This window comes from Lysobacter defluvii IMMIB APB-9 = DSM 18482 (assembly GCF_000423325.1).
GTDB lineage: Bacteria > Pseudomonadota > Gammaproteobacteria > Xanthomonadales > Xanthomonadaceae > Novilysobacter > Novilysobacter defluvii.
The window spans coordinates 1-55,589 of sequence record NZ_AUHT01000006.1 but is presented as its reverse complement, the minus strand read 5'-3'; the positions used below and the strand labels follow the sequence as shown (position 1 = coordinate 55,589).

General features: G+C 70.7%; 52 protein-coding genes, 2 rRNA genes, 1 other RNA gene and 1 riboswitch. Of the genes, 22 read left to right on the top strand and 33 right to left on the bottom strand.

The window, feature by feature from the left end; all coding sequences use genetic code 11:
- Positions 1-39: 39 nt before the first annotated feature.
- The gene (locus tag G545_RS0104700) at positions 40-1,218 is read right to left on the bottom strand and encodes a phosphoglycerate kinase (RefSeq protein WP_027069386.1); all 1,179 of its coding nucleotides are present in this window, start codon (positions 1,216-1,218) and stop codon (positions 40-42) included.
- A gap of 154 nt (positions 1,219-1,372) precedes the next feature.
- Positions 1,373-1,581: riboswitch (cobalamin riboswitch) on the top strand.
- Between the two features lie 345 nt (positions 1,582-1,926).
- On the opposite strand from G545_RS0104700, the gene G545_RS0104695 reads away from it, so the two are divergent.
- Genes G545_RS0104695 through G545_RS0104685 form a run of 3 tightly spaced genes read left to right on the top strand, consistent with a single transcriptional unit; the run spans position 1,927 to position 5,717 of the window.
- Positions 1,927-4,266 (top strand): ribonucleoside-diphosphate reductase subunit alpha, encoded by a 2,340-nt coding sequence (locus tag G545_RS0104695; protein WP_081677730.1) that lies wholly within the window; start codon positions 1,927-1,929, stop codon positions 4,264-4,266.
- Between the two features lie 28 nt (positions 4,267-4,294).
- On the top strand, positions 4,295-5,320 hold the full coding sequence (locus G545_RS0104690) for a ribonucleotide-diphosphate reductase subunit beta (protein ID WP_027069384.1): 1,026 nt from the start codon (positions 4,295-4,297) through the stop codon (positions 5,318-5,320).
- Positions 5,307-5,717 carry an acyl-CoA thioesterase gene (locus G545_RS0104685; protein WP_036135943.1) on the top strand — a complete coding sequence of 137 codons (411 nt, stop codon included), beginning with the start codon at positions 5,307-5,309 and terminating at the stop codon, positions 5,715-5,717. The genes G545_RS0104690 and G545_RS0104685 overlap by 14 nt, the downstream gene beginning before the upstream one ends.
- Positions 5,718-5,735: 18 nt before the next feature.
- On the opposite strand, the gene G545_RS0104680 is transcribed toward G545_RS0104685, so the two are convergent.
- Together G545_RS0104680 and azu are read right to left on the bottom strand one after the other, a co-directional pair.
- Positions 5,736-6,140, bottom strand: a complete 405-nt coding sequence (locus G545_RS0104680; protein ID WP_036135953.1) for a group III truncated hemoglobin — start codon at positions 6,138-6,140, stop codon at positions 5,736-5,738.
- Positions 6,141-6,201: 61 nt separating this feature from the next.
- Entirely contained in the window at positions 6,202-6,666 is a 465-nt protein-coding gene (azu, locus tag G545_RS0104675; RefSeq protein WP_052106521.1) for an azurin, read from the bottom strand.
- 164 nt (positions 6,667-6,830) lie between these two features.
- On the opposite strand from azu, the gene fdxA reads away from it, so the two are divergent.
- Positions 6,831-7,160: a ferredoxin FdxA gene (gene fdxA, locus G545_RS0104670; RefSeq protein ID WP_027069380.1), complete on the top strand. Its 330-nt coding sequence runs from the start codon at positions 6,831-6,833 to the stop codon at positions 7,158-7,160.
- Positions 7,161-7,250: 90 nt separating this feature from the next.
- Here fdxA and gap read toward each other — a convergent pair whose 3' ends face one another.
- Positions 7,251-8,252: a type I glyceraldehyde-3-phosphate dehydrogenase gene (gene gap, locus G545_RS0104665; protein WP_027069379.1), complete on the bottom strand. Its 1,002-nt coding sequence runs from the start codon at positions 8,250-8,252 to the stop codon at positions 7,251-7,253.
- Between the two features lie 187 nt (positions 8,253-8,439).
- On the opposite strand from gap, the gene G545_RS0104660 reads away from it, so the two are divergent.
- Together G545_RS0104660 and G545_RS0104655 are read left to right on the top strand one after the other, a co-directional pair.
- Positions 8,440-9,060 (top strand): OmpW/AlkL family protein, encoded by a 621-nt coding sequence (locus G545_RS0104660; protein WP_027069378.1) that lies wholly within the window; start codon positions 8,440-8,442, stop codon positions 9,058-9,060.
- A gap of 49 nt (positions 9,061-9,109) precedes the next feature.
- Positions 9,110-9,943 (top strand): S1/P1 nuclease, encoded by an 834-nt coding sequence (locus G545_RS0104655; protein WP_052106520.1) that lies wholly within the window; start codon positions 9,110-9,112, stop codon positions 9,941-9,943.
- A 13-nt stretch (positions 9,944-9,956) separates the two neighbouring features.
- Here G545_RS0104655 and G545_RS0104650 read toward each other — a convergent pair whose 3' ends face one another.
- Entirely contained in the window at positions 9,957-10,439 is a 483-nt protein-coding gene (locus G545_RS0104650; protein ID WP_027069376.1) for an OsmC family protein, read from the bottom strand.
- 221 nt (positions 10,440-10,660) lie between these two features.
- On the opposite strand from G545_RS0104650, the gene G545_RS0104645 reads away from it, so the two are divergent.
- Positions 10,661-11,866, top strand: coding sequence for an HD-GYP domain-containing protein (locus G545_RS0104645; RefSeq protein WP_036135941.1), 1,206 nt, complete (start codon positions 10,661-10,663; stop codon positions 11,864-11,866).
- Entirely contained in the window at positions 11,863-13,125 is a 1,263-nt protein-coding gene (locus G545_RS0104640) for a putative bifunctional diguanylate cyclase/phosphodiesterase (RefSeq protein WP_027069374.1), read from the top strand. Before G545_RS0104645 ends, G545_RS0104640 begins: the two co-directional genes overlap by 4 nt.
- Here G545_RS0104640 and G545_RS13540 read toward each other — a convergent pair.
- The 15 genes from G545_RS13540 to G545_RS0104565 form a co-directional block, all read right to left on the bottom strand.
- Complete coding sequence (locus tag G545_RS13540) at positions 13,122-14,315, bottom strand: TonB family protein (RefSeq protein ID WP_052106519.1); 1,194 nt, start codon at positions 14,313-14,315, stop codon at positions 13,122-13,124. The genes G545_RS0104640 and G545_RS13540 overlap by 4 nt on opposite strands.
- A complete protein-coding gene (locus tag G545_RS0104630) occupies positions 14,302-14,673 on the bottom strand; it encodes a BlaI/MecI/CopY family transcriptional regulator (RefSeq protein WP_027069373.1) in 372 nt (123 codons plus the stop codon). Before G545_RS0104630 ends, G545_RS13540 begins: the two co-directional genes overlap by 14 nt.
- Before the next feature lie 188 nt (positions 14,674-14,861).
- The gene (gene tkt, locus G545_RS0104625; RefSeq protein WP_027069372.1) at positions 14,862-16,850 is read right to left on the bottom strand and encodes a transketolase; all 1,989 of its coding nucleotides are present in this window, start codon (positions 16,848-16,850) and stop codon (positions 14,862-14,864) included.
- Between the two features lie 175 nt (positions 16,851-17,025).
- The gene (locus G545_RS0104620; RefSeq protein ID WP_027069371.1) at positions 17,026-18,342 is read right to left on the bottom strand and encodes a dicarboxylate/amino acid:cation symporter; all 1,317 of its coding nucleotides are present in this window, start codon (positions 18,340-18,342) and stop codon (positions 17,026-17,028) included.
- A 50-nt stretch (positions 18,343-18,392) separates the two neighbouring features.
- A complete protein-coding gene (locus G545_RS0104615; protein WP_027069370.1) occupies positions 18,393-20,087 on the bottom strand; it encodes a BatD family protein in 1,695 nt (564 codons plus the stop codon).
- A 3-nt stretch (positions 20,088-20,090) separates the two neighbouring features.
- Positions 20,091-21,830 (bottom strand): tetratricopeptide repeat protein, encoded by a 1,740-nt coding sequence (locus tag G545_RS0104610; RefSeq protein WP_036138412.1) that lies wholly within the window; start codon positions 21,828-21,830, stop codon positions 20,091-20,093.
- Entirely contained in the window at positions 21,827-22,861 is a 1,035-nt protein-coding gene (locus tag G545_RS0104605; protein ID WP_027069368.1) for a vWA domain-containing protein, read from the bottom strand. The genes G545_RS0104610 and G545_RS0104605 overlap by 4 nt, the downstream gene beginning before the upstream one ends.
- Positions 22,861-23,334 carry a DUF4381 family protein gene (locus tag G545_RS0104600; protein WP_027069367.1) on the bottom strand — a complete coding sequence of 158 codons (474 nt, stop codon included), beginning with the start codon at positions 23,332-23,334 and terminating at the stop codon, positions 22,861-22,863. The genes G545_RS0104605 and G545_RS0104600 overlap by 1 nt, the downstream gene beginning before the upstream one ends.
- A complete protein-coding gene (locus tag G545_RS0104595) occupies positions 23,334-24,230 on the bottom strand; it encodes a DUF58 domain-containing protein (protein ID WP_244874613.1) in 897 nt (298 codons plus the stop codon). Before G545_RS0104595 ends, G545_RS0104600 begins: the two co-directional genes overlap by 1 nt.
- Positions 24,231-24,244: 14 nt before the next feature.
- Complete coding sequence (locus G545_RS0104590; protein WP_081677728.1) at positions 24,245-25,285, bottom strand: AAA family ATPase; 1,041 nt, start codon at positions 25,283-25,285, stop codon at positions 24,245-24,247.
- Positions 25,286-25,424: 139 nt separating this feature from the next.
- Complete coding sequence (locus G545_RS13535) at positions 25,425-27,410, bottom strand: type IV pilus secretin PilQ (RefSeq protein WP_052106588.1); 1,986 nt, start codon at positions 27,408-27,410, stop codon at positions 25,425-25,427.
- A 19-nt stretch (positions 27,411-27,429) separates the two neighbouring features.
- Positions 27,430-27,978 (bottom strand): pilus assembly protein PilP, encoded by a 549-nt coding sequence (locus G545_RS0104580; RefSeq protein WP_052106589.1) that lies wholly within the window; start codon positions 27,976-27,978, stop codon positions 27,430-27,432.
- Between the two features lies 1 nt (position 27,979).
- Entirely contained in the window at positions 27,980-28,627 is a 648-nt protein-coding gene (locus tag G545_RS0104575; RefSeq protein WP_027069364.1) for a type IV pilus inner membrane component PilO, read from the bottom strand.
- Complete coding sequence (locus G545_RS0104570) at positions 28,624-29,394, bottom strand: PilN domain-containing protein (protein WP_027069363.1); 771 nt, start codon at positions 29,392-29,394, stop codon at positions 28,624-28,626. The genes G545_RS0104575 and G545_RS0104570 overlap by 4 nt, the downstream gene beginning before the upstream one ends.
- Positions 29,394-30,452 (bottom strand): pilus assembly protein PilM, encoded by a 1,059-nt coding sequence (locus tag G545_RS0104565; RefSeq protein WP_027069362.1) that lies wholly within the window; start codon positions 30,450-30,452, stop codon positions 29,394-29,396. The genes G545_RS0104570 and G545_RS0104565 overlap by 1 nt, the downstream gene beginning before the upstream one ends.
- A 216-nt stretch (positions 30,453-30,668) precedes the next feature.
- Between G545_RS0104565 and G545_RS0104560 the strand changes: the two genes are divergently transcribed.
- Both G545_RS0104560 and G545_RS0104555 read left to right on the top strand, forming a co-directional pair.
- Positions 30,669-33,173, top strand: a complete 2,505-nt coding sequence (locus G545_RS0104560; protein ID WP_036136366.1) for a penicillin-binding protein 1A — start codon at positions 30,669-30,671, stop codon at positions 33,171-33,173.
- A 52-nt stretch (positions 33,174-33,225) separates the two neighbouring features.
- Positions 33,226-33,906: a hypothetical protein gene (locus tag G545_RS0104555; RefSeq protein WP_231553170.1), complete on the top strand. Its 681-nt coding sequence runs from the start codon at positions 33,226-33,228 to the stop codon at positions 33,904-33,906.
- A gap of 180 nt (positions 33,907-34,086) precedes the next feature.
- Here the strand turns inward: G545_RS0104555 and G545_RS0104550 are convergent, their stop codons facing one another.
- The 9 genes from G545_RS0104550 to G545_RS0104510 all read right to left on the bottom strand — a co-directional run bounded on the left by G545_RS0104550 (position 34,087) and on the right by G545_RS0104510 (position 43,781).
- On the bottom strand, positions 34,087-35,376 hold the full coding sequence (locus tag G545_RS0104550; RefSeq protein WP_027069359.1) for a citrate synthase: 1,290 nt from the start codon (positions 35,374-35,376) through the stop codon (positions 34,087-34,089).
- A gap of 254 nt (positions 35,377-35,630) precedes the next feature.
- Positions 35,631-35,882 carry a type B 50S ribosomal protein L31 gene (locus G545_RS0104545; protein ID WP_027069358.1) on the bottom strand — a complete coding sequence of 84 codons (252 nt, stop codon included), beginning with the start codon at positions 35,880-35,882 and terminating at the stop codon, positions 35,631-35,633.
- An 84-nt stretch (positions 35,883-35,966) separates the two neighbouring features.
- Entirely contained in the window at positions 35,967-36,899 is a 933-nt protein-coding gene (locus G545_RS0104540) for a nucleoside hydrolase (RefSeq protein WP_027069357.1), read from the bottom strand.
- A gap of 65 nt (positions 36,900-36,964) precedes the next feature.
- The gene (gene recG / locus G545_RS0104535) at positions 36,965-39,064 is read right to left on the bottom strand and encodes an ATP-dependent DNA helicase RecG (protein ID WP_027069356.1); all 2,100 of its coding nucleotides are present in this window, start codon (positions 39,062-39,064) and stop codon (positions 36,965-36,967) included.
- 25 nt (positions 39,065-39,089) lie between these two features.
- Positions 39,090-39,473, bottom strand: coding sequence for a RidA family protein (locus G545_RS0104530; RefSeq protein ID WP_027069355.1), 384 nt, complete (start codon positions 39,471-39,473; stop codon positions 39,090-39,092).
- 43 nt (positions 39,474-39,516) lie between these two features.
- On the bottom strand, positions 39,517-41,697 hold the full coding sequence (locus G545_RS0104525; RefSeq protein ID WP_036136355.1) for a RelA/SpoT family protein: 2,181 nt from the start codon (positions 41,695-41,697) through the stop codon (positions 39,517-39,519).
- 122 nt (positions 41,698-41,819) lie between these two features.
- Positions 41,820-42,119 (bottom strand): DNA-directed RNA polymerase subunit omega, encoded by a 300-nt coding sequence (rpoZ, locus tag G545_RS0104520; protein ID WP_027069353.1) that lies wholly within the window; start codon positions 42,117-42,119, stop codon positions 41,820-41,822.
- Between the two features lie 102 nt (positions 42,120-42,221).
- Positions 42,222-42,848 (bottom strand): guanylate kinase, encoded by a 627-nt coding sequence (gene gmk, locus G545_RS0104515; protein ID WP_027069352.1) that lies wholly within the window; start codon positions 42,846-42,848, stop codon positions 42,222-42,224.
- A 72-nt stretch (positions 42,849-42,920) separates the two neighbouring features.
- On the bottom strand, positions 42,921-43,781 hold the full coding sequence (locus G545_RS0104510; protein WP_027069351.1) for a YicC/YloC family endoribonuclease: 861 nt from the start codon (positions 43,779-43,781) through the stop codon (positions 42,921-42,923).
- 69 nt (positions 43,782-43,850) lie between these two features.
- Here G545_RS0104510 and rph point away from each other — a divergent pair, with 69 nt between their 5' ends.
- The 6 genes from rph (at position 43,851) to pepQ (ending at position 50,410) form a co-directional block, all read left to right on the top strand.
- Entirely contained in the window at positions 43,851-44,606 is a 756-nt protein-coding gene (gene rph, locus G545_RS0104505; RefSeq protein ID WP_027069350.1) for a ribonuclease PH, read from the top strand.
- 28 nt (positions 44,607-44,634) lie between these two features.
- Complete coding sequence (gene rdgB, locus G545_RS15830) at positions 44,635-45,228, top strand: RdgB/HAM1 family non-canonical purine NTP pyrophosphatase (RefSeq protein WP_027069349.1); 594 nt, start codon at positions 44,635-44,637, stop codon at positions 45,226-45,228.
- Complete coding sequence (hemW, locus tag G545_RS0104495; protein WP_027069348.1) at positions 45,225-46,388, top strand: radical SAM family heme chaperone HemW; 1,164 nt, start codon at positions 45,225-45,227, stop codon at positions 46,386-46,388. Before rdgB ends, hemW begins: the two co-directional genes overlap by 4 nt.
- 61 nt (positions 46,389-46,449) lie before the next feature.
- Positions 46,450-48,660, top strand: coding sequence for a DUF1631 family protein (locus tag G545_RS0104490; RefSeq protein ID WP_081677726.1), 2,211 nt, complete (start codon positions 46,450-46,452; stop codon positions 48,658-48,660).
- Positions 48,657-49,010, top strand: coding sequence for a PilZ domain-containing protein (locus G545_RS0104485; RefSeq protein WP_027069346.1), 354 nt, complete (start codon positions 48,657-48,659; stop codon positions 49,008-49,010). Before G545_RS0104490 ends, G545_RS0104485 begins: the two co-directional genes overlap by 4 nt.
- 71 nt (positions 49,011-49,081) lie before the next feature.
- Positions 49,082-50,410, top strand: a complete 1,329-nt coding sequence (gene pepQ, locus G545_RS0104480; protein ID WP_027069345.1) for a Xaa-Pro dipeptidase — start codon at positions 49,082-49,084, stop codon at positions 50,408-50,410.
- A gap of 60 nt (positions 50,411-50,470) precedes the next feature.
- Here the strand turns inward: pepQ and G545_RS0104475 are convergent, their stop codons facing one another.
- Together G545_RS0104475 and G545_RS0104470 are read right to left on the bottom strand one after the other, a co-directional pair.
- Positions 50,471-51,799 (bottom strand): aminopeptidase P N-terminal domain-containing protein, encoded by a 1,329-nt coding sequence (locus G545_RS0104475; RefSeq protein ID WP_027069344.1) that lies wholly within the window; start codon positions 51,797-51,799, stop codon positions 50,471-50,473.
- Positions 51,799-52,356, bottom strand: coding sequence for a UPF0149 family protein (locus tag G545_RS0104470; protein ID WP_036138334.1), 558 nt, complete (start codon positions 52,354-52,356; stop codon positions 51,799-51,801). The genes G545_RS0104475 and G545_RS0104470 overlap by 1 nt, the downstream gene beginning before the upstream one ends.
- Positions 52,357-52,455: 99 nt before the next feature.
- On the opposite strand from G545_RS0104470, the gene G545_RS0104465 reads away from it, so the two are divergent.
- From G545_RS0104465 to rpiA, 6 genes are all read left to right on the top strand, one after another.
- Positions 52,456-52,677: a TIGR02449 family protein gene (locus G545_RS0104465; protein ID WP_027069342.1), complete on the top strand. Its 222-nt coding sequence runs from the start codon at positions 52,456-52,458 to the stop codon at positions 52,675-52,677.
- Positions 52,674-52,964, top strand: coding sequence for a cell division protein ZapA (locus G545_RS0104460; RefSeq protein WP_027069341.1), 291 nt, complete (start codon positions 52,674-52,676; stop codon positions 52,962-52,964). Before G545_RS0104465 ends, G545_RS0104460 begins: the two co-directional genes overlap by 4 nt.
- Positions 52,965-53,030: 66 nt before the next feature.
- Positions 53,031-53,214: non-coding RNA, 6S RNA (ssrS, locus tag G545_RS15230), on the top strand.
- 78 nt (positions 53,215-53,292) lie between these two features.
- Positions 53,293-53,883, top strand: a complete 591-nt coding sequence (locus tag G545_RS0104455; RefSeq protein WP_027069340.1) for a 5-formyltetrahydrofolate cyclo-ligase — start codon at positions 53,293-53,295, stop codon at positions 53,881-53,883.
- 2 nt (positions 53,884-53,885) lie between these two features.
- Positions 53,886-54,359 carry an EVE domain-containing protein gene (locus G545_RS0104450; protein ID WP_027069339.1) on the top strand — a complete coding sequence of 158 codons (474 nt, stop codon included), beginning with the start codon at positions 53,886-53,888 and terminating at the stop codon, positions 54,357-54,359.
- A gap of 3 nt (positions 54,360-54,362) precedes the next feature.
- Positions 54,363-55,025 carry a ribose-5-phosphate isomerase RpiA gene (gene rpiA / locus G545_RS0104445; RefSeq protein ID WP_027069338.1) on the top strand — a complete coding sequence of 221 codons (663 nt, stop codon included), beginning with the start codon at positions 54,363-54,365 and terminating at the stop codon, positions 55,023-55,025.
- A gap of 250 nt (positions 55,026-55,275) precedes the next feature.
- Here rpiA and rrf read toward each other — a convergent pair.
- Positions 55,276-55,389, bottom strand: a 5S ribosomal RNA gene (rrf, locus tag G545_RS0104440).
- A gap of 112 nt (positions 55,390-55,501) precedes the next feature.
- Positions 55,502-55,589: ribosomal RNA gene (locus tag G545_RS0104435) — 23S ribosomal RNA — on the bottom strand; the annotation flags it as partial.

The window sequence follows — 55,589 nt, the reverse complement described above, 5'->3', positions numbered from 1 at the left end:
CGCCGGCCGCTCCGCCGTGCATACGAATCCACCGGAGGCTCAGCCGCCGCGCGCCGCCAGCGCCGCAACCGCCGGCAGTTCCTTGCCTTCCAGGAACTCAAGGAACGCCCCGCCGCCGGTGGAGATGTAGGACACCCGGTCGGCGATGCCGTACTTGTCGACCGCGGCCAGGGTGTCGCCCCCACCGGCGATCGAGAAGGCGTCGGAACCGGCGATTGCCCGCGCCAGCGCTTCGGTTCCCTTGCCGAAGGCATCGAACTCGAACACGCCCACCGGCCCGTTCCACACGACGGTGCCCGCACCGGCGATCAGCGAGGCGTACTGCCTGGCCGTCTCCGGACCGATGTCGAGGATCATCTCGTCCCGGCCGACGGCGTCGATCGCCCGGACCGTCGCCGGCGCGTCGGCGGAAAACTCCGGCGCGACGACCACGTCCACCGGCAGCGGGATGTCGGCGCCGCGGGCACGCGCCTGCTCCATGATCTTGCGTGCGGTGTCGACCAGGTCCGGCTCCTGCAGCGAGCGGCCCACGTCGTGGCCCATCGCGGCGATGAAGGTGTTGGCGATGCCGCCGCCGACGATCAGCTGGTCGACCTTGCCCACCAGCGAGGAAAGCAGCTCCAGCTTGGTGCTGACCTTGGAGCCGGCGACGATCGCCAGCAGCGGCCGGGCCGGCTCGTCCAGCGCCTTGCCCAGCGCGTCCAGCTCGGCCATCAGCAGGGGGCCGCCGGCGGCGAGCTTCGCCTGGCGGATCACGCCGTGGGTGGAGGCCTGCGCCCGGTGCGCGGTGCCGAAGGCGTCCATGACGAACACGTCGCACAGCGCCGCGTACTTCCCCGCCAGCGCCTCGTCGTCCTTCTTCTCGCCGGGGTTCATCCGGCAGTTCTCCAGCAGCACCAGCTGGCCGGGCCGTACGTCCACGCCGTCGACCCAGTCGCGCAGCAGCGGCACGTCCATGCCCAGCAGCTCCGACAGGCGGCGCGCAACCGGCGCGAGCGAATCGGACTCGCTCCATTCGCCCTCGACCGGACGGCCCCGGTGCGACATGACCATCACCGCCGCGCCCTTCTCCAGCGCCAGCCGCAGCGTCGGCAGCGCCGCCGTGATGCGCTGCTCCGAGGTGATCCGGCTGTCGGCATCGATCGGCACGTTGAGGTCCTCGCGGATCAGCACGCGCTTGCCGGAGAGGTCGAGGTCGGTCATTCGGACGATGGACATGGGCTTCCCTTGTCTTGGCTGCAGCCGGGCGGGCCGGCGAAGGGCCGTCATTGTCCGCGCGCGCGAGTGGGCGGGCAAACCGCTGCGTTGGCCTGGCAGGGTTGCTCCTGCCGCGCCCCACCACAACTTGTGCGATTGACTCCCGCAATAAACACGATATGTTGTGCTCGTCGGTGCCGGCCTCGCGGTCGGCTGAAAAGGGAAGCCGGTGCGGACCACGGTCCAATTCCGGCGCTGCCCCGCAGCGGTAATGGAAACGAACCCGTCATGGCACTGGGGCGCACGTCCCGGGAAGCGGCGGCAGTAGGAGGAGCCCGGCTCCGCGTCCTCAGCCCGAAGACCTGCCGACAGCCACGCCAAGCACACCGCGTGGTAACCGGCCCAAGGGGCCTCGGGGGAGGACGGCCGGTACCGCAGGGCGACCCATCGGACGCCCGTGGTGCCTGCCTGCGTTTTCCCTGAGTCCCGTGCCCGCGGGGGCAAGGCCGCGCCGTGGCCGCCGTTGCTGGCGGTGACCGGTGCCGCGTCCCCGTGCGTCGTCCCCGAGGGAAGGACGGCGACCCGTGCGTACTGCACCGGAGCTCCACCATGTCCAATGACACCCTGACCGCGCCCGAAGCCGCCACTCCGGCCACAGGCGGAAAACGTCAGCCCCCCCCAAGCGTCGGCACGCCGGACGGTTTCGACCTGGCCCCGCCCGACGGCCCCATGGCAATGACCGTAACGAAGCGCAACGGCAGCCGCGAGCTGGTCGATCTGAACAAGATCGTCCGTGCGGTGCAGCGCTGCTGCACGGGCCTGCACGCCGTCGATCCGATGCGGGTGGCCACCCGCACCATCTCCGGCCTCTACGACGGTGCCACGACCGCGGAGCTGGACGAGCTCTCGATCCGCACCGCCGCCCTGCTGACCGGCGAGGAGCCCGAGTACGGCCGCCTCGCCGCGCGGCTGCTGGCCAACTTCATCGCCAAGGAGGTGTCCGGCCAGGAGATCCACGCGTTCTCCCAATCCATCACACGCGGCCACGAGGTGGGCCTGATCAACGACCGCCTGTTGGAGTTCGTGCAGCTCAATGCGCGCAAGCTCAACGACGCGATCGACCCGTCGCTGGACCTCGGCTTCGACTACTTCGGCCTGCGCACGCTGTACGACCGCTACCTGTTGCGCCACCCGCACACACGCAAGGTGCTCGAGACGCCGCAGCAGTTCTTCCTGAGGATCGCCAGTGCACTCAGCTGGGACGTGCCCGAAGCGATGGCGCTGTACCAGCGCATGGGCAGCCTCGACTACCTGCCCTCCTCACCCACCCTGTTCAACGCCGGCACCCGGCACGAGCAGCTGTCGTCCTGCTTCCTGCTGGATTCGCCGCGGGACTCGCTGGAATCGATCTACCAGCGCTACGGCGATATCGCGCAGCTGTCGAAGTTCTCCGGCGGCATCGGCGTCAGCTGGACACGGGTGCGCTCGCGCGGCGCGCTGATCCGCTCCACCAACGGGCACTCCAACGGGATCGTGCCGTGGCTGAAGACCCTCGATGCCTCCGTCGCAGCGGTCAACCAGGGCGGCAAGCGCAAGGGCGCGGCTTGCGTGTACCTGGAGACCTGGCACGCGGACATCGAGGATTTCCTCGAGCTGCGCGACAACACCGGCGATGAGGCGCGGCGCACGCACAACCTCAACATCGCGAACTGGGTGCCGGACCTGTTCATGGCGCGCGTGGAAGCAGGCGAAGACTGGTCGCTGTTCGACCCGCACGCGGCGCCCGAGCTGACGGACCTGTATGGCGAAGCGTTCGAGGAAGCCTACCGGCAGGCGGAGACGCAGGGCAAAGCCGCGCGGACCATTCCGGCGCGCAAGCTCTACGGGCGGATGATGCGGACCCTGGCCGAGACCGGGAACGGCTGGATGATCTTCAAGGACAAGTGCAACCGGGCGAGCAACCAGACCGCGCAGCCGGGCAACGTCATCCACCTGTCGAACCTGTGCACCGAAATACTCGAGGTCACCTCCGACGCCGAGACTGCGGTATGCAACCTGGGCTCGATCAACCTCGCCCACCACCTGGACGCCGAGGACGGATTCGACTTCGGCAAGCTGGCCGAAACCGTGCGCCTGGCGGTGCGGCAGCTCGACCGCGTGATCGACCTGAACTTCTATCCGATCGGCAGCGCGCGCTCGGGGAACCTGCGCTGGCGGCCGGTCGGGCTGGGATGCATGGGGTTGCAGGACGTGTTCTTCCGTCAGCGCCTGCCCTTCGACAGCGACGAGGCGCGCCGGCTCTCGCGCCGGATCGCGGAGGCCATCTACTTCCATGCCCTGGAGGCGTCCTGCGAGCTTGCACAGGAGCACGGCCGGCACCCCGCGTTCGACGAGACCCGCGCCGCCCGCGGCGAGTTGCAGTTCGACGCCTGGGGGGTCGCGCCCGCCGACCCCGCCCGTTGGGACGCCCTGCGGGCGCGGATCCTCGAGCACGGCCTGCGCAATTCGCTGCTGGTGGCGATCGCCCCCACCGCGACCATTGCCTCGATTGCCGGTTGCTACGAATGCGTCGAGCCGCAGGTGTCCAACCTGTTCAAGCGCGAGACGCTTTCCGGCGACTTCCTGCAGGTGAACCGCCACCTCGTCGGCGAGCTGAAGCGCCTGGGCCTGTGGACGGCGGACATGCGTGACGCGATCAAGCGCGCCGACGGGTCGATACAGGGACTCGAGCAGATCCCGGCACCGCTGCGCGAGGTCTACCGCACGGCGTGGGAGCTGCCGATGCGCTCGCTCATCGACATGGCGGCCGAACGCGGCGCCTTCATCGACCAGTCCGCCTCGCTCAACCTGTTCATGGAGAGTCCGAACCTCGGCGCACTGTCCTCGATGTACATGTACGCGTGGAAGAAGGGACTGAAGACCACCTACTACCTGCGCTCGCGACCTGCCACGCGGATTGCCAAGACCACCGTGGGCCCGGTGTCGTCGGCCGGGATGCCGGCGAAGACGGCTCCCGATGCCCTGGCCTGTTCGCTCGAGAACCCCGAGTCCTGCGAAGCCTGCCAGTAACCACCCCATTACGTTCCGAGGTATCCCGATGTCCACGCTCTCCCTGCGCGAGCCGATGCTGCTCGACCCCGGCTTCGAGCTCACCCTGCGCCCGATGCGTTATCCGCACTTCTACGAGATGTACCGCAACGCGATCCGGAACACCTGGACGGTGGATGAGATCAACTTCCAGATCGACATTTCCGACCTGCACGACAAGATGACCCCCGCCGACCGGCACCTGGTCCACCGCCTGGTCGCGTTCTTCGCCACGGGCGATTCGATCGTCTCCAACAACCTGGTGCTGAACCTCTACCAGCACCTCAATGCGCCCGAGGCGCGCATGTACCTGTCACGCCAGCTGTACGAAGAGGCGCTGCACGTGCAGTTCTACCTGACGGTGCTGGACAACTACCTGCCGGACCCCGAGGAGCGCACGCGTGCGTTCGCGGCGGTCGAGAACATCCCTTCGATCAAGCGCAAGGCGGAGTTCTGCTTCAAATGGATCGATTCGATCCAGGACCTGCGGCGGATCGAGACGCGCGCGGAGCGCCGGCAGTTCCTGCTCAACCAGATCTGCTTCGGTGCCTGCATCGAGGGCCTGTTCTTCTTCGCCGCCTTCGCCTACGTGTACTACTTCCGCTCACGCGGGCTGCTGCCAGGCCTTGCGTCGGGCACCAACTGGGTGTTCCGTGACGAAAGCTGCCACATGGACTTCGCCTTCGAGACGGTCCGCACGGTGCGCGAGGAGGAGCCGGACCTGTTTGACGACGAAATGGAACACCAGGTCTACGACATGCTTGCCGAGGCGATCGAATGCGAGGTGCACTTCGCGGAGGACGTGCTTTCCGGAGGCGTTGCCGGCATCTCCACCCGCGACATGCGCCAGTACCTGCAACACTGTGCGGACAACCACTTCACCCGGCTCGGAATGGAAAGGAAATACAAGGTGGCCAATCCGCTGCCCTTCATGGAACTGCAGGACGTGCAGGAACTGACCAACTTCTTCGAGCGCCGTGTCTCGGCCTACCAGGTGGGGGTACAGGGAGAGGTGGCCTTCGATGCCGCGTTCTGACCTGCCTCCCGCAACGGCGAGCGCGCCCATCGAGGCGCGCCTGCAGGAGATCGTCTTCCCGGATCACACCAACCATTTGGGGACGCTGTTCGGTGGCCAGGCACTGGCGTGGATGGACAAGGCGGCCTTCATCGCCGCCACGCGCTACTCGCGCCGGACGGTCGTGACCGCACGCTCGGAGCAGGTCGATTTCCGGCTGCCGATCCGGCAGGGCCAGCTGGTGGAGACCATCGCGCGGGTGGTCGAGGTCGGCCGCACCTCGATGCAGGTCGATGTCGAACTGGTGGCCGAGGACCTGCTCAGCGGCGAGCGCGAGACCTGCACCCGCGGGCGCTTCGTGATGATCGCGCTGGACAGCCGCGGACGGCCGGTCGCGGTGGATCCGTTGCCGGGCTGAGGACGGCCCCGGGCGTCCTCAGGCCCCGATCACCGGCAGGCCCAGCGCCTTCCCGCCAGGCACCAGGCCGAGCCCGCCGCGCAGGCTGCGGCCGATGCGGGTGGCGTACGCATGCATGCGTTCGGCGTCGTCGGGCAGCAGGAGCTCGCGGCAGGTCTCGAGCCACAGCTCGAGCCATTCGTCGAAGTGCCCGTACTCGATGGGGTGGCCGCGGTGCTTCGCCATCGGGTTGCCCCGGTACGTGCCCGCGCCCAGCGCCACCGACGCCCAGAACGAGACCAGCAGCTGCTTGTGCCCCGGCCAGTCGTCCACCGCGGCATTGAACACCGGGCCCAGCGTGGGATGCACCTGGATCCGGTCGTAGAAGCGGTCGACCAGCGTGGCGATCTGGTCAACCGTCAGGGTGGTGGAATCGCGTGCCATCGTTTCGTCGTTGCACCAAAGCAGAAGGGGCGGCCAATCGGCCGCCCCTTCCATATGGGCCTTACTTGGCGAGGGTCAACTTGCCCTGCATGATCGAGAAGTGGCCGGGGAAGGAGCAGAAGAAGCTGTAGTCCTCGCCCGCCGCGAGCTTCGCGACCGGGATGCTGAAGGTGGTGGACTCGCCACCGCCGACCACCTTGCTGTGGGCAATGACGCGCGCGTCGCCCGGCTTGACGTAGTCGTTGTCCGCACCGGCCTTCATGCCGTCACCGTTCACGCCGGCCATGTCGGCGGTCTTCGTCACCACCACGTTGTGGCCCATGATGTTGGCGGCCAGCTGCCCGGTGTGCTTCAGGGTGACCTTGTACTCCTTGCACGAGGCCGGGACCGACAGCGACTTGGTGCTGAACTGCATCGCGTCGTTGCCCTCGATGGTCGTCGCGCACTCGGCCGCCTGCGCGGAGGGAGCGAAGGCGAAGGCGGCGGCGAGGCCGGCCAGGGCAAGGGCGGAGAACTTGTTGATCATGGTTGACTCCAGTTGGGAGGGGGAACAGGTCCGCTTTCGATGGGCACATTCTGCGCCGTACGGACGGACCGCGAATTGATCCAGGTCAGGGAGTGGCCAGCGGCCGGCCGCGACAATGGGCGCCGTCCGGCAATCGTTCATCTTCGGGAACCGCAACCAGCCCCATGACCCATGTCGTCACCGAGAACTGCATCAACTGCAAGCACACCGACTGCGTGGAGGTGTGCCCGGTGGACTGCTTCCACGAGGGCCCGAACTTCCTGGTGATCGATCCGGTGGAATGCATCGACTGCACCCTGTGCGTGGACGAGTGCCCGGTGGGCGCCATCTACGCCGAGGACGACGTGCCGAAGGGACAGGAGAAGTTCCTCGACATCAACGCCGAGCTGGCGCCGAAGTGGCACGTGATTACCCGCAAGAAGGACGCGCTTCCCGACGCGGAGAAGTGGGACGGCGTGCCCGGCAAGCTGGAACTGCTCGACCGGGGCGACTGAGTTTCCGTACCCCGCCCGGCGGGGTGCACCAGGGGAGGTGTGGAAAGCGGAAGGCCGGGTTTCCCCGGCCTTCCGTTTTTCCGTTGCGGCTTACTTCGCGACGACCCGGACCATCTCCAGGCACTTGTTCGAGTAGCCCCACTCGTTGTCGTACCAGGCGACCAGCTTGACGAAGGTGTCGTCCAGGGCAATGCCGGCCTCGGCGTCGAAGATCGAAGTGCGCGCGTCGCCGCGGAAGTCGGTGGCGACGACCTTGTCCTCGGTGTAGCCCAGCACGCCCTTCATCGCGCCCTCGGCCTGCGCCTTCATCTCGGCGGAGATCTCCTCGTAGGTCGCCGGCTTCTCCAGCTCCACGGTCAGGTCGACCACCGACACGTCGGAGGTCGGCACGCGGAAGCTCATGCCGGTCAGCTTGCCGTTGAGGTCCGGCAGCACCTTGCCGACGGCCTTCGCGGCGCCGGTGGAGGACGGGATGATGTTCTCCAGGATGCCGCGGCCACCGCGCCAGTCCTTGGCCGACGGGCCGTCGACGGTCTTCTGGGTGGCGGTGGCGGCGTGCACGGTGGTCATCAGGCCGCGCTTGATGCCCCACTTGTCGTGCAGCACCTTGGCGACCGGCGCCAGGCAGTTGGTGGTGCAGCTGGCGTTGGAGATGATCGCCTCGCCGTTGTACTTCGCATCGTTCACCCCGTAGACGAACATCGGGGTGGCGTCCTTGGACGGCGCGGACATGATCACCTTCTTCGCGCCGGCGTCGATGTGCTTCTGCGCGGTCTCGGCGGTCAGGAACAGGCCGGTGGACTCGATCACCACGTCGGCGCCGACCTCGTCCCACTTCAGGTTCGCCGGGTCGCGCTCGGCGGTGAGGCGGATGCGCTTGCCGTTGACGATGAGCGTGCCGTCCTCGACCGAGACCTCGCCCTGGAAGCGGCCGTGGACCGAGTCGTACTTGAGCAGGTGGGCCAGGTAGTCCGGCTCGAGCAGGTCGTTGATGCCGACCACCTCGATGTCGTCACCGAAGTTCTGCACCGCCGCGCGCAGGACGTTGCGCCCGATGCGCCCGAAACCGTTGATGCCAACCTTGATCGCCATTTTCTGCCGGGCTCCTGGAGGAGTGTGGGGAAAGCCCGTCATTTTAGCCGATCCGGGCGTTTCGCGCCCGGGCGCGGGGGGGCCATGCATCCGGGGAATTGCCTCCGCCTTGATCCGGCTCAAGGCCGCGGGCGGGGCCCACAAGGAAAATGAACAGGCAACACCCCCACATGAACAAGGAAGCACGATGAAGTCCCGCACTACCCTTGCAGTCGCCGCCGCACTGGCCCTGGCCAGCCTGTCCGCCCCCGCCCTGGCCCAGTCCGCCGGTGACTGGACGGTCGGAATCGGCGCCCACCAGGTCGCCCCCAAGTCCGGCAACGGCACCCTCACCGGCGGGCTTGCGCTCGATGTCGGCGACGACGTCCGCCCCACCGTGACCGCCGAGTACTTCCTGACCGACAACCTCGGCGTCGAGGTACTGGCCGCGCTCCCCTTCGAGCACGACATCGACATCAAGGGCGTGGGCAAGGTCGGCTCCACGAAGCACCTGCCGCCGGTGGTGTCGCTGCAGTACCACTTCGGCACCGGCAAGGTCCGGCCGTTCCTGGGCGCCGGCGTGAACTTCACGAAGTTCTTCGAGGAGGAGACGACGGGAATCCTGGAGGGCAGCAAGCTCGAGCTCGACAGCTCCTGGGGCGTGGCCGGGCATGTCGGCGTCGACTTCGCGGTCAGTGAGCGCAGCTCGATCCGGGTGGATGCGCGCTGGATCGACATCGAGAGCGACGTGAAGGTCGACGGCGTGGAGCTCGGCACCGCGAAGCTCGACCCGATGGTCTACGGCGCGGCCTGGGTGCTCCGCTTCTAGGCCGGCGAGGCAAATCGCCAGCGGGCCATGCCGCGCTATCCTGCGCGGCATGGCCATCTGCTCCCGGAACCTGTTCTTCCCCCTCCTCCTCGCGGCCTCCGCAGTCGCTGCATCGCTGGCGCCGGTACCCGCCGACGCGTGGGGCGCGCAGGGGCACCGCCTCGTGGCCACGCTGGCCTGGGACGACATGTCGCCGGCAGCACGCGCGGAGGCGGAACGGCTCCTGGCGCTGGAACCCGGCGCGACCCTGCCCGGCATCGCGGCCTGGGCCGACGAGCTGCGCGGGTCCGACCCCGACCTGGGCCGCCGCAGCGCGGGCTGGCATTACGTCAACATCGGCGAGGACGACTGCCGGTACCAAGCCGAGAGCGCGTGCCCGGGCGGCAACTGCGTGGTGGGCGCGATCGAGGCGCAGGCCGCGATCCTCGCCGACCCCTCGCGCCCCGACCCGGAACGCCTGCAGGCGCTGAAGTTCGTCGTGCACTTCGTCGGCGACGTGCACCAGCCCCTGCATGCCGGCTTCGGCCATGACAAGGGGGGCAACACCTTCCAGGTGAACCTCGACGGCAAGGGCAGCAACCTGCACCGGGTGTGGGACAGCGGGATGCTCAACACCCGCGGGTTGCACGACGAGGAGTACCACGCGCGCCTCGCGCTGCTGCCGCTGGTGGTGCCCGACCGTCCCGCCCTGCCCCCGGCGGCCCCGCAATGGGCCGAGCAGTCGTGCTCGATCGCCCTGTCGGACGGCTTCTACCCGGAGCGCCCTCGCATCGGCGCCGAGTACGTCGGGCGCTGGCTGCCGATGGCCGAGGAGCAGCTGCGCCGTGCCGGGGTCGAACTGGCGCGGCTGCTGGACGCGGCGCTGGTGCCGGCGAAGCCCTAGCCGGCCGGCAGGCTCAGGAGCCCGCCTCGAAGCTCTTGTCGCCCAGCAGCACGCGCTGGTCGGCATCGCGCACGGTCACCTGCACGTCGATCCCCTTTCGCACGCTCTGGGTCACCGTGCAGAAGTCCTCGAATTTCGCCAGCACCTTGTCCAAGGCCTGGTAGTCGTCGTTGTGACCCGGGAGCTGGAGCTCCACGAACACCTGCGGGATCCGCAGGCGGCCCTCGGCATTGCGCGCCGGCCGGGCGCTGACCTCGGCCCGGATGCCCGACGCCTCCTGGTTACGGTTGACGCGCAGCGCGTGCAACAGGCTGGCGGCGAGGCAATTGGCCAGCGCCGCCAGCAGCAGGTGCTCCGGATCGGGCCCGGCGCCCTGCCCGTTCGGCGGCGGGAGGTCGGTGTGCATCGCGTCCAGCCCGCCGCCTTCGAAGTCGACGCTGAAGCGGTACCCTTCCTCGTGCTGCAGTGTCACCCTGATCTGGTCGTCGGCGCTCATGGCGGTTCTCCCGTGGTGGGGCCCGGCCGCGGCCGGGCGGTAGGGGTTCATCCAAGCACAGCCGCCGTGAGCGGCGGGCACACCGGACCGCAGGGGTAAAGCCGGCGGCGGATTCGCCGATACTGACCAGGACACCGGAGCCCCGCCCCCCCCATGCCACCCCAGATCCATCCCGACCGAAACGTTCCCGGGCACCTGCAGCCGTGCCGCGGCGGTGGCGGATGAAGTTCCACGAGCGCCAGATCCCGGTCGACCGCCTGGCCGAGGGCATGTACGTGTGCCGCCTGGACCGTGCCTGGGAGGGCACGCCGTTCCCGCTGCAGGGGTTCCTCGTCGATTCGGCGGAGGAACTCGACTGGGTGCGGGCGAACTGCGAAACCATCTGGATCGACGTGACCCTCGGCCCGGCGCCGCCGGACGAACCCCGGCAGCAATCGCCCGAGGAACTGCTCGGCAGCCGCCATTACCACGACACCGCCGCCTTCGCCGAGGAACTGCCACAGGCGCACGAAGCCCTGAGCGAGGCGGCGCGGACCGCGGAGCGCCTGTTCACCGGTGCGGCCTCGGGGGGGAGGCTGGATGCGGAGGAGGTCCGCAGCGCCGTCGAGCCGGTGGTGGAAAGCCTGCTGCGCAACGCCGACACGCTGCTGTGGGTCAACGCCCTGCGCGCCAGCGATGGCTACGCCTACAGCCATGCGATCCACTGCAGCATGCTGGCCGCGGCCTTCGGCCGGCACCTGGGCCTGCCGGCGGAACTGCTCGTGGACATGGCGAGCGGCGGGCTGCTGCTCGACATCGGCAAGACCCGGCTGCCGCAGGACCTCCTCACCCGGCCCGGTCCGCTGACGCACGCCGAGATGACCCTGGTGCGCCGGCACGTGGGCCAGGGCGCGGAGGTGCTCGAAGAGTCGGGCGGGCACGGCCCGGACGTCATCGAGATGGTGCGCACCCACCACGAGCGCTGGGACGGGACCGGCTATCCCAACCGCCTGGCCGGGACATCGATTCCCCTGTACGGGAGGATCGCAGCCATCATCGACGCCTTCGACGCGATGATCAGCCCGCGCCCCTGGGCGACCACGCGTTCGCGCCACCAGGCCCTGCAGGTGATCTACGAAGCACGCGACTCCGCCTTCCAGGGCGAGCTGGTCGAGCAGTTCATCTCCTGCCTCGGCGCATTCCCGACCGGCTCCCTGGTCGAGCTGAGCAATGGCCAGGTCGGCGTGGTGATGATGCAGAACCCCTCGCGGCGCCTGCGTCCGCGGATCATGCTGCTGACCGACGCCGACAAGTCGCTGCTGCCGCAGTTCCAGCCGATGGACCTGATGGACCAGCCGGAGGACCTGCCGGCCGACGAGCAGATCAACGTCGTATGCGGCCTCGCGGTGGGAACCTACGGACTGGACCCGGCGGAGTTGTACCTGTGAACCGCGGGCCGCTGGTCGAGGCGCTGGAGTCCATGCTCGCCAGCGCCGGGCCGGACGCCGTGACCGGCGTGATGCTGGTGCGCCTGCAGCGGGTCCGCGACTTCCTGCAGATGTACGGCTACGCCGCGGGCGACCAGCTCGGCGAAACCGCGCACGAGCGCCTGCGCACGCTGCTTCGCCCCAGCGACCGCCTGTACCGGATCGGCGAGTTCGAATTCGTCGCGCTGCTCCCCGGCCTGCACGACATCCAGCACGCCGCGCTCGCGGGTCACCGCGCCGCGCGCGCCTTCGAGCAGCCGCTTTCCCTTGGCGGCTCCGAGGTGATGAACTCGGTCGTGATCGGGGTGGCCACCGCCCCGGCACACGGACGCGACGCCACGACCCTGCTGCGCAACGCAGAGTACGCGTTCACGCGTGCCCTGCAGGGCCAGCAGGGGCCGGTCGCGATCCACCAGGCGGGCGAGGAGCCGCTGCAGGTCCCCTATGCCCGCCTGCGGGAAGCCCTGGGCGCCAACCAGCTGGAAGCCTGGCTGCAGCCGATCCTGGACGTGCAGCACGGCGGGATGGTCGGCGCCGAGTCCCTGAGCCGCTGGAATGATCCGGAGATTGGCCGGGTCCCGCCGGACCGCTTCATCCCGATGGCCGAGCGCACCGGGCTGATCTCCGAGCTGACCTGGTGGAGCATCAACACCAGCCTGCGCCACGTGGCACAGGCCCGGCGCGTCGACCCGACGCTGGGCATCGCCATCAACCTGTCCCCCCGCGTGTTCGGCGAGGCGGGGCTGGTCGAGCACCTGGCATCCACCGCGGCCGTGTGGGACATCCCGCCCGGCGCGGTGACGCTGGAGGTGACCGAGACCGCGCTGATGGTGGACCCGGACGCGAGCGAGCGCCTGCTGCGCCGGCTGTGCGATGCAGGCTTCGGCGTCGCCTTCGACGATTTCGGCACCGGCTATTCGTCGCTGGCGTACCTGAAGCGCTTCCCGGCGACGGAACTGAAGATCGACCGCGCCTTCATCAAGGACCTTCCGCACGCCCCCCGCGCGCTGCCGCTGGTCCGCGCGATCATCGAGCTGGGCCACCAGCTGGGGCTGGTGGTGGTGGCCGAGGGCGTGGAGGACGCGGAAACGCTGGATACGCTGCGGCAGGCCGGCTGCGACCGCGCCCAGGGCTACTTCATCCAGCGGCCGCAACCGGCCGCCGAGTTCCTGCGGGGGCTGGAACCGGGCGCGCGGGTTGCGGCCGGGGCCAGGGGCTAGTTCGCGCCCTGCCCTTCCGGCGGGTCCATGGCGAAGGTGACCGGGACGCGGACGCGGCTGGACACCGGGCGACCGTCCTCCGTCGCCGGGTTGAACAACCACTTGTGCACGGCCTCGACGGCCGCCTCCTCGAACACACCGGCGGGCTCGGCGCTTTCCACCACGACGTCCCGGGGCTTGCCCGACGCGTCCACCTCGACGATCAGCACCACCTTGCCTTCGATCTTCTGCTCGACGGCGTGCGCGGGGTAGCTGGGCGGGTTCAACAGGCGGCTCTCCACGTCGGTCGTCACGGGCGTCGTGCCGCCGGAGGGCTGCGCCGCCCAGCTGGCAAACGCCACGGTGGAGGCCAACAGGCAGGCGGCGGTGGCGCCGGCGAGCCGCCGGCGGGATGACGGCAGGGGTTGCTTCAGCATCGCGATTCTCTCCTTGAGTGGATGGCCGTAGCCCCAGGTGCACGCCAGCGGCAACGGCGACGCCGCAAGCTGGGTCTTCAACATCGCCGCGCCGTACTGGCGCCGCTTTCGTGGGTGGCGTTCGAGCACGCGCTGGTCGCAGGCCAGCTCCTGGTCGTGGCGGAAGTGGCGCCAGGCCAGGTGGACCAGCGGGTTGAACCAGAACAGGCAGCGCAGGGCGATCGCCGCCGCGTTGGCCACCAGGTCGCCGCTGCGGATGTGCAACTGCTCGTGCAGCCGCACCAGTCGGCGCTCGGTATCGTCGTAGCACGACGCGAAATCCGGCGGCACGACGATGCGAGGCCGTACGAGCCCAATCACCGCGGGCAGCCCGTGTGCGCCGGCGGCCTGGTGGAGACCGTCTGCGCGCGGGCGCAACGGCCCCAGCGAGCGGACGAACCGCCGCTGCGCAATCCCGAACAGGGCCGCGCTTGCCAGCACGCCCGCGGCCCACGCCCACAGGAGTGGTGCACTGCCCGCGGCCGCGCCGCCTCCGGCAGCATGCATCTGGAGCGATGCCACGGCCTTGACCACCGCGGGGCCGTGCCTGGTCGGATCCGGCGCGGGCATGGCGACGGCCAGCAGGGCGAGGGGCACGAGGATCCACAGCGCATAGGCGACGCGGGCGCCGAACAGCCGCCGCATGGGTCGGCGGGCGAGCAGCACGGCCGCGACGGCAATGCTGCCGGCGAAGGTCGACTGGGCCAGCCAGGCGAGAAGCTCAGCGCTTGCCATCGTCGATCTCCTCCAGCAGGCGACGCAGCTCGGCGACGTCGGCCTCGTCCAGGCGCCGGTGCTGGCTGAAGTGCGCCACCAGCGGCGCCACCCGTCCCTGGAACAGCCGGTCAAGCAGCCCCGTGCTCTCCTCGAGCACCCAGTCCTCGCGCCGCAGCACGGGGGAGTACAGGTAGCGGCGCCCGTCGCGCTCGGCGCTGATCGCGCCCTTCTTCAGCAGGCGGTTGAGGAGCGTCTTGACCGTGGGCTCCTGCCAGCCGCGGTCGGCGGCGACGGCAGCTACGACCTCATCGGCAACCAGGGGGTGGCGCTGCCAGAGCGCCTCCATGACGACGGATTCGGCTTCGCTGATCTGCACTTGATTACTCGCGTAAACGGTCGTTGCATGCAGATTACGCTTGTAAACCTTGGTGTCAAGGCCCTCACCCCGGCCCCGCTCCGCGCCCCGGCCTGCGCCAGCGGCGCAGGCGCTCGACGACGCGCGCGCCAGTGGCGCGCAAGCAGCGCCGTCTCGCCCCGCGAGCGGGAGAGGGGGAAGAGCGGGCGTCAGAGGGAGCGGGCGGCCTCGACGACGTTGTCGACGGTGAAGCCGAAGTGCTTGAACAGGTCGCCCGCCGGGGCGCTGGCGCCAAAGCGGTCGATGCCGATCACCGCGCCATCGAGCCCGACGTACTTGCGCCAGAAGTCGGAAACGCCGGCCTCGATGGCCACGCGCTTGCGGCAGGCCCTCGGCAGCACCGATTCGCGGTAGGCCTGGTCCTGACGGTCGAACACGTCGGTGGACGGCATGGACACCACGCGCACCGAATCGCCCAGCTCCTGCGCCGCCTGCATCGCCAGCCCGACCTCGGAGCCGGTCGCGATCAGGATGAGCTCCGGCTCGCCCGCCGAGTCCTTCAGCACGTAGCCGCCGCGGGCGATGTCGGCCACCTGCCCCGGTTCGCGCTGCTGCGGGTCCAGGTTCTGGCGCGAGAACACCAGGCAGCTCGGGCCGTCCGCGCGCTCGACCGCGGCCTTCCAGGCGACAGCGGATTCGACCGCATCGCACGGGCGCCACACGTCGTTGTGGGGGATGTAGCGCAGGCTGGCCAGGTGCTCGATGGGCTGGTGGGTGGGGCCGTCCTCGCCCAGGCCGATCGAATCGTGGGTATAGACGTGCACCGCGCGCGCCCCCATCAGCGCGCTCATGCGCACCGCGTTGCGGGCGTAGTCGGAGAACACCAGGAACGTCGCGTCGTACGGGATGAAGCCGCCATGCAGGGCCAGGCCGTTGCTGATGGCGCTCATGGCGAACTCGCGCACGCCGAAGTAGATGTAGTTGGCGTCCGGGTCGGTGCTGGCGACGGTCTTGCTGCCGCTCCACAGGGTCAGGTTCGAGCCGGCCAGGTCGGCCGAGCCGCCGACCAGCTCGGGCAGGCGCGGCGCGTAGGCTTCGATCGCCATCTGCGAGGCCTTGCGCGAAGCGACCTTCGGGCCCTCGGCCTGGAGCTTGGCGATGTACTCGTCGGCGTGGGTTGCGAAGTCCGCCGGCAGCTCGCCGCGCATGCGGCGCTCGAACTCGGCGGCCTGCTCCGGGAAGGCTTCGCGGTAGGCGGCCATTGCCTGGTTCCAGGCCTCCTCGCGCTCACGCCCGGCGCCGGTCGCGTTCCAGGCGTCGTAGATGTCCTGCGGAACGTGGAAGGGCTCGTGCTCCCAGCACAGCCCGGTGCGGCAGGCGGCGATGTCCTCCAGGCCCAGCGGCGCGCCGTGGCTGGATTCCTTGCCCGCGTGCTTGGGCGAGCCGTAGCCGATGGTGGTGCGGCAGCAGATCAGGGTCGGCCTGTCGCTGCAGGCGAGCGCCTGCTCGATGCCGGCCTTGATCGACTCCGGGTCGTGGCCGTCGATGCCGCGCACCACGTTCCAGCCGTAGGCCTCGAAGCGCGCCGGGGTGTCGTCGGTGAACCAGCCGGCTACGTCGCCGTCGATGCTGATGCTGTTGTCGTCCCAGAACGCCACCAGCTTGTTCAGCCCCCAGGTGCCGGCCAGCGACGCCGCCTCGTGGCTGATGCCTTCCATCAGGCAGCCGTCGCCCATGAACACCCAGGTGCGGTGGTCGACGATTTCGTGGCCATCGCGGTTGAAGCGCTGGGCCAGCAGCTTCTCGGCGAGCGCGAAACCCACCGCGTTGGCGAAGCCCTGCCCCAGCGGCCCGGTGGTGGTTTCCACGCCGGTGGTGACGAAGTTCTCCGGGTGCCCCGGGGTCTTGCTGCCGAGCTGGCGGAAGTTCTTCAGCTCCTCGATTGGCAGGTCGTAGCCGGCAAGGTGCAGCAGCGCGTACTGCAGCATCGAGCCGTGGCCGTTCGACAGCACGAAGCGGTCGCGGTTGAGCCAGCCCGGATTGGCGGGGTTGTGGCTCAGGTAGTCGTTCCACAGCACCTCGGCGATGTCCGCCATGCCCATCGGCATGCCGGGGTGGCCGGAGTTGGCCGCCTGCACGGCGTCGATGGCGAGGAAACGGATGGCGTTGGCGAGGTCGCGGCGGGTCGGCGTCGGCATGGCGGGCTCTGGAAGTGGGCGGCGCGCGCGGCCTGTCGGCCACGCGGGCCGGCCATTGTCCCACCCCCGGGCGGGCGTGTCAGGCGACCGGGCCGGGATCCGACGATCGCGGCCGCGGCCGCGGTTCAGCCGCCCGGCAAGTCACCCCCCCCAGCGGCCTGCCCAGCAGCCCGGCCTAGTCGCCGGGCGGAAGCGGCGCAGGGGCGGCCACCTCGTGGCGGCCGATGACCACCGAACCGACCAGGTCGCCGCATACGTTCACGACGGTGCGGCACATGTCCAGGAACCGGTCCACGCCGAGGATCAGGCCGATGCCCTCCGGCGGGATGCCGAACATCACCAGGATCATCGCAATCACCGGCAGCGACCCGCCCGGCACCCCCGCCGCGCCGATGCCGCCCAGCACGCACATCAGCAGCACCAGGACCTGCTGGGCCAGGCTGAGTTCGACGCCGAAGAACTGCGCCAGGAACAGGACGGTGATGCCTTCGAACAGCGCCGTGCCGTTCATGTTGGCGGTGGACCCCACCGTGCACACGAAGCGCGCAACCGGCCGCGGCACCCGCAGGTTCTCCTCGGCGACCATCAGCGAGGTCGGCAGGGTCGCCGACGAGGACGAGGTCGAGAACGCGGTCAGCAGTGCCGGCTGGGCACCGCGGAAGAACACCAGCGGGCTCATCCGGCCGAACAGCAGCAGCAGGATCGGGAGCACCACGAACATGTGCAGGCCCAGCGCCGCGAGCACCGTGCCGACGAACTGCGCCAGCTGGACCAGCACGTCGAGCCCGAGGCGGGCGGTGATCGAGAACAGCAGCGCAGCGACGGCGTACGGCGCCAGCTGGATGACCCAGTCGATCAGCTTCAGGCAGATCTCGTACAGCCCCTCCACGGCGCCGACGAAGGTCTTCGTGGCAGGCGTACGCAGGATGGTCGCCGCGATGCCGAGCATCATCGCGAAGAAGATGACCGCGATCAGGTCGCCGTCCGCGGCGGCCTGCACCGGGTTGCGGGGAATGATGTTGAGCAGGATATCGATCCCCGACACGCCCTCGCGCTGGGTCGCGATCTGCCCGGCGCGCTCCGAGCCGCTGGCCAGCAGGGTCGCGGCCACGTCCTCCGGGATCCCGGCGCCAGGCTGGAACAGGTTCACGATGACCATCCCGATGGTCACCGCCGCGGTGGTGACCACCAGGATCCAGATCAGCGTGCGCCCGCCGATGCGGCCGAGTGATTGGGGGTCGCCCAGTTCCACCACGCCCAGCACCAGGGCGGAGAACACCAGCGGAATCACCAGCATGAACAGCAGGCGCAGGAAGACCTGGCCGATCGGATCGGCGACATAGCGGATCACCGCGTCCAGCCAGGCGGCCTCGCCCACCAGGAGGTTGGCGGCGATGCCCGCGCCCAGGCCGACGATGAAGCCGATCAGCATCCTGGTGTGCAGGGGCATACGCGGCTTGCCCGCCGGCGCGGTCTCGGGTGCCTGGTTCATTCGCGGTGTCTCCTCCCCGGGGCCGGCGAGCTTAGCAAAGCCGCGCGCCGCTACCTTGTGCCGTTGGTGTCCCCCCGCCGTGGGTACAGCGGAGCCAGCAATGGCGGCGATTCGACTGGCGCGGGATGCCAGCGCGCGCCGCCGGCGAAGGCCTCGCGCAACTGCCGCCGGGCCGCCGGCCCATCACCGCCAGCCCAGCGCGCGCGCTCGAGCGCCTCCACCGCCGCGACCTGCGCCGGGTCGGCAAGCCTGGCGCGCACGCCGTCCATGTCCCGCACCCCCGGCCCGGCCAGGGCGCACAGCGCATCGGCCACGTCGCCGAGGTCACCCGTGTCCAGGGCCTGCTTGAGCAGCGAGGGGTCCGCGGCCGGCTGCGCACGTCCTATCGGAGCGTCGCCGGGCTGGGCGCCCGCGGGGGCGCGGCGCTGCAGGGCCCAGACCAGCGTCAGCAACCACAGCGCGGCAAAGGTCGCGGCGGCGAGGATCCATCCGCGGTTGGAGGGCGGCGCCGGGACATCGCCAGCCAGCCCTGCGCCGGCGTCCGCGCCCGGATCGCCCATCGTGGGATCGGTTGCACCTGCGGGAGCCGGCCGGGTGGGCACGCCCGCACCTGGCAGGACGGTCAGGGTCACCGGCTCCAGGCGCGCGGTCCTCGCGCGATCGGCCCCCACGTCCCACCACTGCAGTTCCAAGGCTGGGAGCGTGACCTCGCCCGCCGCCGAGGGCACCAGCGCGAACTGTCGCCGCACGGTGACCCGCGGCCGGCCGTCCACGAACCGCTGCTCGACCTGGGCAGGCTCCGGGAACACGCGCAGGCCGGGCACGGCGGGCAAGCGCAGCTCCGGTGCCTGGCCCTCGCCCGCGCCGTCGGCGACCATCTCAATGGTCACGGTCGCCGCCGCGCCGGCGTGCAGCTCCCGGGGCAAGGCGCGGTAACCCAGCGCAAGCGAGTGCAGGGGCAGCCAGGGCTGGGGAGCGCCGTCCGGCACTGGTTGCACCTGCAGGCGCTGTGGTCGGGCGGTGGCGGTGAGGCTGCCGCCCCGGCCCAGCACGTCGTCGAAAAAGCCGCGGGCACCGCGCCCCTCGAACCGGGCACCCGGCACTTCCAGCGGGCCGCTGCGTTCGGGGATCAGCAGGTAACGCCGCTCGATGACGTTGTAGTGCCGGCCGGCGACGCTGCGGGTGTACTGGGCGTCCTCGCCGACCTGGCGCAGGGTGGCCCCGGCCGGCGCCGGCTGGTCGAGCTGCCCCGACACCAACGGGACCGCGGAGTACAGCCGCACCACCCAGCCGACTGCCTGCTGGGCATAGGGTTCGGGATCGTCGGGCACGCTCTCCAGGAACACGTCGGCGCCCGCGCCGGCGGGCTCCTGCGCCGATTCCGGCGCCACGACCAGGGTCACCGGGTTACTGCGTTCGCCCCCCACTACCAACGGCGGGATCAGGATCGTGCCCGCGCGCAGCGGGCGCAGCGCGGCGGCGAACAGGGTGCGCGTCCGCGACTCGCCGTCGACCGCCACCAGCTGGCTGCGGCTGGTGAGTCCGCTGATCTCGAAGTCGGCACGCAGGGGCTCGTAGTCGGGCGGGGTCGAGCCATCGGCCTGGATGTTCAGGGTGACGGTCTCGCCCAGGACAACCTCGTCCCGGTCCAGCCAGGCACGCGGCTCCTCCGCGTGGACGGGCCCGGCGAAGGCGAGCGGCAACAGCAGCGCCATCCAGGCGAGGATCCGCAGGGCGGCTTGCATCGGTCAGTCCTCCCGTCCGCCGTGCAGGCGGCGCCGTTCGTGTTCGATCCGGAACTTCTCGCGCAGCAGGCCACCCGGATCATCCGGGACCCGGCGCAGCCACGCCTCGTTGGCGATGCGGCGTTCGCGCTCCTGCGGGGTCTCGGGGGCGTGCTCCGCCACCGCGGTCTCGGGCTCCCCTGCGTCCTGCCGGTCCTCCAGGGCCTGCTCCATCCGGTCGCGCTGCGCCTGGTCGGCGGCATCCTGCCCGGATTCCCCGCCGGGCGGAGGGGTGCCTGTATCGCCGGGATCGGGACTGTCGGCATCGCCCTCCGATCCTGGCTCCGGCTGGCCTTCGGACTCCCCCGGGTCTCCCGTGGGCTCGCCCTCGCCCGGCCGCCCCGACTGCCCCGCGGACGACGGATTGCCCGGCTGCTGGCCCGGATCCTGCGGGGCACCCCCGCCGTCCGGCTGGCGGTCCATTGCCGCTTGCACCACCTCGCGGTTGGCCAACGCGTCCTCCATCCCCGGCTGCAGTTCCAGTGCGCGGTCGTAGGCCGTGATCGCCTCGGCGAAGCGGCCCTGGCGCGCCAGGGCGTTGCCCCGGTTGTAGTGGGCGTCGGCGGTATCCAGCCCCTCCCACGCCTGGGCCGCGGCCGCGTACTCGCCATCGCGGTAGGCGTCCACGCCCTGTTGCATCTGCTCGTGCCGCGCCTGGTCCGCCCGCTGCCACCAGTCGATGGCCTGCGCGGGCGGCGGTGCGAGCACCATGCCAAGCCCTGCCCCGAGTACCAGCACCCGCATGCCGGTGCCCCTGCGAAAGCCGGCGAGCACCAGCAACATCAGCACCGGAAGCAGCCAGTAACCTTCATCGACCCAGGTCGACGCCTCGCCGCCGGCGGACTGCCCGGTGCCGCCACCAGGGTCCAGCACCCCCAGTGCCTCCAGGTCCGAGCCGTCGTCGCTCATCGTGCGGTAGCGGCCACCGCCGGCCTGTGCCACCGACTCCAGCCCCGCCACGTCCAGCCGCGAGGTATGCAGCTGGCCGTCGCCGGCGCGGTAGGGCGCGCCTTCCTGCGTGCCGATGCCGAGCACCGATACCTCGTGTCCCGCGGCGCGAGCGGCGGCGGCGGCGGAGGCCGCCCGCGCGTCGGCCTCGCTGGCCAGCAGCAGCACCTGCCCACGATCGAACCCCGCCTGCTCCAGTAGCCGCACAGCGTGCTCCAGGCCGCGGCTCGCCGCCTGCCCCGGCACCGGGACCACATCCGGATGCAGGCTGTCGAGGAACACCGCGACGTTGGCCGGGTCGTCGGTGAGCGGCGCCACCGTGAACGCATCGTCGCCGTACACCACCAGTCCGACCTGCCCGCCTTCGCGGCCGGCGAGCAGGCTGGAGAGCTTGTCCCGCGCGCGGGCAAGGCGGCTGGGCGGCAGGTCGGCGGCGAGCATTGCCGGCGACAGCTCCATCGCCACCACCAGCGGCATCCCGCCCTGCCACAGCGGCTGCGCCACCTGCCGCCACGAAGGCCCGGCCAGTGCCACCACGGCCACCAGGAAGGCCAGCAACGCGGCGACCGCGGACGCCCGGCCACGCCGGCCTTCCCCCCGCTCGAGCAGGTGGGCCAGCAGGTGAGGGTCGACGGCATCCTCCCAGGCCCGCGCCCGGCGCCGGCGGCGCCACCACGCGAACGCGAGCACCGGCAGCAAGGCCAGGAGCCAGAGCCATTCCGGCCGGAACAGGTGCACGCCGCTCATGCCGCTCATGCCCGCCTCCACAGGCCAAGCCCAAGGGACAGCAGCCCCAGCCCAAAGGCCAGCGCCAGCGGCCAGTGGTAGCGCTCCAGACGCGGTCGCACCGCGACTCCCGGGAGCTCGACCGGCTCGAGGCGATCGATTTCGGCATAGATGCCGGCGAGCTCGGCGGTGTCGCGGGCGCGGAAGAACATCCCGCCGGTTTCCGCGGCAATCGCCTGTAGCGTTTCCTCGTCGATCTGCTCGCCGCCACGAGGGATCTGGAAGCCAAAGATCGACAACGTCCCGTCGCCGCCGAACGCGATGGTGTGTACCCGCACCCCGGCGTCCGCGGCCAGCCCGGCCGCCTTGAGCGGGTCCAGCAGGCCGGCGGTGTTCACCCCGTCGGTCAGCAAGACCAGGACCCGGTCGCGGGTGGACGAATCGTCGCGCCCGCCATCGGCGCTCCCGGGGCGGAGGCGCTTGACCGCCAAGCCGATGGCATCGCCGATCGCGGTCTCCTGCCCGGCCAGGCCGACCACGCTGTCGGCGAGCTGCTGGCGCACCGTGGCGTGGTCGCGGGTGAGCGGAGCCAGCACGTAGGCGCGGCGCCCGAACACCAGCAAGCCGACGTGGTCCCCGCGCCTGCGGTCGAGGAAGTCGGCCAGCACCGCCTTGGCGGCGGTGAGCCGGTCGACCGGCCGGCCGCCGAGCACCATGTCCGGCTCCTGCATGCTCCCCGACAGGTCCAGCGCCAGCATCAGCTCTCGTCCCTCGAGGGGCGGCTGCACCGGCTCGCCCAGCTGCTGCGGGCGCGCCGCGGCCAGGCACAGCGCAATCCAGGCCAGTGCAAGCAGCCACGGGAAGCGGCGCCCCGGGGCCGCACCGCCGCCCGCGGCCACCCGCGCCAGCCGATCGCCGAGCGGTACCCGCAGGCTCGCGCCGGCGCGCCGGCGCAGCGGCGGCAGCCACCACGCCAGCAGGGGCAGCGGGAGCGCGAGCAGCATCCACGGCCATGCGAGCACCAAGGAGCCGAGCGCTGCCGGGGCGGAGGGCAGCTCCATCAGCCGCCCATCCACGCCAGGAACCGCGCCCGCGCCAGCGGCCGCAGGCGCGCGACCTCGGCCGCGGGCACCTCGCTGCGCCACGGCCCTTCGAGCAGCAATCGGCCCGGCCCGCGGGTGAAGTCAGTGCCGATGGCGTCCTTCTTTCGTGCCGGGCCGTGGCGGTCGAGGAACTCCAGCCAGGCCTCGCCGTCGAGGCGGTCCGCGGCCGGGTAGATGCGGCGTGCGGCACGCCGGAGCAGTTCCGAGATCGCCGCGAGCTCGGCGGCCGGGGTCGGGGCGGCGTCGACTGCGGAGTCGAACAGCCGGGCGATCGCCGCACGCCGTCGCGCCTCCCGGCGCCGCCACCACCAGAACGCGGCCAGCAGCGCGAGGACTGCCAGCGCCAACAGCCACCACCCCGGTGCCGGCGGCCAGAACGGCGGCGCCGGCGGCTGGTGGATGTCGCGCAGCGGGAGCGAGGCCGGATCCATCAGGCCACCCGCGATTGTGGCCGGTCCAGCACGGGAAGCCAGGCGTCACTCGGCGCGTCGGTTGCCAGCAGCTCCACGCGGACGCCACGCCCCGGCAGGCGTTGCAGCGCGTCCTGCACCGGTTGACGGAACGCCTGCGCCCAGCGCTCGCGCACCGCGGCGCTGGACAGGTCGAGCTGGTAACGCTCGCCGCCGTCGCGGAAGCCGAGCAGCCCGGCCGGCGGTTCCATCTCCAGCGGATCAACCAGCAGCAGCACCAGCACTTCCGCGCGGCGGGCCAACGCCGCCCACTGGGTGGCCGGCACGGCGGGAAGGGAGCCCGGCTCGGCCAGGACCAGCAGGCGCGCGCCCGGCCGCAGCAGCCGGCGGGCGTGGTCGAGCGCCACCGGCAGCCCGGCGTCGTCGTCGGGCGGGGCCGCGTACCAGCGCACCAGGGCGTCCAGCACCCTCAGCACGCCACGCTGGCCACCGGCCGGCGGCACCGGGGGCTCGCGCAGGCTCGCGCGCAGCGCCGCCACGCGGTCGCCTTCCCGCGCGGCAAGCCAGGCCGCCACCGCGCCGGCGCGGGCGGCCTGCACCGACTTGAAGCGCACGCGGGTCCCGTAATACAGCGCGGGCGCCGTGTCGGCCACGACCAGGCTCAGGCGCTCGCGCTCGGCCTGGTAGACCTTGGTGTGGGCGCGGCCGCTGCGGGCCGTCACCCGCCAGTCGATGTGCCGCGCGTCGTCGCCCGCGGTGTACTCGCGCGACTCGGCGTATTCCATGCCGCGCCCACGCAGCGGCGAGGGCGCGGGTCCGTGCCCGAGGCGGCCGCGCCGCGGCACCCGCCGGCCGGTCGCCGCGGCACGCAGCTCGATCAGCTCGGCCAGGGTCGGGCGGATGCCCTGCTCGCTCACGCGCCTGTCTCCCGTCAGGGCAGCGGGACCTGCGCCAGCAGGTCCTCGACCAGGCGCTCGCCGTCCCAGCCTTCCGCCGTGGCCTCGTAGCTGGGCAGCACGCGGTGGCGCAGCACGTCCGGCGCCATCGCCCGCACGTCGTCGGGGGTGACGAAGTCGCGGCCGGACAGCCAGGCATGGGCCCGGGCACAGCGCTCCAGCGCGATCGATCCGCGCGGGCTGGCGCCCCAGGCGATCCGCCGCGCCAGGGCCTCGTCGTAGCGTTCCGGCGTGCGCGAGGCCAGCACCAGCTCGACCAGGTAGCGCTCCACAGCCGGCGCCATGTGCAGGGCCAGCACCTCGGCGCGCGCGGCGAACACGTCGTCCTGGGACACCTTCCGCAGCGCCGGCGGCGCGGCGGCGCGTTCGCGCCGGGCCCGCTCCCGCGCCAGCTGCAGGATCGCCGCCTCGGCATCGGCCTCCGGGTATCCGATGCGCACATGCATCAGGAACCGGTCGAGCTGGGCCTCCGGCAGCGGGAAGGTGCCCTCCTGCTCGATCGGGTTCTGGGTCGCCATCACCAGGAACAGCTCCGGCAGCCGGTACGTGGTCCGGCCAACGGTGACCTGCCGCTCGCCCATCGCCTCCAGCAGCGCCGACTGGACCTTCGCGGGGGCGCGGTTGATCTCGTCTGCCAGCAGCAGCGAGTGGAACACTGGCCCGGCCTGGAACTCGAAGCGGCCCTCCTGCGGGCGCCACACCTCGGTTCCGGTCAGGTCGGCCGGCAGCAGGTCGGGGGTGAACTGCAGGCGGGCGAAGTCGGCCTCCAGCCGCTCCGCCAACGCACGGATCGCGCTGGTCTTGGCCAGCCCCGGCGCGCCCTCCACCAGCAGGTGACCGTCCGCCAACAGGGCGATCAGCAGCCGGTCAACCAGGACCTGCTGGCCGATGATCTCCCTTGCAAGCGCCTGGCGCAGCTCGAGGAACATCCGGTGCACGGCGGAGGTGCCTCCTTCCTGGGCCGCGGCGGCGGACGGCGACGGCTCGGCGGATGCGATGGGATCGTCCTGGTGCATTGCAGACTCATGGATATGCCTGCGCCCGAGTGTGAACCATCGGCGGTGCAGGCGTTAAGCGGCGCCGCCGTCGGATTCAGCGGCGGTCATAACGCAGACGGGGCCCGAAGGCCCCGTCGTGGTTGCTGCGTGCGGGCGGTCAGCCGCGGTGGTTGCGCTGCGCGACCTCGAGCACCCGCGGGGTGACGAAGATCAGCAGCTCGGCCTTCTCGTTGCTGCGGCTCTTGTTCTTGAACAGGTTGCCGAGGAACGGGATGTCGCCCAGGAACGGCACCTTGGTGACGTCGTCGCGGTCGCGGAACTCGTACACGCCGCCGATCACCACGGTCTGGCCGTCCTCGATCAGCACCGCGGTGTTGACCTCGCGGGTCGCGATGCGCGGCACGTCGCCGATGGAGGTGTCGACCCAGCCCTCGACCTCGTCCTTCTTGACGTTGAGGTTGAGGAACACGCGCCCGTCGTTGGTGATGGTCGGGGTGACGATCATCTCCAGCAACACGTCCTTGAACTGGACGCTCGGGGTGGCCACGCCACCGGCGGTGGCAGGCTGGATGGTCACGTAGCCGACCTCCTCACCTTGGCGGATTACCGCCTCGCGCTGGTTGCTGGTAACCACGCGCGGGTTGGAGATGACCTCGCCACGGCCCTGCTGCTGCATGGCCGACAGCTCGATGTCGAGTAGGTAGCCGGCGTTGAGGATCGACAGTGCCAGCGCGCCAGCCGGGTTGGTGACGGCCAGGTCGCTCATCAGGCCGCGGGTGATGGTCGGCCCCGCGGGGATGTCGCCTTCCGCACCATTCCGGATCCAGTTCTCATACGCGCGATCCGCGTTGACACGGGAATTCCAGTTCTCGGTGTTCCGGTCCAGGCTGCCACTGAAGGCAGCGTTGTCCTTGACACCGCTGACGCCGAAACGGGCACCCAGCTCACGCGCCACCGACTCGGTCGCGATGACCACGCGCGCCTCGATCACCACCTGGTCGACCGGACGGTCGATCACGCGGATCAGCTCCTTCATCTCGGCGACCTTCTTGGGCGTGTCGCTGATCATGAGGGTGTTGGTACGCGCATCCGCGACCAGCCGGCCGCGCTGCGACATGAAGCCGGTGTCGGTGGCGCCACCGGCGCCCTGGCCGCCCTGGCCGCCGCCCATGCCGCGCGCCTCGGTCAGCGCCGTGTAGATCTGCTCGGCGTTGTGGTAGTTGATCTGGATGTACTCGGTGACCAGCTCGACGCTGTTCTCCAGATCCATGCGGGCCTTCTCGATCGCCTGCTCGTAGTTGGCGATCTCCTGCTGCGGCGCAACCCAGATGACGTTGCCGCTGCGGCGCTTGTCCAGGCCCTTGGCGCGCAGGATCAGGTCCAGCGCCTGGTCCCACGGCACGTTGACCAGGCGCAGGGTCAGGTTGCCCTGCACGTTGTCGGCGGCGACCACGTTGAGCCCGGCCATTTCGGCGATCAGCTGCAGCGCGGTGCGGACCGGCACGTCCTGGAAGTTGAAGGTGACCGGCATGCCCGAGTAGGCACGCTCGCTTTCAACGGTGTCGACCGAGCTGGTCTGGCCCATCGCGCGGGGGCTGCCGCCGGCCACGTCCGCGACGTCCGCGCGCGGCACGACCTCGACGATGTACTCGTTGCCGGTCTGGTAGGCCAGCGACTCGAAGGCACCGTCGGTATGGAGAACCAGCATGGAACCGCTACCGCTGCCCCGCGCCTCCACCGAGTCCACCGGGGTGGCGAAGTCGGACACATCAAGCGGTCGCTGCAGGTGCGTGGGCAGCTGCGCATTGGGCACCTTGACCACGACGCGCGAACCCTCGTTGCGCAGGTCCGGCGTGGCGCCGTCGCCACTGAAGCGCAGGGTCAGCCGCCCCGCGCCGCCCTCACCGCGCTTGAAGTCGATGTCCGACACCGAGATCGCACCCGGCAGCTGCTTGGCTGGATCCGGGTTGTTGAGCGGTGCCGGCTGAACCGGCGTGGTGGCGTCCTGCCCCAGCGGCGCGGCATGCACCGCGGTGAACGCGGCCAGGGCGCCGGCCAGCAGGCCGATGCCAATGCCCCGGCCGAATCGCCACTGCAGGGAATGCTGCGCACGCTGCGAGCGGTTGCGGTTGAAAACGGTCATCGTGCTATTCCCCCGGTCCTCAATTGTCTTCCAGCGCGATCGAAGCAGGGCGCTCGAGCCAGCCGCCTGCCCCGTCGGGCACCAGTTCCACCAGTTCCACGCGGTCCTCGAACACGCCGGTCACCCGGCCGTCGCTCTGGCCCATGTAATCGCCGGGACGGACCCGGTACGTCACCTTGTCGGGCGCCAACACCAGGGCCGCCAGCGAACCGCCGGTGCCCAGGGTCCCGACCATGTCCAGGCTATCGAGCGGGAACTGCTCGAGCGTCTGCTTGCGCCGGTCCGAATCAGGCCGCGGACCATTGGAGTCGTCGCGGTCGGTGAAGGCGTTCGAGAACGGGTCGCGCAGGTCCTGTGCGGCGTACTCGAAGGTCTCGAACTGCTGCATCACCGGGAGCGGGTCCAGCGGCGGCGCGGGCTTGGCGCGCACTTCGGCCACCCAGTTCTCGAGGTTGGGGGCATCGCCCGGGGTGCTGGTGACGCCGCGTGCGCAGCCGGCCACGGCCAGGGCCACCAGGGCCACCGTGATCAGCCGCGGACGGGCGCGGTCGTGGATCTGCACGGCCATGTCAGCCCTCCTCCCCTTCCTGCATCGCCGCCACTTCGTCCTCGTCGAGGTAGCGGTAGGTCTTCACCGTGCCGGCCAGCTCGAGCGGCGAGTTCTCGCGGATGCCGGCATCGCTGTTGCCTCGTGGCTTCAGCGAGATGTCGTGCATGGTCATGATGACCACGCGCGGCAGCGAGGCCACGCCGCTGACGAAGCCGCCGAACTGGTGGTAGCTGCCGACCATGCGCAGGGCGATGGGCTTCTCGGCATAGAACTCCAACGGCACTTCCGGGCCGGGCTGGAACAGCTCGTTGCTGATGCCGGTGGCGATCGCGGTCTGCGAGATGTCGGTGATCAGGTCCGGCATCTCGGTGCGGCTTGGCAACTGGCGCAGCATCTGCTGCAGCTGCTGTTCCATCTGTGCCAGCTGCTGCTTGAGGGGCTCCAGGTTGGACGCGCGGCCCTGCTTGGTCTCGAACTCGGCGCGCAGCTCGGCCTCGGTGCGTTCCAGTCCGGCCAGCGTCTCGCGCTGGTCGCGCACGAACACCCACCAGCACAGGCCGACGATCAGCAGCGCGACCAGGACGTAGAGCCCGATCTTCGCCTCATGCGGCCAGCCGCCGATGTTGTTGAAATCGAGTTCGCGGATGTTGATCTTCTTCTTGCTCACGACTCGGCTCCTTCGGCAGCGTCGGCGCCGGCGTCAGCGGGCGCATCGGTCTGCGCGCCGTCGGCTGCGGGAACCGCGCCTTCCGCGGCCTCCCCTGCGGGTTCCCCGTCGGCGGTGCCTGCTTCCGCATCCACCGGCATGGGCTCGGCGCCATCCAGGCCGATCGCCTCCGACACCGGCGGCACCGGATCCGGAATCCCGTCGCCGTCCTCGTCGACCGGCGCGGTGGGGTTGGCCAGCCGCACGGTCAGGGTGAACTGGTACGGCAGCCCCTGCTCGAAGCCCTTGGCCTCGATGATCGACAGCTCCGGGCGGGTCATCCAGCCCGACCCTTCCAGGTTGCGCATGTAGGTGCTGACCCGGGTGTTGGACTGTGCGCGGCCGTTGAGGGTCAGGATCTCGCTGTCCTGCTTGAGCGAGGTCAGCACGACGCCGTCGGGAATGGTGCGCACCAGCGAGTCGAACAGGTGCACCATCTGCGAGCGGTTGGCCTGCAGCTTCTCGATCACTTCCTTGCGGGCCAGCAGGCGGGACTTCTGCTCGTCGAGCTGGTCGATCTCCTTGATCTGCTCGTCGACCTCGGCGATGCGCGCCTGCAGGAACTCGTTGCGGTCCCGCTGCCCGTCGATCTGGCGGTTGTGCCAGGTGATGATCAGCAACGAGAGCAGCACGGCACCGGCGACGCTGAGCCCGAGCCAGGCCATTGCTTCCTTCTGGCGCTGGCGCCGCCGCTCGGCGCGCCAGGGCAACAGGTTGATCCGCGCCATCAGTCGAAACTCCTCAGGGCCAGGCCGCAGGCGATCATCAGCGCCGGGGCATCCTGCGCCAGCGCGCGTGCGTTCACGCCCTGGCGCAGGGTCATGTGGGCCAGCGGGTTGGCGGTCAGCGTCGGCACGCCCAGCTGCTCCTCGGCCATCGCCGCGATGCCCGGGATCGCGGCGTTGCCGCCGGCGAGGACGATCTGGTCGACCCGGTTGTGCTCGCTGCCGGCATAGAAGAACTGCAGCAGTCGGCTGACCTGCTGGACCATTGCTTCCTTGAAGGGATCCAGCACCTCGGATTCGTAGGTGTCGGGCAACCCGCCCTGGCGCTTGGCCAAGCCGGCCTCCTCGTAGCTGAGGCCGTAGCGGCGCATGACCTCGTCGGTCAGCTGCTTGCCGCCGAAGACCTGCTCGCGCGTGTAGATGCTGCGGCCGCCGCGCAGGACGTTGAGCGTGGTCATCGTGGCGCCCGAGTCGATCAGCGCGACCAGGCCGCCCGGCGGCACGGTGAGCTGGTCGGCGATGAGGCCGAAGGCGTTCTCGATCGCGAACGCCTCCACGTCCATGACCTTGGGAGTGAGGCCACCGGCTTGCAGTACCGAGGCGCGGATCTCCACGTTCTCGGCGCGCGAGGCGGCCAGCAGCACCTCGACGGACTCGGTGCTCCCGGGCACCGGGCCGAGGACCTCGAAGTCGAGGTTCACTTCCTCGATCGGGTACGGGATGTAGTTGACCGCCTCGAGCTCGACCTGGGCTTCCAGGTCGTCCTCTTCCAGCTCGGCCGACATCGGGATCACCTTGGTGATCACCGACGAACCGGCGACCGCGGCCGCCGCATGGCGCGCGCGCGTCCCGGAGCGGTTCACCGCGCGCCGGATCGCGTCGCCGACCGCGTCGGCCTCGACGATGTTCTTCTCCACCACCGCGTTGGGCGGGAGGGGTTCGACCGCGTAGTGCTCCACGCGGTAACGGCTACCGCTGCGTGACAGCTGCAACAGCTTCACGGCAGTAGAGCTGATATCCACGCCGACGAGCGCCGGCTGGCTCTTCCTGATCACACCCAAGGTATTCCCCCATTGCCACTCGTGCGCTTGCGCACCTGTTGTGGCCGGCGTCCTAGATAACGGACTTTTTACGCCCCCGCAACCCTTTCGCCCACTAACTGCCCACCAGCGCACCTTTCTGCCGCGATGCGTCTAACAGGCCCCGCAACGGTCGGCAGGCGTTGCCCCTCCCTACTCTATACTGCCCGGCCGCCAACCGCCTGCCGGATGCGCTCGATGTCGCCCCGACTCCGCCGAATCCTCCGCTGGACCCTGCTGACCTTCGCCGTGCTGGCGGTGGCGGGCGCCGTCGTCGCCGGCGTGCTGTACGCCCGCATCTCCTCCGGCCTGCCCGACGTGGAAACGCTGCGCGAGGTCGAGCTGCAGGAGCCGATGTACGTCCATGCCTCGGACGGTTCGCTGATCGCGGTGTTCGGCGAGATGCGCCGGTACCCGGTCGGCATCGACGAGGTGCCCGAGCGCTTCAAGCAGGCCTTCATCGCGATCGAGGACTCCAGCTTCTACGAGCACCACGGCGTGGACTTCAAGGGCGTGGCGCGGGCGGTGTGGCTGCTGCTGACCACCGACGACGAGCGCGTGCCCGGCGGTTCGACCATCACCCAGCAGGTCGCCCGCCAGTTCTTCCTCAGCACCGAGTACAGCTACACCCGCAAGGCGGCCGAGATGCTGCTGGCGTTCCGCATGGAGCGCGAGCTGAGCAAGGACGAGATCTTCGAGCTCTACCTCAACAACAGCTTCTTCGGGAACCGCGCCTACGGCGTGGCCGCGGCGGCCGAGTTCTACTACGGCAAGAAGCTCGACGAGCTGGACCTGGACGAGATGGCCGCGCTGGCGGGCACGCCGAAGTTCCCGTCCAGCGCCAACCCGCTCAGCAACCCGGCCCGTTCCAAGGTGCGCCGCGACTACATCCTTGAGCGCATGGAGATGCTCGGCTTCATCAGCCCCGCCGAGCGCGCCACCGCCCAGGCGACCGCGATGCATGCCAGCCCGCACGAGCCGCCGATCCAGCTCTACGCGCCCTACATCGCCGAGATGGTCCGGCAGGAGATGGTGGAGCGCTACGGTGCCGAGGCGCTCACGCGCGGCTACCGCGTCACCACCACCATCGACGCCGACATGCAGCGCGCCGCCAACACCGCCGTGCGCAACGGACTGGTGACCTACGACCGCCGCCACGGCTGGCGCGGCGCCGAGCAGCAGTTCGAGCTGGGCGAGGACGAGGGCGCCGAGGAGGCCAGTGCCCGGCTGCGCGGCATTCCCACCCAGGTCGACATGGTCCCGGCCATCGTGCTGGAAACCCGGGACGGCGCTGCCACGGTGGTGCTGCCCAGCGGCCGCGAGGTGGATCTGGGCAGCGAGGACGGCTGGGGCAACCGCAGCCCGGGGTCGCTGCTCGAGCGCGGCGACATGGTCCGCGTGTACCGCGACACCGAAGAAGAAGGCGAAGCCGGTGAGGGCGAGGCGGACGCCACCCCGCGGTACCGGCTGACCCAGATCCCGGCCGCGCAGACCGCGCTGGTCACCATGGAGGCCCGCACCGGTGCGCTGCGCGCCCTCAACGGAGGCTTCAGCTTCGCCGGCAGCAAGTTCAACCGTGCCACCCAGGCCAAGCGCCAGCCGGGCTCCAGCTACAAGCCGTTCCTGTATGCCGCGGCGCTTGAGAAGGGCTACCACCCGGCGTCGGTGGTCATGGACGCGCCCGTGGTGTTCCAGGATCGCGCCGGCAACATCTGGCGCCCGCAGAACGACGACGGCAAGTTCATCGGCCCGATGCGCCTGCGCGAGGCGCTGGTGCGCTCGCGCAACCTGGTCTCGGTGCGCATGCTGGACACCATCGGCGTCGAGTACGCGCGCAACTACATCAGCCACTTCGGTTTCGAGAAGGACAGCATCCCGCCGAACCTCTCGATGTCGCTGGGTACCGCGTCGCTGACGCCGCTGTCGATCGCGCGCGGCTATGCCGCCTTCGCCAACGGCGGCTTCCGGGTGGAGCCGTGGCTGATCGACGAGGTGCGCGACCGCGACGGCGTGGTGATCTTCAAGGAAGAGCCGGTGGTCGCCTGCCGGGAGTGCTCCGGCCAGGCCGGCTCCCCGGTCGCCGCGCAGCCGGACAACACCGTCGGGGGCTTCAACTTCGGCCCGACCACGCCGCCGCCCGCGCCGGAGGCGGCTGACGCCGACGCCGACGCCGAGGCTCCCCGGCAGGTCCAGACCCTGCCCGCCGATGCGGAGCTCGCGCCGCGGGCGATCGACCCGCGCGTGGCCTGGCAGATCCACTCCATCCTCAAGGACGTGGTCAAGCGCGGTACCGGCCGCCAGGCGCTGTCGCTGGAGCGCGAGGACGTGGGTGGCAAGACCGGTTCCACCAACGAGCACCGCGATGCCTGGTTCTCCGGCTTTGGTGGCGGGCTGGTCACGACGGTCTGGGTCGGCCGCGACGACTTCACCTCCCTGGGCCGCGGCGAGTACGGCGGCCGCGCGGCACTACCGGTCTGGATCGAGCTCATGGAGGCGGCGCTGGAAGGGCGTCCGCTGACCGACGACACCCCGCCGGACGGCATGGTGCGCGTGTCCGTGGCCGCCAACGGCAGCCTGCTGCCGGAAGGCAGCGGCGGGATCCAGGAGTGGGTCAAGGTCGAGGACCTGGAACGGATGCAGGGCTGGTCGGACTGGGGCCCGGATGAATCCGTCCCGACCGAAGAGGTCTTCGACATTTTCTGAGCGTGATAGCGTGGCCTGGTGCACCCCTTCCGGCGGTGCAATGGAGGTCGCCATGGCACGCAACACGGCCCGCGGATCCCGGCCGCCGTCTTCCCGGCAACGCCCTGCCCGCCGCCGCGGCGGAGCCGGGCAGGCGGCCCTGGACCAGCGGCGCCAGCAGGTCGCCCAGGACGCCGCCAGGCTGCTCGCCGAGGGTGGCGGCGCCGACTACACCCGGGCCAAGCTGAAGGCGGCGCAGCGGCTCGGCTACCGGGACGAGGCGTCGCTGCCACACAACACCGACGTCGAACGGGCGCTGCTGGACTACCGGCGCCTGTTCCAGCCCGACGCGGGCGACGTCCTGCACCAGGCGCGCGAGGCCGCGCTGGAGGCGATGGAATTCCTCGCCCCGTTCCAGCCGAGGCTTGCCGGGCCGGTGATGGATGGCACGGCCGACGCCAGCACGCCGGTCACCCTGCACCTGCACAGCGAGGACCCGGACGCGGTGCCGCGCTTTCTGGCCCAGCACGCGATCCCGGCCGAGCCGGGCGAGCGCACGGTTCGCCTGGACCGCGCGCGCCGGGGCCGGTTCCCGGCCTGGCACCTGGAAGCGGGGGGCGTAGGGTTCGACCTGGTGGTGCTGCCGCTCGCCGTGCTGAGGCAGGCGCCGCTGTCACCGGTGGACGAGCGGCCGATGCAGCGGGCGTCGGCGGCGCAGCTGCGCCGGACCCTGGAAGGCCCCGCCGGCGACTGATCGCAAACCGGCCGGCTTGCCTGCTGCGGCACCGGAGCCCCAGCGGCGGCACCGCGGAGCCTGCCGCGGAGCCGAAGAAACGGCTGCCCACAAGCGAACGCCCCGCAAGAGCGGGGCGTCGTGCAAACCACCGGATGGCCGGGTGGGCCAGGGAGGCCGCACCCGGATCCACGCCCGGCCTCAGCGCTGGTCCATCCCCACGTAGTCGCGGGCCGCCGCACCGGTGTAGACCTGCCGCGGACGGCCGATCTTGTTCTCCGGGTCCTCCTGCTGCTCCAGCCAGTGGCTGACCCAGCCCGCGGTACGCGCCAGGGCGAACATCACGGTGAACATCTCGACCGGGATGCCCAGCGCCTTGTAGATGATGCCGGAGTAGAAGTCGACGTTCGGGTACAGCTTGCGCTGCACGAAGTAGTCGTCCTTCAGCGCCGCTTCCTCGAGCTTCATCGCGACCTCGAGCAGCGGATCGGACACGCCCAGCTGGCCCAGCACCTCGTGGGTCATCTTGCGCACCAGCGCCGCGCGCGGGTCGTAGTTCTTGTAGACGCGGTGGCCGAAGCCCATCAGGCGGAAGCCGGAGTCGCGGTCCTTGGCCTTGTCGATCGCCGAGGAGACGTTCTCCGGGCGGCCGATCTCGTTGAGCATCTTCAGCACCGCCTCGTTGGCGCCGCCGTGCGCCGGCCCCCACAGCGCGGCGACGCCGGAGGCGACGCACACGTACGGGTTGGCGCCGGTCGAACCGACCAGGCGTACGGTCGAGGTCGAGGCGTTCTGCTCGTGGTCGGCGTGCAGGATGAACAGCAGGTCCATCGCCTTGGCCGCGACCGGGTTGAGCTCCAGCGGCTCGGTCGGCACCTCGTACAGCATGTGCAGGAAGCGCGTGGTGTAGTCGAGGTTATTGCGCGGGTAGCGCAGCGGCCAGCCGATCGAGTGGCGGTAGCACGCGGCCGCTATGGTCGGCACCTTGGCGATCAGGCGGATGGCCGCCAGGCGGCGCTGCTCCGGATCGGCCAGGTCGAGGTCGTTGTGGTAGAAGCTCGACATCGAGCCGAGCATGCCGACCAGCATCGCCATAGGATGCGCGTCGTGGCGGAAGCCCCCGAGGAAGCTCTTGTACGCCTCGTGCAGCATCGTGTGGTGGGTCACCTCGTGCTCGAAGGTGGCGAACTGGTCCTTGTTGGGCAGCTCGCCGTTCATCAGCAGGTAGGCGACCTCGAGGAAGCTGGACTTCTCGGCCAGCTGCTCGATCGGGTAGCCGCGGTACAGCAGCACGCCTTCCTCACCATCGATGTAGGTGATGGAGGACTTGCAACTGGCGGTGGCGGTGAAGCCCGGGTCGTAGGTGAAGTGGCCGGTGGCCTTGGGCAGCTTGCCGATCTCGATGCACGGCGCGCCCACGGTGGGGGTGGCAATGCCGAGGTCGACGCTGGAGCCGCCAACGGAAACGTTGGCCTGGTTGGTGTCGGACACGAAGTCGCTCCTCATGTCTGGTGGCCCGGCGGCAACCGCCTGCAGGGCCCGGGGGGATGGGTTCGCGCGACCCCCGGATCGGGAACGACACCAGGGAACGCGACCCCGCGATTATCGCACATGCCCCGGCGCATGGTCGGTGAGGCACGTGCGCAGACAGAGTGTTCCGTGCAGGCCGCGGAGGCCGGAAACGACAACGGCCGCCCAGTGGGCGGCCGTCGCTGCAGCACCCGGGACGCGGCCCGGGACGCGGATTACTTCGCGTAGCGCTTGCGGAACCGGTCGACGCGGCCGCCGGTGTCCATGATCTTGTGCTTGCCGGTGTAGAACGGGTGCGAGGCCGACGAAATGTCGATCTTCACCAGTGGGTATTCGTTGCCGTCCTCCCACTTGATGGTCTCGTTCTTCCTGCCGCTGGCAAGGGTCGAACGGGTGAGGAACTGAAAGTCGGTGGTCACGTCCTGGAACACGACTTCGCGGTATTCGGGATGGATGCCGGCTTTCATGGCAACTCACGCTGGGAATCTGGAAGGAAGCTGCGCAGTATGGCGCAGGACGGGGCCCCGCGCAAGGCGCGGGCCCGGCGGGTTTCAGGTGGCGGCCAGCGCCGCCTGGACCAGCGCCTCGAACTGCGCCTGGTCGTAGCGCAGCATGATGTCCACGCCCTCGCCCGGCGGGCCGCGCCAGTCCACCACGGTGCTGCCGCGGGCATGCCGGCCCTCGGTCTCGACCTGCAACGGGCGCCGCACCGACTCGACCACACCGTCGGGCCGCAGCGCCAGCGCCATGGCGAGCGCATCGGCCGAGTGCCAGTACTCGCCGCGGCGGTCGGCCGACCACTCGCGGGTACGGCGGGAGATGTCGCGGTAGAAGCGCGCGCGCGGGCTGTCGGCGTCCAGCCACTCCAGCACCCGGTCATGGTGCAGGCCGTGGGCAAGCGTGGCCTCCCAGTCGGCCAGGTCGATGCGATCGAACGCGTCGAACACCACCTTCGCCGCCTCCGGGTCGTAGCCGACGTTGAACTCGGCGGCCGCGGTCAGGTTGCCGTGCCCGGTCACCGCGCCCCCCATCACCACCAGCCGGGCGACACGCTGCGGCAGGGTCGGGTCCAGCCGCAGCGCGAGCGCGAGGTTGGTCAGCGGCCCCAGGGCGACCAGCAACAGCCGGCCGGCGTGCTCGTGCGAAAGCCGCAGGATCGCCAGCGCGGCGTGCTCCGTGCTGGCCTTGCGCTCGCTGGGGACGTATCCGGTGTCGCCGAATCCATCGGCACCATGCACGTCGGCGGCATCCTCGCAGGGGTGCACCAGCGGACCCTCGCAGCCGGGGAACACCGGGACCGCTTCCTGGCCGGCGACGTCGCACAGCTTCAGCGCGTTGCCTACGGTGTGCGACAGCCCGACGTTGCCGGCCACGATGGACAGGCCGACCACCCGGTGGGCCGTGTCGTTGAACGCCATCAGCAAGGCCAGGGCGTCGTCCACGCCGGGGTCGGTGTCGATAAGCAGCGGAATCGGGTCGGGCATGTCACCAGCGTCCTGCACGGGGGCCGGGCAGTCTGTCACCGCCGGGGCGCGAGGCCAAGCCGCCCTCAGGCGGCGGCGAAGCGGGTCGCGCCGCCGACCCAGCGCGCGACCAGCCGGTCGGCGGTCTCCGGGGCCCGCTCCAGCAACTCGTCGGCCAGTGCCTGCACGCGCGGCAGCAGGTCGGCGTCGCGTGCGAGGTCGGCCAGGCGGAACTCGGCCAGTCCGGTCTGGCGGATACCCAGTACCTCGCCGGGGCCACGCAGCTCCAGGTCGCGCTCGGCGATCAGGAACCCGTCGTTGGTCTCGCGCATGGTTTCCAGGCGAAGGCGTGCGGTCTGCGACAGCGGGGGCTGGTACAGCAGCACGCAGGAGGACTCCGCGCTGCCGCGCCCCACCCGCCCCCGCAGCTGGTGCAACTGGGCCAGGCCCAGGCGCTCGGCGTTCTCGATGATCATCAGCGAGGCGTTGGGCACGTCCACCCCCACCTCGATCACGGTGGTGGCGACCAGCAGGTCGATCCCGCCGGCCTTGAACTCCGCCATGACGGCCTGCTTCTCCGCCGCCTTCATCCGCCCGTGTACCAGGCCGATCCGCAGTTCCGCCAGCTGCTCCGACAGGCGCTCGAAGGTGGTCTGCGCGGCCTCGGCCTCGATGCGCATGGCGGCACCCGCGCCGGCGCCCTCCTCCGGCTCGTCGATCAGCGTGCAGACCCAGTAGGCCTGGCGGCCCTCGGCGCACGCGGCGCGGATGCGCTCGACCAGCTGCGGGCGGCGCGAGGCGGCCAGTGCCACGGTGCGGACGGGGGTACGCCCCGGCGGCAGTTCGTCGATCACCGACACGTCCAGGTCGGCGTAGGCCGACATCGCCAGGGTGCGCGGGATGGGCGTGGCGGTCATCACCAGCTGGTGCGCGACCGCGCCACCGGCGACACCCTTGTCGCGCAGCGCCAGGCGCTGGTGCACGCCGAAGCGGTGCTGCTCGTCGACGATCGCCAACGCCAGGCTGGCGAACTCCACGCCCTCCTGCATCAGCGCGTGGGTGCCTACGACCACCTGCGCCTGGCCCGACGCGATCTGTTCCAGCACGGCGGCGCGGGCCCTGCCGGTGACCTTGCCGGCCAGCCAGGCCACCCGGACGCCCAGTGGCTCGAGCCACCCGGCCAGGTTGGCCATGTGCTGCTCGGCCAGCAGCTCCGTCGGCGCCATCAGGGCGGCCTGCCGGCCCGCGGCCACGGCAAGCAGCGCCGCCATTGCCGCCACCACGGTCTTGCCGGAGCCCACGTCGCCCTGCACCAGCCGCAGCATCGGCACCGGGCAGGCCAGGTCCGCACGCAACTCGTCGAACACCCGCGCCTGCGCACCGGTCAGCGGAAAGGGAAGCGATTCGCGCAGCGCCAGCGCCAACGAGGGGTCGGCCAGCGCAGGGGCCGCATGGGCGCGCCGGGCTATGCGCTGGCGCCGCAGGCTGAGGTTGTGCGCGAGCAGTTCCTCCAGCGCCAGCCGCCGCTGCGCCGGGTGGGTGCCGGCCAGCAGCGCGGCCAGGTCGGCATCGCGCGGGGGGCGATGGACGGTCAGCAGCGCCTCGCGCAGGGACGGCAGCCCCTCGCGCATGGTGGCGGGCAGGAGCTCGAGTTCGTCGTCGCCCGGGATCCGGTCCAGTGCCTCGGCGATGAACCGCCGCAGCGACACCGGGCCGATGCCCTCGACCGCCGGGTACACCGGGTCCAGGCTCTCGCCCAGCCCCTCCTCTTCGTCCTCCCCGAGCACCCGGTAGCTCGGGTGCACGATCTCAAGTCCGTTTTGCCCGGGACGGGCGGTGCCGTAGGCACGCACCCGCGTCCCGACCCGGAACTGGTTCACCTGGGCGGAGCGGAAGTGGAAGAAGCGCAGCACCAGGGTGCCGTGCGAGTCGTCGGCGATCGCGACCTTCAGCACCGGGCGGTAGCGGAAGCCACGCTGGACCGCCTGCACCCTGCCCTCCACCTGGGTGGTGTCGCCGGGGCGCAGCAGGCCGATCGGGGTGATCCGGGTGCGGTCCTCGTACTGGCGCGGCAGCTGCAGCCACAGGTCCTGCAGCGTCAGCAACCCGCGCGCGGCGAGCTTCTCCGCCAGCTTCGGCCCGCAACCCGGCAGGCTGGTCAGCGGCGTGTCGCCCACCGCTGCCAGCGCCGGTGCCGGCCGGGGGTTGCGTCTAGCCAAGGACCAGGATGGCGTCGACCTCGAACGCGGCGCCCTTGGGCAGGCCGGACACCTCGATGGTGGAGCGCGCCGGGTACGGAGCCTGGAAGTACTCGGCCATGACCTCGTTGACCTTGGCGAACTCGCGCAGGTCGGTCAGGTACAGGCCCAGCCGGGCCACCTGGTCGAGGGAGCCGCCGGCGGCCTCGCAGACGGCCTTGAGGTTGTCGAACGAACGCCGCGCCTGCACCGCCACGTCGCCCTCGACGATCTCGCCGGTGGCGGGATCGAGCGGGATCTGGCCGGACAGATACACGGTCTGGCCCATGCGGACCGCCTGCGAGTACGGGCCGATGGCGGCGGGGGCCTGGTCGGTGTGGATCGGGGTACGGGTCATGCGCGCTCCAGTGGGTGGGGACGCGACATTGTAGGGCGGCAGCTCAGATCCGCTGCACGCCCAGCACCACCTGCAGGCGCCGCACGCGGCGGATCACGTTGGCGATGTGGCGGCGGTCGCGGACCTCGATGCCGAAGCGCAGCACCGCCACGTTGATGTCGCGCTCCAGGTACTCCACCCGGTCGATGTTGGACTCGGCCTCGGCGATCGCCGCGGCGACCCGGGCCAGCGCGCCCGGCCGGTTGTCGACCTCGATCCGCAGCGCCGCCGCGAAGTCGCCCTCGACCTTGCGGTCCCAGCCCACCGCGACCCAGCGCTCGGGCGACTTGCGGTAGTCGACGATGTTCGGGCAGTCCAGCCGGTGCACCACCACGCCGCGCCCGGAGGTGTGGAAACCCATCACCTCGTCGCCGGGCACGGGCAGGCAGCAGTTGCCGAAGCTGATCACGCCGCGCTCGGTGCCGGTGATCATGATCCGGTCGTGTGCCAGTGCCGGGATCGCGCCGCCCTTGCGCGGCAGCTCCAGCCCGGGCTCGCCGGCCAGTGCCAGCGCCACCTGCCCCGGCATCCGGTTGCCCAGGGCGATGTCGGCCAGCAGCGCCTCCAGGCGCGGGTAGCGGTTCTCGCCCAAATAGGCCTGCAGGTGCGCCTCCGGCACCCGCTCCACCGAGCTGGCCAGCGTCTCCAGAGCGCGGTCGAGCATCCGGTGGCCCAGCTGCACCGCGTCCTCGTGGCCGATCAGCTTGAGCTGCTGGCGGATCGCGGTGCGCGCCTTGCCGGTGACCACGAACTCCAGCCATTGCGGCTTGGGCACCGAGGAGCGCGCGGTAATGATCTCGACCCGCTGGCCGTTGCTCGGCGCGGTGCGCAGGGGGACCAGCTTTCCGTCGACGCGGGCCGCCACCGCCTGGTTGCCCACGTCGGTATGCACCGCGTAGGCGAAGTCCAGCGCGGTCGAGTTGCGCGGCAGCGCCAGGATGTCGCCCTTGGGCGAGAACAGGTAGACCTCGTCGGGGAACAGGTCGACCTTGACGTTCTCCAGGAACTCCAGCGGCGAGCCGGCCGCGGTCTGCGCCTCCAGCAGGCCGGTGATCCAGTTGTAGGCCCGGCTCTGGGCGCTGTTGGGGCCCTCGGCGCCGTCCTTGTAGGACCAGTGCGCGGCGATGCCCTTCTCCGCCACCAGGTCCATCTCCGCGGTGCGCAGCTGGACCTCGACCGGGCTGCCGTCCGGACCGAACAGCACCGTGTGCAGGGACTGGTAGCCGTTGGCCTTGGGGATGGCGATGAAATCGCGGAAGCGCGCGTCCAGCGGCTTGTAGGTCGCGTGCGCGACGCCGAGCGCGTGGTAGCAGTTGGCCACCCGGTCCAGGATGATCCGGAACCCGAACACGTCCATGACCTGGGCGAAGCTCTTGTTCTCCGTGCGCATCTTCGTATAGACGCTCCACGGCGACTTGACCCGGCTGTGGATCCGGTGCTCGAGCTTCTCCTTGGCCAGCTTCTGGGCCAGGGTCGCCTCGATCTTGGCCATCAGCTCGCGGCGCAGCAGCGGCTGGCTGCGGATGCGCTTCTCGATCACCGCATGGCGCCAAGGATGCAGCGCGCGGAACCCCAGGTCCTGCAGCTCGGCCTTGACCAGGTTCATGCCCAGCCGCTGGGCGATGGGCGCGTAGATCTCCAGGGTCTCGCGGGCGATGCGGGTGCGCGCCTCGGCGGACTGGGCGCCCAGGGTGCGCATGTTGTGCAGCCGGTCGGCCAGCTTGATCAGGATGACCCGCAGGTCGCGCGACATCGCCAGCAGCATCTTGCGGAAGCTCTCGGCGGTCGCCTCCTGGCGGTCGCGGAACTGCAGCTTGTCGAGCTTGGTGACCCCGTCGACCAGCTCGGCGACGGTCTCGCCGAACTCCGAGGCGATCGCCTCGCGCGTCAGCGGGGTGTCCTCGATGGTGTCGTGCAGGATCGCCGCCAGCAGCGTCTCCACGTCCAGGCGCTGCTCGGCGAGCACCTGGGCCACCGCCACCGGGTGGGTGATGTAGGGCTCGCCGGACTTGCGGGTCTGGCCGGCATGCGCCGCCGCGCCGACCGCCCAGGCCCGGCGCAGCAGTGCGATCTGCCCGGGCCCGAGGTAGGCCGCGGCCTTCTCGAACTCGCGCATGTACTGCGGCAGCGCCGCGTCGTCGGGCACCGGGGCAGCAGGGATGGCGGGGGATTCGACCGGAAGCATGCAGGCATCTTGAAGCCGCCCACCGCGCCACGCAACGCGCCACAACGCGAAGACCCCGCACGGGGCGGGGTCGTCGGGGTACCGCGGCGGGGCCGGTGGCGCCGGAAGGCGCCAGGCGGGACTCAGTCCTCGCCCTTGGCCAGGTCCTCGTCGGCGACCATCTCGGCGGCGGCCCACTCCATCGCCTCGCGCTCCTTGCGCTCGCGCTCGGCCTTCTCCACGGCATCGACGTACTCGGTGTCGATGGCGCGGGCGGCGATCTCGCGCAGGGCGAGCACGGTGGGCTTGTCGTCGGATTCGCTGTTGTCCAGCTGCGGCTCGACGCCATTGGCCAGCTGGCGCGCGCGCCGGGCGGCCATCATGACGAGCTCGAAGCGGTTGTCGACTACCTGCAGGCAGTCCTCTACGGTGATGCGGGCCATGGGGCTCCTGCCGGCCTGTGGGCCGTCATGGGGGGAGAAAGGGGTACGGGAGTCTATCCGACCGGCCGGCGCGCGGGCAAGTTCGTGTTTGCCGTCAAGGGCTTACGGGTCAGCTGACAGCAGGCTTGCGATGAGCCGGCCGTGGCGCACCGTCTGCACCGCGCGCCGCAGCCGACTGGCGGTGAAGATCGAGCACAGTTCCTCGACCGCGACCGGGAAGTCCTCGTTGACCACGACGTAGTCGAACTCGCCGTAATGCGACATCTCCTCGCGGGCCGCGGCCAGCCTGCGGGCGATGACCTCCTCGCTGTCCTGCCCGCGCTTGCGCATGCGCTGCTCCAGCGCATCGCGCGAGGGCGGCAGGATGAACACGCTGATCGCGCCGGGCACCTTGGACCGCACCTGGCGGGCGCCCTGCCAGTCGATCTCCAGCAGGACGTCCTTGCCCGCGGCCAGCTGCGGCTCCACCGACTGCCGGGCGGTCCCCTTCCAGTCGCCGTGCACGCGGGCATGCTCAAAGAAGTCGCCGGCCTCGACCATGCGCTCGAACTCCGCCTCGTCGACGAAGTGGTAGTGCTCGGCATGGCGCTCCCCCGGGCGCGGGGCGCGCGAGGTGAACGAGATCGACAGCCGGATCGCCGGGTCGCGGGCCAGCACGGCATTCACCAGGCTGGACTTGCCGGCGCCGGAGGGCGCGGAAACGATGAACAGGGTGCCGCGCGAGCTCATGGGAGTGGTGCCTTGGGCCGGTCGTGCGGGGCGCACTTTAGCAGAGCGCCCCGGGCTGGCCTGCCGCACGGCTCATTCGATGTTCTGGACCTGCTCGCGCACCTGGTCGATCAGCACCTTGAGCTCGACCGCTGCGTTGGAGCTTCGGCTGTCGACCGACTTGGAGCCCAGCGTATTGGCCTCGCGGTTGAACTCCTGCAGCAGGAAGTCGAGCCGGCGCCCGACCGCTTCCTTCAGCCCGAGGACGCGGCGCGCCTCCGCCACGTGGGCGTCCAGACGGTCGAGCTCCTCGTCCACGTCCAGTTTCTGCAGCGCGAGTACCAGCTCCTGTTCCAGCCGGCCCGGGTCGGCGGGCTGGGCCAGCTCGGCCAGGCGGGTCTCCAGCTTCTGCCGTTGGCCGGCGCGCAGGGCCGGCATCATCGTGCGGACCTCGGCGGCGATGCGTTCGATGCCGTCCAGGCGCTCGTGGATCGCCGTGGCCAGGCGCGCGCCCTCGCGCGCACGGGCCTCGAGGAACCCGTCCAGCACTTCGTCCAGCAGCGCCAGCACCTCCGCCTTGAGCGCGTCGCCGTCGACCGATGCCGCCCGCTGCACGCCGGGGAACTGCAACAGCTGCGTGAACTCCACCCGCATGCCGTGGAAGTGCTCGCCCAGGCGACGGGCCGCGTCGGCGAGCTCGGCGATCCGCGCCTCGTCCAGCTGCAGGCCCTGCTGCTGCTCCGGCGCACGCAGGCGCAGGGACAGGTCGAGCTTGCCGCGGCTGACGCGCGCGGCGATGCGTTCGCGCAGCACCGGCTCCAGCGTGCGCAGGTCCTCGTGCACCCGCATCCCCGTCTCCAGGAAGCGGTGGTTGACCGAGCGCAGCTCGCAGGAAAGCGTGCCCCAGGGGGTCTCGCGCTCGCCACTGGCGTAGGCGGTCATGCTTCGGATCATGCGTGGCTCCCAGGGGGCCGGAGGGCCCCGGATGGTAAACTCGCGCGCCCCCTCACCGGTACTCGTGGCATGGCAGCAGTGGTTCCCGACGGCTTCGCCCGTCCCAGTGGTCGCGCCCCGGACGAGCTGCGCCCGATCCGCATCCAGCGCCACTTCACCCGCCATGCGGAAGGCTCGGTGCTGGTCAGTTTCGGCGACACCCAGGTGCTGTGCACCGCCAGTGTCGAGAACCGCGTCGGCGGCTGGCTGCGCGGCAAGGGCGAGGGCTGGGTCACCGCCGAGTACGGCATGCTCCCGCGTGCCACGCATACCCGCAGCGACCGCGAGGCCGCGCGAGGCAAGCAGGGCGGGCGCACGCTGGAGATCCAGCGCCTGATCGGCCGCAGCCTGCGCGCCTGCGTGGACCGCAAGGCCCTGGGCGAGCGCACGATCACCCTCGATTGCGACGTGATCCAGGCCGACGGCGGCACCCGCACTGCGGCGATCACCGGCGCCTACGTCGCGCTGGTCGATGCGGTGGACGTGCTGGTGCGGCGCGGCGAGGTGAAGGCCCGCGCCGGCCGCCCGCCCATCTTCGGCGCGGTGGCGGCGGTCTCGGTCGGCATCTATCGCGGCGTGCCAGTGCTGGACCTCGACTACGCCGAGGACGTGGACTGCGACACCGACATGAACGTGGTGATGAACGACGGCGGCGGTTTCATCGAGCTGCAGGGCACCGCGGAGGGCCATGCCTTCCGCCGCGAGGAGCTGGACGCGATGACCGCGCTGGCCGAGCAGGGGATCGCGCGGCTGGTCGAGATCCAGCGCGAAGCCCTGGGCAGCTGACCCGCACCCGCGCGCACCGGAGGCATTGATGAAGCGGATCGTGGTCGCGTCCGGCAACGCCGGCAAGCTTGCGGAGTTCAACCGCCTGCTGGGCGCCGCGGGGTACGAGTTCGTCGCCCAGGGCGAGCTGGGCGTCGAGGACATCCCCGAGACCGGGCTGAGCTTCGTCGAGAACGCGCTGCTCAAGGCCCGGCATGCCGCCGAAGTGACCGGCCTGCCGGCGCTGGCCGACGACTCCGGGCTGTGCGTGGACGCGCTGGACGGTGCGCCGGGGCTGTACTCGGCGCGCTATGCGGGCGAGCCGGTCCACCCGGCCCGGAACATCGAGAAGCTTCTGGGCGCACTCGAGGGCCTGCCCGACGACCGGCGCGGCGCCTCGTTCCATTGCACCCTGGCGCTGCTGCGCCACCCCACGGATCCGCGCCCGCTGCTCGCACAGGGCGAATGGCGCGGCAGGATCCTGCGCGCGCCCCGCGGCAATCGCGGCTTCGGCTACGACCCGGTGTTCCTGGATCCGGAGCATGGGCTGAGCGCGGCCGAGCTCGACCCGGCGGTAAAGGATGCCGCGAGCCATCGCGGGAAGGCGTTGCAGGTGCTGCGCCAGCAGCTCGGGGCGGAGTGATCGCCAGCCCGCCGCCGTTGTCGCTGTACGTCCACGTGCCGTGGTGCGTGCGCAAGTGCCCGTACTGCGATTTCAACTCGCACCAGGCGAAGGGCGAGCCGCCGTTCGCGGACTACGTCGACGCGTTGCTGCGGGACCTGGACCAGGACCTGCCGATGGTGTGGGGCCGGCCGGTGCAGTCGGTGTTCTTCGGCGGCGGCACGCCCAGCCTGATGCCGCCGGAACAGATCGACCGCTTCCTGCAGGGCGCCAGCGCGCGGCTGCAGCTGGTCCCCGGCTGCGAGATCACCCTGGAGACCAACCCCGGCACGGCCGAGCACGGGCGCTTCGAGGGCTACCTGGCCGCGGGCGTGAACCGGCTGAGCTTCGGCATCCAGAGCTTCGACGACGGCTGCCTGCGGCGGCTGGGACGCATCCACGACAGCCGCGAGGCCGAGGCCGCGGTGAAGCTGGCGACCGACGCCGGCTTCGACAACTTCAACCTGGACCTGATGTACGCCCTCCCGGGCCAGGACCTGGACATGGCGGTGCACGACCTGGAGCGGGCCTTCGCGCTGGGCCCGAGCCACGTCAGCCATTACCAGCTGACGCTGGAACCCAACACCCTGTTCGCCGCCCGTCCGCCCGCCTGCCTCCCCGACGACGACCTGGCCTGGGACATGCAGGAGCACTGCCAGGCCCTGCTGGCGGAACGCGGCTTCGAGCAGTACGAGGTGAGTGCCTACGCCCGCGCGGGAAGGCAATGCCGCCACAACCTCAACTACTGGGCCTACGGCGACTACCTGGGCATCGGTGCCGGTGCGCACGGCAAGGTGACCTTCGGCCACGACGGCTCGATCCTGCGGCGCTGGAAGCAGCGCCACCCCGCCCGCTACCTGGCGAGCGCCGGTACGCCGGCGAACATCGGGGGGGACGACCGGGTGGCCCCGGCGCAGCGCGCCTTCGAGTTCATGCTCAATGCGCTGCGGCTGGTGGAGGGCTTCGGCCTGGACACGTTCGAACTTCGCACCGGCCTGCCGCGGACCACCATTCAGCCCCGCCTGGAGGCGGCATCCGCGCGCGGCTGGCTCGAGATTGCCGGCGATCGCGTGCGCCCCACCCCCCTGGGCCGGCGCTTCACGAACGACGTGGTATCGCTGTTCCTGGCCCCACCGGCCTAGCGGCTAAAGCTTCCGCCGCAGCTGCCGATCTGTACCTGATGACTACCGGATCCACGTCCTGATGCCGCCAGCTCCCTCCAGCCCCCGCGACGTTGCACCGTCCCGGCTGCCGCCCGGGGTGCGCGTCGCGGTCGACGCGCTGCACGCGCACCTGGCGCTGGAACTGGGACGGCGGATCGAGGCGACGCTGGTGGCGACCCAGCGGCAACTGCACCACCGGGCCCAGGTCTCCACCGGCGCGATCCTGGAAGCGCACTGGCACGGCAACCTCCAGCGCCTGGTCGACAACCGCCTGCGGCTGCTGCCGCGGTTGCTGTCGGACCTGCGCGACACGCTGGAAGCGCTGCGTGATCCCCCCCCTCCGCCGGTACACGTACCCGCACCGGCCCAAGTGAAGGCCGCGCCGCTCGACCTGCGCCTGGTGGAGGAGACCGAACTCGACGAGGCCGGGCTGCTGGACGAACTCGGCCGCCGGCAGGAGGCCAGGGCCGGGCTTCCGCTGCTGTTGCTGGGGCAGCGCTTCGGCGTGCTCGCCGCCGCCCCGGCCTTCACCGCCGCCCGCCTCCCCGTTGGCGCGCGTGCGCTGGCGCAGGCGGTGCTGACCGCCGCGACCGAGCTGAAGCTGGACGACGACGCGCGCAAGGTGCTGCTGCGTGCGTTCGAGACCGAAGGGCTGGCGGACTTCCCGGCCATGGCCGATTCGATGAACGCCGTACTGGACCGGGCCGGCGTGCTGCCGGGGCTGACCTACGTGCCGCTGCGGCCACGTCCCGCCTCGGCGGCCCCGCCCACGCGGGCTCCTCGCGCACCGGCGGGGTCCGCCACCACGCCGTCGCCGGAAACGGCCGCGCTCGCCGAGGACCGCCGCCTGGCACAGATGCGGCAGTGGATGGCCGAACGCCGCTACCTGCTCTCGCGCCTTTCCGGCAACGCCGACCGCGTCCCGCCGCCGGTGCTCGGCGCACAGGAGCTGGACAACGTGCTGGCCGCGCTGCAGGTCGGGCCGGTGGTCGCCCGCTCGACGGCGCGGCTGCGGCAGGCGGTGCACGAACAGGCGCAACGGCTGGGCACCGACGCGGTCCCCGGCGACGAGCAGGCGGACTCGCTGGCCCTGTTCGGGGACCTGTACATGCGACTGCTGGATCGCGTCCACCCCTCGGCACATACGCTGCTCGCCGGCCTGCAGATGCCGCTGCTGCGGCTCGCGGTGCGCGACCCCGGCTTCCTCGTCCGCCCCTCCGCCCCGCAGCGCAAGTTGCTGGCGACGGTCGCCGAGTCCGCCGCCGCCTACCACGGCAGCGAAGGCCTGGACCCGCAGCTGCTGGAGCGCATGCAGGAAGTCGTGCGTGAACTGGCGATGCAGTATCCGCACGAGCCGGAGACCTTCGAGGAAGCCTGGGCCGCCCTCGAGGAACCGCTGCAGGCCGCGCTGCGCCGCGCCGAGATCGCCGAGCGCCGCAACGTGGAGGCCGCCCGGGGCCGCGAGCGGCTCCTGTCCGCTCGCCGCAGCGCCGCGACCGCGCTGGAGTGGACGCTGGGCGAGCGGAACCTGCCGCGCTTCGTCCGCAGCCTGCTCGAGCAGCCCTGGACGGACGCCCTGGCGATGGTGGCGCTGCGCCACGGCACCACGTCCGAGCAGTGGCACGCGCACATGGAAACCACCGCCGCCATTACCAGGGCGCTCCACGACGCTGAGCCGGCCGGGCCCGAACATTCCCTGCGCATCCGCGAGGCCCTGGGGCTGATCGGATACCACCCGGAGCAGGCGGCGGCGATCGCCGGCTACCTGACCGGCACCGGCAACCCCGACGCCGACGCGGCGTCGCGCACGGAGCTGGCACTGGAGATGAAGGAACGCAGCCGCCTGGGCGACCGCGGCGACGAGCCCGGGCCGCAGGCGCACGCGGCAAACCCCGGGCGCCGCAGGGGCGAACAGGAGTGGGAGTCACGCCTTGCCGCGCTGCCCGACGGGCAGTGGCTGGAATTCGACGCCGGCGACCTCCCGGGCGGCCTGCAGCGCCTGCGCCTGGTTTGGCGCGGCGCGGACAGCGGGCGCGTGCTGCTGCTCAATGTCCGTGGCCAGCCACCGTCCCGGGTGCCGGCCGGCAACATGTCCGAGCTGGCGCGCATGCTCGCCTCCGGCAGTGCCCGGTTGCTGGGCGAGCATCCGCTGGACGTGCTGGACCATGCCTGGCGCGCGATGGTCGCCAGCCTGCAGCCGGCCGGCGCCGAGGCGGAGCCCGGTACCAGCGGCGTGGAGGGTGCGCCATGAGCGATGTGGACTTCCGCAGCCGCCGGCACAAGCCGCGCCGCGACGTCGAGGGGCGGGTCGAGGTGACCGACTGCATGACCGGCAAGGTGGTGGGCCGGATCGGGAACCTGTCCGAGAGCGGGATGCTGCTGCTGGTGGACGGGCAGCTGCGTGCCGACGCGCTCTACCAGCTCCGGTTCGACCTGTCGTCCGTGGCCCCGGGGAACGACCCGGTGCAGGTGGGTGCACAGGTGCTGTGGCTGGACCCCGACGCCGTGCAGGGCCGGACCTGGGCCGGCCTGCACTTCATCCACCTGCCGCCCGGACAGCGCAGGCGCCTGCAGGCGTGGATCGAGCGCGGCAGCGGCTGACCGTGCCGTTCGGCCCCTGACGCCGAGTGCGCGGGAGGGAGACAATGGGCCATCCCCAACCGAGGATCGCCATGTCCACCCAGGACCTCGCATCGACCTACCCGGCCCACCTCGCGCGCATGCAGTCGCTCGCCGAACGCGCCCTGGAGCGCGGCGGCTTCGCCCACCTGCTGGTGCCGAGCGGCACGATCCACTACCACCTGTTCGACGACCGCGATTACCCGTACGCGGTCAACCCGCAGTTCAAGGCGTGGGCGCCGCTGGTCCGCAACCCGGGGAGCTGGCTTGTCTACACCCCGGGCGAACGCCCGAAGATCCTCTACCTGCAGCCCTACGACTACTGGCACGTGGTCCCGGACGCGCCGTCGGGCTACTGGGTCGAGCACTTCGACGTCGTGGTCATCCGCACGCCGGAAGAAGCGCTGCAGCACCTGCCGGCGGAGGCCGGGCGCTGCGCCATCCTCGGCGAGGCGTCCAGCGCGGTCGGCGACTACACCCCGAACAACCCGGCCGCGGTGGTCAATTACCTCGAGTACCACCGCGCGGTGAAGACCGACTACGAGATCGCGATGATGCGCCGCGCGACCGAACACGGGGTGCGCGCCCACCGCGCCGCCGAGCGCGCCTTCCGCGCCGGCGCGAGCGAGTTCGGCATCCACCTGGCCTACTGCCAGGCCGCGCGCCAGGACGCGAACGACCTGCCCTACGGCAACATCGTCGGCCTCAACGAGCACGCCGCGGTCCTGCACTACACCGAACGCGACCGCGTGCCGCCGCGGGAGATCCGCAGCTTCCTGATCGACGCCGGCGCCAGCCACGACGGCTACGCCTGCGACATCACCCGCACCCACGCGTACGACACCACGGGCGAGTTCCAGCAACTCATCGAGCAGGTGGACGCGGCCGAGCTGCGCATCTGTGACCGGGTCCGCGCCGGCACCGACTACGCCGACGTCCACCTGCACGCGCACCTGGAGATGGCCACCATCCTCCACCAGGCCGGGATCGTCGACATGGCGCCCGAATCCATGGTGGAGACGGGGGTGAGCGCGAAGTTCTTCCCCCACGGCATCGGCCACTACATCGGCCTGCAGGTGCATGACGTGGGCGGCTTCCTCGCCTCCGAGGAAGGCGGCCGGATCGAGCCGCCCGCCGGACATCCCTACCTGCGCCTGACCCGCCGCCTGGAGCCGGGCGCGGTGGTGACCATCGAGCCGGGCATCTACTTCGCCGAGCTGCTGATGAAGGAATTGGCGGAAGGCGAGCATGCCGGTGCGGTCAACTGGGACCGCGTGGACGCGCTGCGTCCGTATGGCGGGATCCGGATCGAGGACGAGGTGGTCTGCACCGACGGCGATCCGGTCAACATGACCCGCGAAGGCTTCGCCGCGCTGGACTGAGCCGCTCGCTGGTACCGCGCCGACCCCGGAGCGGTACCGCGGCCATGCGCCGGGGGTCCGTCAGCGTGCCCCGGCCATGTAGTCCTCGATCTCCCCGGCGCTGCGGGCCAGCCCTTCGGTCAGCACCTCGTGGCTGTCGCGGGTGATCAGCACGTCGTCCTCGATGCGAATGCCGATGCCGCGCCATTTCGCGGCGACCGAGGTGTCGTCCGGACGCACGTACAGGCCCGGCTCGATGGTGAAGACCATCCCCGGCTCGATCAGGCGCGACTCGCCGTCGATCCGGTACTCGCCCACGTCGTGCACGTCCAGGCCGATCCAGTGCCCGGTTTTGTGCGGGTAGAAGCGCCGGTACGCCCCGTCGGCGATGCGCTGCTCCAGCGTGCCCTTCAGCAGGCCCAGCCGCAGCAGCCCTTCGGTGAGGGCCTCGACCGCGGCGTCGTGGACGCGCCCATACGAATTGCCGGGGCGTGACTCCGCCAAGGCCATGCGCTGGGCCTCGTGCACGACGTCATGCAGCGCCCGCTGCTCCTTCGTGAACCGGCCGCTCGCGGGGAAGGTGCGGGTGATGTCGGCGGCATAGCCGCGGTACTCCGCCCCGGCATCGACCAGCACCAGGTCGGAGGCGCCGATCCGGTCCTGGTTGGCGACGTAATGCAGCACGCAACCGTTCGCGCCGGCCCCGACGATGCTGCCGTAGGCGGCCTCGGCGCCGTTGCGGCGGAACACGTAGTCCAGCTCGGCCTGCAGCTCGTACTCGTACATGCCCGGGCGCACCGCCCGCATCACGGCGGCGTGCGCTTCGACGCTGATCTTCGCGGCCCGGCGCATGAAGCGCAGCTCGTCGCGGTCCTTGAACAGGCGCTGCTCGTCCAGCAGGTGCCCCAGCTCCAGGAACTCGTGCGGTGGGCGGTTGCCCATCTTCATCATCGCGCGCACGCGGTTGACCCAGCCGATCAGCTTGAGGTCGAACTCGACGTCGCGGCCGAAGTGGTAGTACACCCGGCGCCGCCCTTCGAGCAGGCCGGGGAGGATGTCGTCGAGGTCGTTGATCGGGTAGGCGTCGTCCACGCCGAGCGCCTCGACCGCGCCCTCCGGCCCGACCCGTGGACCGTCCCAGGCCTCGCGCGCGGGGTCGCGCTCGCGGCAGAACAGGATCGCCTCGCCGTGCGCACGGCCGGGGACCAGGACCAGCACCGCCTCGGGCTCGAGGAAGCCGGTCAGGTACAGCAGGTCGGAGTCCTGCCGGTACGGGTGGTGCGTGTCCCGGCTGCGGATGCGCTCGGGCGCGGCGGGCACGATCACGATCGCGTCGTCGCCCGCCATCCGCATCAGCTGGCGCCGCCGCCGCGCGTGCGCGCTGGCCGGCATCTTCAGCGGGGCGGGCATCAGTTCAGGCTCTTGCGGTGGCGGACCGCCAGCACGCAGTCCCCGTGCAGGAGCAGCGTGGCCACCCGCACGAACTCCTCGATCTCGGCGAGGGCCTGCTCGTCCTCCTCGTCGCCCTCCTCCTGCGGCTGGGCCTGCGCGAGCTTGGCAAGGTCGCCGAGCGCCTCGGTCGCTTCCTCCGACAGCGGCGGGTTGGCGCCCGCGGCCAGGCCGAAGCCACCCAGCAGCCCGCGGCACCAGTCGAACAGTGCGCCGCTGCGCTCCAGCAGCGATGCACCCGAGTCCGGCAGCAGCAGGTTGAAGTCGAAGCCGCGGTCCTCCATCTGCGCCTGGCTGGCGATGCGGAGCCGGTCCAGCACGCTCCCCTCGGCCGGTGCCGCCAGGGTGTCGTCGGCCAGGACCCGCGCCGGCCAGTCGGCCACCGCCCCACCGCCGCCGGCGATCCAGCCGCACAGCGCCCCATGGACTTCCGGCGCGACGAAGCCCGGCTGCAGCCGGTCCAGCGCGGCCTGGACGTCGGCCAGTTCGGGGAGTTCCGGGGTGGGTTCGTGGGGCACGGACAAGGTCCTCGGGGGAAAGCAGCCAGTCTAGCAACGGCACGCCGTGCCTGCGTTGCCGCCGCTTGACCGGCTCCCGGCCTCTGCTATCGTGCGGCGATGGAAGCGTCCCAGTTGCTCGAGCAGATGCAGTCCCTGCTGGCCCGCGTGGAGCAGCTCGCGGAGCGGAACCGGCGCCTGCAGGAGGAGAACCGCATCCTGCGGCAGCAGCACGAGTCGCTGGCCGCCGAGCGCGCCGGCCTGCTGGCCAAGAACGAGCAGGCGCGGGTCCGCGTCGAGGCCATGATCGACCGCCTCAAGTCCCTGGAGCAGAACACGTGAGCAACACGATCCCCGTCAGCGTGCGGCTCCTCGATCGCGAGTACACCGTCGGCTGCGCGCCCGACGAGCAGGACGGCCTGCTCGCGGCGGCCCGGCTGCTGGATGCGCGCATGCGCGAGATCCGCGGGAACAACCGCATGGCCGCGCTGGACCGCGTCGCCGTCCTCGCCGCACTGAACTTCGCGCACGAAGTACAGCAGGCGCGCCAGCAGGAGGCCAAGCAGGAGCGTGAACTGGCGAGCACGCTGGGACGCATGCAGCAGCTGCTCGACTCCGCGCTCGCTTGAACCCCGCCCGACTACCACACGCCACGGTACTGGTACCCCGCGCGGACCCCGGTATACTTCGTTCCAAGTCCTCTGCTGTGGACGACGGCGTACGCAACATTCGCCTTGTCCCTTAACAGCGACCTCGGGGATGCAGTGCAGGCCGGGAGCGCAAGTCCGCCACGTGCGGAAAGCCCGAAAGCCCCCACGCATTCCCACCTGAACCTCGGGTTCAAGGTCGTTCGTACGCATCGCCATCGGCGGAGGACCTCAGCATTCATAGCGGCGGTACGGGCCACGGGTCGGTACCGCCGTCTGCTTTTCCGCGCCCGGTGCCGGAGGCGATCCGATGACCCAATCGCGCGATGAGCGCTGCAGCCTGATGCGTGCCGCGCTGCGGCAGGCCCGCCGCGAGCTCCCGGCCCCGCGCCGGATCGCCGCCGCCGAACGACTCGCCGACCGGCTCCTTGCACTGCCGTTCGCCCCGGCCGAAGGCTACGTCGCCGGCTACTGGGCGATGGACGGGGAGATCGGCCTGCACGCCTGGCAGCTCCGCCTTCCGCCCGGCTGCATCTACTGCCTGCCGGTGCTCCACGACCGCACGCTGCGCTTCGCACCCTGGAGGCCCGGCGATCCGCTGGTCACCAACCGCTACGGAATCCCCGAGCCCGACCTGGAGCCGTCCTCCACGCTCGACGCGGACCGGATGTCGCTCGTCGTGCTGCCGCTGGTCGGCTTCGACCGCTCCGGCAACCGGCTCGGGATGGGAGGCGGCTGGTACGATCGCAGCTTCGCCTACCGCAGCGGGCGAGCCGGACCGCCCTGGCTCGTCGGCGCCGCGTTCGACCTCCAGCAGGTCGACCAGGTACCCGTCGCCGAGTGGGACGTGGGCCTGGACGCGGCCTGCACCGAGGGCGCCACCCACCTGTTCCAAGAGTGACGATGAAGCGCAAGACCCGCCGCCACTGGCTGATGAAATCCGAACCCGACGCGTTTTCGATCGACGACCTCGAGCGCGTCGGCACCGAACCGTGGGACGGCGTCCGCAACTACCAGGCGCGCAACTTCATGCGCGACGGCATGCAGGTCGGGGACCGGATCCTGTTCTACCACTCCAACACCAAGGTCCCGGGCATCGCGGGCATCGCGACAGTCGCCAGCGAAGCGTACCCGGACGAGACCCAGTTCAACGCCAAGTCCAAGTACCACGATCCGAAGGCCACGCGTGAAGCCCCGCGCTGGTACCTCGTCGACGTGGCCTTCGAGCGCAAGCTCAAGCGCGTGATCCCGCTCGAGGAGATCAAGCAGCACGCCGACCAGCTCGGCGAGGAGTTCGCCCTGATCCGCAAGGGCAACCGGCTGTCGGTGTTCCCGGTCTCCGCGGCCCAGTACGACTACCTCCTCTCCCTCGAGTAACCCATGTCCGAAGCCAAGCGGCTGGCCGCCGAGAAGGCCATCGAGTACGTCACCGACGGCAGCATCGTCGGCGTCGGTACCGGTTCCACCGTCGCCTACTTCATCGAGGCGCTCGGACGCGTCCGCGACCGCATCGCCGGCGCGGTCTCGAGCTCGGAGCAGAGCTCCGAACGCTTGCGTGCCGTGGGAATCGATGTCCTCGACCTCAATGCCACGGGTCCGCTGGCGCTCTACGTCGACGGCGCGGACGAGTGCGATCCGCAGCGCCGCCTGATCAAGGGCGGTGGCGCGGCGCTTACCCGCGAGAAGATCATCGCCGAAGCCAGCAAGACCTTCGTGTGCATCGTCGACCCGTCCAAGCAGGTCGACGTACTCGGCCGTTTCCCGCTGCCGGTCGAGGTCGTGCCGATGGCGCGCAGCCTGGTCGCGCGCGAGCTGATCGCCATGACCGCCGGCCAGCCAGTCTGGCGACAGGCCAGCGAAGGCCAGGGCGTGGTGACCGACAACGGGAACTGGATCCTCGACGTCCACGGGCTGTCCATCACCGACCCGGTCAGGATGGAGCAGCAGATCAACCAGATCCCCGGAGTCGTCAGCGTGGGACTGTTCGCCAGGCGCCCGGCGGACGTGGTCATCGTGGGCGGGGAGCCGCCGCGGGTCCTGTAACCGCGCTCCCCAGCCTGCAGCACGAGAGAGCCGGCCAAGCGCCGGCTTTTTCTTGTCCACGAGTCGTACGTAACCCGCAATGCCGCGGCGTGGTCCCGAGCCGTCCCCCACCAAGCAGCAGCGCTCCCAAGCAGTGGCGCCACTTAGTGCAGCGGTCGCGGCGCGCTGATCGCGGCACCCCTTGCGGGACTTTTGCCCGCGCAAAAGAACAAGGCCGGTCCCTTGTGGGGACCGGCCTTGCGGTGTAAATGCTCAGCGATGACCTACTCTCGCATGGGAGACCCACACTACCATCGGCGCGTGTGCGTTTCACTTCCGAGTTCGGGATGGGATCGGGTGGTTCCACACAGCCATTGTCACTGAGCAAGCTGTTGCAGTCGCGCGTTTGCGCGGACTGGCATTGGGTTGGGACGTAGCGAGCGAGTGTGCCTGGAATGCTCCGACGTATCGTCGAGTCCAAGGCCACTTGAGGTTATATGGTCAAGCCGCACGGATCATTAGTACTGGTTAGCTCAATACATTGCTGTACTTACACACCCAGCCTATCAACCACCTGGTCTTGAT

Excerpts from the sequence above, each read along its gene's own strand:
- G545_RS0104700 (WP_027069386.1), bottom strand. The coding sequence starts at position 1,218 with ATGTCCATCGTCCGAATGACCGACCTCGACCTCTCCGGCAAGCGCGTG.
- G545_RS0104695 (WP_081677730.1), top strand. The coding sequence starts at position 1,927 with ATGGCAATGACCGTAACGAAGCGCAACGGCAGCCGCGAGCTGGTCGAT.
- G545_RS0104690 (WP_027069384.1), top strand. The coding sequence starts at position 4,295 with ATGTCCACGCTCTCCCTGCGCGAGCCGATGCTGCTCGACCCCGGCTTC.
- G545_RS0104685 (WP_036135943.1), top strand. The coding sequence starts at position 5,307 with ATGCCGCGTTCTGACCTGCCTCCCGCAACGGCGAGCGCGCCCATCGAG.
- G545_RS0104680 (WP_036135953.1), bottom strand. The coding sequence starts at position 6,140 with ATGGCACGCGATTCCACCACCCTGACGGTTGACCAGATCGCCACGCTG.
- azu (WP_052106521.1), bottom strand. The coding sequence starts at position 6,666 with ATGATCAACAAGTTCTCCGCCCTTGCCCTGGCCGGCCTCGCCGCCGCC.
- fdxA (WP_027069380.1), top strand. The coding sequence starts at position 6,831 with ATGACCCATGTCGTCACCGAGAACTGCATCAACTGCAAGCACACCGAC.
- gap (WP_027069379.1), bottom strand. The coding sequence starts at position 8,252 with ATGGCGATCAAGGTTGGCATCAACGGTTTCGGGCGCATCGGGCGCAAC.
- G545_RS0104660 (WP_027069378.1), top strand. The coding sequence starts at position 8,440 with ATGAAGTCCCGCACTACCCTTGCAGTCGCCGCCGCACTGGCCCTGGCC.
- G545_RS0104655 (WP_052106520.1), top strand. The coding sequence starts at position 9,110 with ATGGCCATCTGCTCCCGGAACCTGTTCTTCCCCCTCCTCCTCGCGGCC.
- G545_RS0104650 (WP_027069376.1), bottom strand. The coding sequence starts at position 10,439 with ATGAGCGCCGACGACCAGATCAGGGTGACACTGCAGCACGAGGAAGGG.
- G545_RS0104645 (WP_036135941.1), top strand. The coding sequence starts at position 10,661 with ATGAAGTTCCACGAGCGCCAGATCCCGGTCGACCGCCTGGCCGAGGGC.
- G545_RS13540 (WP_052106519.1), bottom strand. The coding sequence starts at position 14,315 with ATGGCAAGCGCTGAGCTTCTCGCCTGGCTGGCCCAGTCGACCTTCGCC.
- tkt (WP_027069372.1), bottom strand. The coding sequence starts at position 16,850 with ATGCCGACGCCGACCCGCCGCGACCTCGCCAACGCCATCCGTTTCCTC.
- G545_RS0104620 (WP_027069371.1), bottom strand. The coding sequence starts at position 18,342 with ATGAACCAGGCACCCGAGACCGCGCCGGCGGGCAAGCCGCGTATGCCC.
- G545_RS0104615 (WP_027069370.1), bottom strand. The coding sequence starts at position 20,087 with ATGCAAGCCGCCCTGCGGATCCTCGCCTGGATGGCGCTGCTGTTGCCG.
- G545_RS0104610 (WP_036138412.1), bottom strand. The coding sequence starts at position 21,830 with ATGAGCGGCATGAGCGGCGTGCACCTGTTCCGGCCGGAATGGCTCTGG.
- G545_RS0104605 (WP_027069368.1), bottom strand. The coding sequence starts at position 22,861 with ATGGAGCTGCCCTCCGCCCCGGCAGCGCTCGGCTCCTTGGTGCTCGCA.
- G545_RS0104600 (WP_027069367.1), bottom strand. The coding sequence starts at position 23,334 with ATGGATCCGGCCTCGCTCCCGCTGCGCGACATCCACCAGCCGCCGGCG.
- G545_RS0104590 (WP_081677728.1), bottom strand. The coding sequence starts at position 25,285 with ATGCACCAGGACGATCCCATCGCATCCGCCGAGCCGTCGCCGTCCGCC.
- G545_RS13535 (WP_052106588.1), bottom strand. The coding sequence starts at position 27,410 with ATGACCGTTTTCAACCGCAACCGCTCGCAGCGTGCGCAGCATTCCCTG.
- G545_RS0104580 (WP_052106589.1), bottom strand. The coding sequence starts at position 27,978 with ATGGCCGTGCAGATCCACGACCGCGCCCGTCCGCGGCTGATCACGGTG.
- G545_RS0104570 (WP_027069363.1), bottom strand. The coding sequence starts at position 29,394 with ATGGCGCGGATCAACCTGTTGCCCTGGCGCGCCGAGCGGCGGCGCCAG.
- G545_RS0104560 (WP_036136366.1), top strand. The coding sequence starts at position 30,669 with ATGTCGCCCCGACTCCGCCGAATCCTCCGCTGGACCCTGCTGACCTTC.
- G545_RS0104555 (WP_231553170.1), top strand. The coding sequence starts at position 33,226 with ATGGCACGCAACACGGCCCGCGGATCCCGGCCGCCGTCTTCCCGGCAA.
- G545_RS0104545 (WP_027069358.1), bottom strand. The coding sequence starts at position 35,882 with ATGAAAGCCGGCATCCATCCCGAATACCGCGAAGTCGTGTTCCAGGAC.
- G545_RS0104540 (WP_027069357.1), bottom strand. The coding sequence starts at position 36,899 with ATGCCCGACCCGATTCCGCTGCTTATCGACACCGACCCCGGCGTGGAC.
- G545_RS0104530 (WP_027069355.1), bottom strand. The coding sequence starts at position 39,473 with ATGACCCGTACCCCGATCCACACCGACCAGGCCCCCGCCGCCATCGGC.
- G545_RS0104525 (WP_036136355.1), bottom strand. The coding sequence starts at position 41,697 with ATGCTTCCGGTCGAATCCCCCGCCATCCCTGCTGCCCCGGTGCCCGAC.
- rpoZ (WP_027069353.1), bottom strand. The coding sequence starts at position 42,119 with ATGGCCCGCATCACCGTAGAGGACTGCCTGCAGGTAGTCGACAACCGC.
- gmk (WP_027069352.1), bottom strand. The coding sequence starts at position 42,848 with ATGAGCTCGCGCGGCACCCTGTTCATCGTTTCCGCGCCCTCCGGCGCC.
- G545_RS0104510 (WP_027069351.1), bottom strand. The coding sequence starts at position 43,781 with ATGATCCGAAGCATGACCGCCTACGCCAGTGGCGAGCGCGAGACCCCC.
- rph (WP_027069350.1), top strand. The coding sequence starts at position 43,851 with ATGGCAGCAGTGGTTCCCGACGGCTTCGCCCGTCCCAGTGGTCGCGCC.
- rdgB (WP_027069349.1), top strand. The coding sequence starts at position 44,635 with ATGAAGCGGATCGTGGTCGCGTCCGGCAACGCCGGCAAGCTTGCGGAG.
- G545_RS0104490 (WP_081677726.1), top strand. The coding sequence starts at position 46,450 with ATGCCGCCAGCTCCCTCCAGCCCCCGCGACGTTGCACCGTCCCGGCTG.
- G545_RS0104485 (WP_027069346.1), top strand. The coding sequence starts at position 48,657 with ATGAGCGATGTGGACTTCCGCAGCCGCCGGCACAAGCCGCGCCGCGAC.
- pepQ (WP_027069345.1), top strand. The coding sequence starts at position 49,082 with ATGTCCACCCAGGACCTCGCATCGACCTACCCGGCCCACCTCGCGCGC.
- G545_RS0104475 (WP_027069344.1), bottom strand. The coding sequence starts at position 51,799 with ATGCCCGCCCCGCTGAAGATGCCGGCCAGCGCGCACGCGCGGCGGCGG.
- G545_RS0104465 (WP_027069342.1), top strand. The coding sequence starts at position 52,456 with ATGGAAGCGTCCCAGTTGCTCGAGCAGATGCAGTCCCTGCTGGCCCGC.
- G545_RS0104455 (WP_027069340.1), top strand. The coding sequence starts at position 53,293 with ATGACCCAATCGCGCGATGAGCGCTGCAGCCTGATGCGTGCCGCGCTG.
- G545_RS0104450 (WP_027069339.1), top strand. The coding sequence starts at position 53,886 with ATGAAGCGCAAGACCCGCCGCCACTGGCTGATGAAATCCGAACCCGAC.
- rpiA (WP_027069338.1), top strand. The coding sequence starts at position 54,363 with ATGTCCGAAGCCAAGCGGCTGGCCGCCGAGAAGGCCATCGAGTACGTC.